49 protein-coding genes and 2 riboswitches (2 of these 51 only partly in view) are annotated in these 57312 nt (G+C 71.7%); of the genes, 31 read left to right on the forward strand and 18 right to left on the reverse strand.

Annotated elements, in window-relative coordinates:
* Positions 1-750 carry the 5' portion of a LacI family DNA-binding transcriptional regulator gene (locus AC0QR5_RS16225; protein WP_329863144.1) on the reverse strand. The gene continues 237 nt to the left of window position 1, outside the view, so the window shows 750 of its 987 coding nt (coding positions 1-750); the start codon lies at positions 748-750; its stop codon lies beyond the left edge, outside the window.
* Between the two features lie 58 nt (positions 751-808).
* Between AC0QR5_RS16225 and AC0QR5_RS16230 the strand changes: the two genes are divergently transcribed.
* From AC0QR5_RS16230 to AC0QR5_RS16240, 3 genes are all read left to right on the forward strand, one after another.
* Positions 809-1876: a Gfo/Idh/MocA family oxidoreductase gene (locus AC0QR5_RS16230; RefSeq protein ID WP_329863142.1), complete on the forward strand. Its 1068-nt coding sequence runs from the start codon at positions 809-811 to the stop codon at positions 1874-1876.
* Positions 1877-1920: 44 nt separating this feature from the next.
* A complete protein-coding gene (locus AC0QR5_RS16235) occupies positions 1921-2664 on the forward strand; it encodes a TIM barrel protein (RefSeq protein ID WP_329863188.1) in 744 nt (247 codons plus the stop codon).
* Between the two features lie 183 nt (positions 2665-2847).
* Positions 2848-3936 (forward strand): zinc-dependent alcohol dehydrogenase family protein, encoded by a 1089-nt coding sequence (locus AC0QR5_RS16240; protein ID WP_329863140.1) that lies wholly within the window; start codon positions 2848-2850, stop codon positions 3934-3936.
* Here the strand turns inward: AC0QR5_RS16240 and AC0QR5_RS16245 are convergent.
* Both AC0QR5_RS16245 and AC0QR5_RS16250 read right to left on the reverse strand, forming a co-directional pair.
* Complete coding sequence (locus tag AC0QR5_RS16245) at positions 3920-4300, reverse strand: hypothetical protein (protein ID WP_329863138.1); 381 nt, start codon at positions 4298-4300, stop codon at positions 3920-3922. The genes AC0QR5_RS16240 and AC0QR5_RS16245 overlap by 17 nt on opposite strands.
* 12 nt (positions 4301-4312) lie before the next feature.
* A riboswitch (SAM riboswitch) is annotated at positions 4313-4456 on the reverse strand.
* 125 nt (positions 4457-4581) lie between these two features.
* The gene (locus AC0QR5_RS16250; RefSeq protein ID WP_329863136.1) at positions 4582-7998 is read right to left on the reverse strand and encodes a DEAD/DEAH box helicase; all 3417 of its coding nucleotides are present in this window, start codon (positions 7996-7998) and stop codon (positions 4582-4584) included.
* Positions 7999-8248: 250 nt separating this feature from the next.
* Between AC0QR5_RS16250 and iolC the strand changes: the two genes are divergently transcribed.
* The 8 genes from iolC to AC0QR5_RS16290 are packed head-to-tail and all read left to right on the forward strand — an operon-like array spanning position 8249 to position 18118.
* Entirely contained in the window at positions 8249-9220 is a 972-nt protein-coding gene (gene iolC, locus AC0QR5_RS16255) for a 5-dehydro-2-deoxygluconokinase (RefSeq protein WP_475372539.1), read from the forward strand.
* Positions 9217-10161, forward strand: a complete 945-nt coding sequence (locus AC0QR5_RS16260) for a Cgl0159 family (beta/alpha)8-fold protein (RefSeq protein WP_329863132.1) — start codon at positions 9217-9219, stop codon at positions 10159-10161. The genes iolC and AC0QR5_RS16260 overlap by 4 nt, the downstream gene beginning before the upstream one ends.
* A 5-nt stretch (positions 10162-10166) precedes the next feature.
* Positions 10167-12113, forward strand: a complete 1947-nt coding sequence (gene iolD, locus AC0QR5_RS16265) for a 3D-(3,5/4)-trihydroxycyclohexane-1,2-dione acylhydrolase (decyclizing) (protein WP_329863131.1) — start codon at positions 10167-10169, stop codon at positions 12111-12113.
* A 55-nt stretch (positions 12114-12168) separates the two neighbouring features.
* Positions 12169-13692: a CoA-acylating methylmalonate-semialdehyde dehydrogenase gene (locus AC0QR5_RS16270; protein WP_329863130.1), complete on the forward strand. Its 1524-nt coding sequence runs from the start codon at positions 12169-12171 to the stop codon at positions 13690-13692.
* A 24-nt stretch (positions 13693-13716) separates the two neighbouring features.
* Positions 13717-14646 carry a sugar phosphate isomerase/epimerase family protein gene (locus tag AC0QR5_RS16275; protein ID WP_329863129.1) on the forward strand — a complete coding sequence of 310 codons (930 nt, stop codon included), beginning with the start codon at positions 13717-13719 and terminating at the stop codon, positions 14644-14646.
* Between the two features lie 52 nt (positions 14647-14698).
* A complete protein-coding gene (locus AC0QR5_RS16280) occupies positions 14699-15712 on the forward strand; it encodes a Gfo/Idh/MocA family protein (protein ID WP_329863128.1) in 1014 nt (337 codons plus the stop codon).
* Positions 15713-15730: 18 nt separating this feature from the next.
* Positions 15731-16603 (forward strand): sugar phosphate isomerase/epimerase family protein, encoded by an 873-nt coding sequence (locus AC0QR5_RS16285; protein WP_329863126.1) that lies wholly within the window; start codon positions 15731-15733, stop codon positions 16601-16603.
* A 42-nt stretch (positions 16604-16645) separates the two neighbouring features.
* Positions 16646-18118, forward strand: a complete 1473-nt coding sequence (locus tag AC0QR5_RS16290) for a sugar porter family MFS transporter (protein ID WP_329863124.1) — start codon at positions 16646-16648, stop codon at positions 18116-18118.
* A gap of 239 nt (positions 18119-18357) precedes the next feature.
* Here the strand turns inward: AC0QR5_RS16290 and AC0QR5_RS16295 are convergent, their stop codons facing one another.
* Together AC0QR5_RS16295 and AC0QR5_RS16300 are read right to left on the reverse strand one after the other, a co-directional pair.
* Positions 18358-19359, reverse strand: a complete 1002-nt coding sequence (locus AC0QR5_RS16295; protein ID WP_329863121.1) for a sugar phosphate isomerase/epimerase family protein — start codon at positions 19357-19359, stop codon at positions 18358-18360.
* Positions 19356-20534: a Gfo/Idh/MocA family protein gene (locus tag AC0QR5_RS16300; protein ID WP_329863120.1), complete on the reverse strand. Its 1179-nt coding sequence runs from the start codon at positions 20532-20534 to the stop codon at positions 19356-19358. Before AC0QR5_RS16300 ends, AC0QR5_RS16295 begins: the two co-directional genes overlap by 4 nt.
* A 166-nt stretch (positions 20535-20700) precedes the next feature.
* Between AC0QR5_RS16300 and AC0QR5_RS16305 the strand changes: the two genes are divergently transcribed.
* Complete coding sequence (locus AC0QR5_RS16305; RefSeq protein ID WP_329863118.1) at positions 20701-21702, forward strand: LacI family DNA-binding transcriptional regulator; 1002 nt, start codon at positions 20701-20703, stop codon at positions 21700-21702.
* On the opposite strand, the gene iolB is transcribed toward AC0QR5_RS16305, so the two are convergent.
* Complete coding sequence (gene iolB / locus AC0QR5_RS16310; RefSeq protein ID WP_329863116.1) at positions 21689-22585, reverse strand: 5-deoxy-glucuronate isomerase; 897 nt, start codon at positions 22583-22585, stop codon at positions 21689-21691. The genes AC0QR5_RS16305 and iolB overlap by 14 nt on opposite strands.
* Positions 22586-22612: 27 nt before the next feature.
* Positions 22613-23353 (reverse strand): GntR family transcriptional regulator, encoded by a 741-nt coding sequence (locus AC0QR5_RS16315; protein ID WP_329863114.1) that lies wholly within the window; start codon positions 23351-23353, stop codon positions 22613-22615.
* Positions 23354-23623: 270 nt separating this feature from the next.
* Between AC0QR5_RS16315 and AC0QR5_RS16320 the strand changes: the two genes are divergently transcribed.
* The 5 genes from AC0QR5_RS16320 to AC0QR5_RS16340 all read left to right on the forward strand — a co-directional run bounded on the left by AC0QR5_RS16320 (position 23624) and on the right by AC0QR5_RS16340 (position 28344).
* Positions 23624-24622: a substrate-binding domain-containing protein gene (locus AC0QR5_RS16320; protein WP_329863112.1), complete on the forward strand. Its 999-nt coding sequence runs from the start codon at positions 23624-23626 to the stop codon at positions 24620-24622.
* A gap of 72 nt (positions 24623-24694) precedes the next feature.
* Complete coding sequence (locus AC0QR5_RS16325) at positions 24695-25747, forward strand: ABC transporter permease (RefSeq protein WP_329863110.1); 1053 nt, start codon at positions 24695-24697, stop codon at positions 25745-25747.
* Between the two features lie 44 nt (positions 25748-25791).
* The gene (locus AC0QR5_RS16330) at positions 25792-26730 is read left to right on the forward strand and encodes an ATP-binding cassette domain-containing protein (protein WP_329863108.1); all 939 of its coding nucleotides are present in this window, start codon (positions 25792-25794) and stop codon (positions 26728-26730) included.
* 28 nt (positions 26731-26758) lie between these two features.
* Positions 26759-27796, forward strand: a complete 1038-nt coding sequence (locus AC0QR5_RS16335; RefSeq protein WP_329863106.1) for a Gfo/Idh/MocA family oxidoreductase — start codon at positions 26759-26761, stop codon at positions 27794-27796.
* Between the two features lie 65 nt (positions 27797-27861).
* Complete coding sequence (locus AC0QR5_RS16340; protein WP_329863104.1) at positions 27862-28344, forward strand: SRPBCC family protein; 483 nt, start codon at positions 27862-27864, stop codon at positions 28342-28344.
* A gap of 43 nt (positions 28345-28387) precedes the next feature.
* Here AC0QR5_RS16340 and AC0QR5_RS16345 read toward each other — a convergent pair whose 3' ends face one another.
* From AC0QR5_RS16345 to AC0QR5_RS16355, 3 genes are all read right to left on the reverse strand, one after another.
* Positions 28388-29548 carry a VIT1/CCC1 transporter family protein gene (locus tag AC0QR5_RS16345; RefSeq protein ID WP_329863102.1) on the reverse strand — a complete coding sequence of 387 codons (1161 nt, stop codon included), beginning with the start codon at positions 29546-29548 and terminating at the stop codon, positions 28388-28390.
* Positions 29549-29768: 220 nt separating this feature from the next.
* A complete protein-coding gene (locus AC0QR5_RS16350) occupies positions 29769-30056 on the reverse strand; it encodes a hypothetical protein (RefSeq protein WP_329863100.1) in 288 nt (95 codons plus the stop codon).
* Positions 30057-30068: 12 nt separating this feature from the next.
* A riboswitch (SAM riboswitch) is annotated at positions 30069-30178 on the reverse strand.
* 125 nt (positions 30179-30303) lie between these two features.
* Entirely contained in the window at positions 30304-31842 is a 1539-nt protein-coding gene (locus tag AC0QR5_RS16355) for a sodium:solute symporter family protein (protein WP_329863099.1), read from the reverse strand.
* A gap of 157 nt (positions 31843-31999) precedes the next feature.
* On the opposite strand from AC0QR5_RS16355, the gene AC0QR5_RS16360 reads away from it, so the two are divergent.
* On the forward strand, positions 32000-32575 hold the full coding sequence (locus AC0QR5_RS16360; RefSeq protein ID WP_329863097.1) for a helix-turn-helix domain-containing protein: 576 nt from the start codon (positions 32000-32002) through the stop codon (positions 32573-32575).
* A 74-nt stretch (positions 32576-32649) separates the two neighbouring features.
* A complete protein-coding gene (locus AC0QR5_RS16365; protein WP_329863095.1) occupies positions 32650-32898 on the forward strand; it encodes a hypothetical protein in 249 nt (82 codons plus the stop codon).
* On the opposite strand, the gene AC0QR5_RS16370 is transcribed toward AC0QR5_RS16365, so the two are convergent.
* Positions 32895-33377 (reverse strand): hypothetical protein, encoded by a 483-nt coding sequence (locus AC0QR5_RS16370; RefSeq protein ID WP_329863093.1) that lies wholly within the window; start codon positions 33375-33377, stop codon positions 32895-32897. The genes AC0QR5_RS16365 and AC0QR5_RS16370 overlap by 4 nt on opposite strands.
* Before the next feature lie 161 nt (positions 33378-33538).
* On the opposite strand from AC0QR5_RS16370, the gene AC0QR5_RS16375 reads away from it, so the two are divergent.
* The gene (locus tag AC0QR5_RS16375) at positions 33539-33898 is read left to right on the forward strand and encodes an SPW repeat domain-containing protein (RefSeq protein WP_329863091.1); all 360 of its coding nucleotides are present in this window, start codon (positions 33539-33541) and stop codon (positions 33896-33898) included.
* A gap of 43 nt (positions 33899-33941) precedes the next feature.
* Here the strand turns inward: AC0QR5_RS16375 and purU are convergent, their stop codons facing one another.
* The 7 genes from purU to glyA form a co-directional block, all read right to left on the reverse strand.
* The gene (gene purU, locus AC0QR5_RS16380; RefSeq protein WP_329863089.1) at positions 33942-34796 is read right to left on the reverse strand and encodes a formyltetrahydrofolate deformylase; all 855 of its coding nucleotides are present in this window, start codon (positions 34794-34796) and stop codon (positions 33942-33944) included.
* Between the two features lie 16 nt (positions 34797-34812).
* Positions 34813-36207: an L-serine ammonia-lyase gene (locus AC0QR5_RS16385; protein WP_329863087.1), complete on the reverse strand. Its 1395-nt coding sequence runs from the start codon at positions 36205-36207 to the stop codon at positions 34813-34815.
* A gap of 2 nt (positions 36208-36209) precedes the next feature.
* Positions 36210-36767: a sarcosine oxidase subunit gamma gene (locus tag AC0QR5_RS16390; protein WP_329863122.1), complete on the reverse strand. Its 558-nt coding sequence runs from the start codon at positions 36765-36767 to the stop codon at positions 36210-36212.
* Between the two features lie 142 nt (positions 36768-36909).
* Positions 36910-39819, reverse strand: a complete 2910-nt coding sequence (locus AC0QR5_RS16395; protein ID WP_329863085.1) for a sarcosine oxidase subunit alpha family protein — start codon at positions 39817-39819, stop codon at positions 36910-36912.
* Positions 39816-40109, reverse strand: coding sequence for a sarcosine oxidase subunit delta (locus AC0QR5_RS16400; protein ID WP_329863084.1), 294 nt, complete (start codon positions 40107-40109; stop codon positions 39816-39818). Before AC0QR5_RS16400 ends, AC0QR5_RS16395 begins: the two co-directional genes overlap by 4 nt.
* Before the next feature lie 11 nt (positions 40110-40120).
* Entirely contained in the window at positions 40121-41338 is a 1218-nt protein-coding gene (locus AC0QR5_RS16405; protein ID WP_329863082.1) for a sarcosine oxidase subunit beta family protein, read from the reverse strand.
* 2 nt (positions 41339-41340) lie between these two features.
* Positions 41341-42741 (reverse strand): serine hydroxymethyltransferase, encoded by a 1401-nt coding sequence (gene glyA, locus AC0QR5_RS16410; RefSeq protein ID WP_475372483.1) that lies wholly within the window; start codon positions 42739-42741, stop codon positions 41341-41343.
* A gap of 136 nt (positions 42742-42877) precedes the next feature.
* Here glyA and AC0QR5_RS16415 point away from each other — a divergent pair, with 136 nt between their 5' ends.
* The 11 genes from AC0QR5_RS16415 to AC0QR5_RS16465 all read left to right on the forward strand — a co-directional run.
* Positions 42878-43579, forward strand: a complete 702-nt coding sequence (locus AC0QR5_RS16415; RefSeq protein ID WP_329863192.1) for a GntR family transcriptional regulator — start codon at positions 42878-42880, stop codon at positions 43577-43579.
* A gap of 168 nt (positions 43580-43747) precedes the next feature.
* Positions 43748-45631, forward strand: a complete 1884-nt coding sequence (locus tag AC0QR5_RS16420) for a BCCT family transporter (protein ID WP_329863194.1) — start codon at positions 43748-43750, stop codon at positions 45629-45631.
* 63 nt (positions 45632-45694) lie between these two features.
* A complete protein-coding gene (locus AC0QR5_RS16425) occupies positions 45695-46555 on the forward strand; it encodes a creatininase (protein WP_329863196.1) in 861 nt (286 codons plus the stop codon).
* A gap of 193 nt (positions 46556-46748) precedes the next feature.
* The gene (locus tag AC0QR5_RS16430; protein ID WP_329863198.1) at positions 46749-48131 is read left to right on the forward strand and encodes an MFS transporter; all 1383 of its coding nucleotides are present in this window, start codon (positions 46749-46751) and stop codon (positions 48129-48131) included.
* A gap of 76 nt (positions 48132-48207) precedes the next feature.
* Positions 48208-49455: an aminopeptidase P family protein gene (locus AC0QR5_RS16435; protein WP_329863200.1), complete on the forward strand. Its 1248-nt coding sequence runs from the start codon at positions 48208-48210 to the stop codon at positions 49453-49455.
* Between the two features lie 164 nt (positions 49456-49619).
* Positions 49620-50465 (forward strand): IclR family transcriptional regulator, encoded by an 846-nt coding sequence (locus AC0QR5_RS16440; RefSeq protein WP_329863201.1) that lies wholly within the window; start codon positions 49620-49622, stop codon positions 50463-50465.
* 178 nt (positions 50466-50643) lie between these two features.
* Positions 50644-51690, forward strand: coding sequence for an agmatinase (gene speB, locus AC0QR5_RS16445; RefSeq protein ID WP_329863202.1), 1047 nt, complete (start codon positions 50644-50646; stop codon positions 51688-51690).
* Positions 51691-53499 carry a thiamine pyrophosphate-binding protein gene (locus tag AC0QR5_RS16450; RefSeq protein ID WP_329863204.1) on the forward strand — a complete coding sequence of 603 codons (1809 nt, stop codon included), beginning with the start codon at positions 51691-51693 and terminating at the stop codon, positions 53497-53499.
* A gap of 423 nt (positions 53500-53922) precedes the next feature.
* A complete protein-coding gene (locus AC0QR5_RS16455) occupies positions 53923-54909 on the forward strand; it encodes a hypothetical protein (protein ID WP_329863206.1) in 987 nt (328 codons plus the stop codon).
* 142 nt (positions 54910-55051) lie between these two features.
* Positions 55052-56749 (forward strand): FAD-binding dehydrogenase, encoded by a 1698-nt coding sequence (locus AC0QR5_RS16460; RefSeq protein WP_329863208.1) that lies wholly within the window; start codon positions 55052-55054, stop codon positions 56747-56749.
* 142 nt (positions 56750-56891) lie between these two features.
* On the forward strand, positions 56892-57312 hold the 5' portion of the coding sequence (locus AC0QR5_RS16465) for a DUF4190 domain-containing protein (RefSeq protein ID WP_329863210.1). 278 nt of this gene lie beyond the right edge of the window; only the first 421 of its 699 coding nucleotides appear in the window; its start codon is at positions 56892-56894; its stop codon lies beyond the right edge, outside the window.

The following is a 57312-nucleotide window of genomic DNA, read 5'->3' on the forward strand; positions in this document are numbered from 1 at the left end:
GGCCATGACGCCGACGGCGCAGCGGTCGTTCGCCGCCATGATGGCGGTCGGGGAGGCCTCCCGGTCCAGCAGCTGAACGGCGGCGCGGTATCCGGCCTCCTCGGTGTAGGCCGCCTCCACCGTGTCCGGGGAGAGGCCGCGTGAGCGCATCTGCTGCGCATAGGCCGTCCGGCGGGCCGCGGCGTTGGGGCCGGACCCGCCCGAGACGTGGGCGATGCGGCGGTGGCCCAGATCCACGAGGTGATCCACGAGCAGTGCGAAGCCCGCGGCGTCGTCGGCGCGGACGTCGTCGTGCCCGTCACCGGCGGCCGGGCCGCCCAGCTGGACGAGCGGCACGGTGTCCGGGAGGCCGTCGATCGTGTCCAGCCCCGAGTCGCCCGAGAGGACCAGGAGCGCCTCGATCCGCTGGCCCAGGAGCTCGGCCAGCGCCCCGGCCTGCGGGCGGGACGGCCCGTGCGGGCCGAGCGCGAGGGAGTAGCCGCGGGCGGCCGCGGCCGTGAGCAGGCGCTCGACGAGGTCGGCCTCGAAGGGCTCCTTCATCGAGAACAGGACGCCGAGCCGGTGGCTGCGCCGCCCACGCAGCAGGCGCGCCGATTGGTCCGGGTGGTAGCCGAGCTCCTGCGCGGCCGCCCGGACGCGGCGGCGCGACTCCTCGCTGGGCCCCTCGGCGTCCCGGAGCACGAGGGAGACGAGCTGGCGGGAGACCCCGAGGTGCTCCGCGATGTCGTGCATGGTGGGTCTCAGGGGCATGGAAACATCTTCGCACGACCCTCTAGCACGTGCTATTGGCACGTGCTAACTTGTTCGCATGACTACGACATCCCCCGCGGCCCAGACGGCCGGCCGCTCCTTGAACCCCGCATCCCCCGTCCGCCTCGCCGTCGTCGGCACGGGGTGGATCGGCGCCTTCCACGCCCGCACCGTCGCCGAGCGGCTCCCCGGCGTCGTCCTTTCCGCCGTCGTCGACCCCGTCACCGCATCGGCCCGCCGCGTGGCCGGCCCGTTCGGCGCCGGGGTCTTCACGGATCTCGAGGGGCTCCTGGCCGCGGACGCGGCCGACGGGGTCGTCATCTCCTCGCCCTCCACGACCCACGCCGACCTCGTCGTCCAGGCCGCCGAGGCCGGGAAGGCCGTCTTCGTCGAGAAGCCCATGGCGCACACCCTCGAGGACGCCGACCGGGCCATCGCCGCCGCCCGAGGCGCCGGGGTGCCGCTGCAGCTGGGCTTCAACCGCCGCTTCGCGGCCGACTTCGCCTCCGCCCACGAGCGCGTCGCCGCCGGCGGCATCGGCACCCCGCAACTGCTGCGCTCGCTGACCCGCGACCCGGAACTCGCGGACCCGGCCCGCGTGAAGCCCTGGACGATCTTCACCGAGACCCTCATCCACGATTTCGACACGCTCAACTGGTTCAACCCCGGCGCCCGGCCCGTCGAGGTCTTCGCGATGGGCGACGCGCTCGTCGCGCCGGAGCACAAGGACCGCGGCCTGATCGACACGGCCGTGGTCACCATCCGCTACGACAACGGGGCGCTGGCCGTCGCCGAGGCCAGCTTCCAAGCCGTCTACGGCTACGACGTGCGCGGTGAGTTCTTCGGCAGCGGCGGTATGGTGACCGCCGGGGACGTCCGCGCCACGAACATGCGCTACTACGGGGCCGCCGGTCAGGAGGCGGGGACGACGCGCCTGAACATCGAGCTGTTCGCGCAGGCCTACACGGACGAGCTGGCGGCGTTCGCGCAATCGGTCCGCACCGGCGTGCCGACGGGGCCCGACGGCGGCGATGCCCGCGCGGCGCTCGCGATCGCCCTGGCCGCGATCCGCAGCGTCTCGACGGGCCGGCCCGTGTCCCTGGGTGCCGACGGGACGCCCGCGTGAGCGCGGACCCGGGGCCCCGCCCCGTCCTGGCGGCGTGCGCGGAGATGCTCTTCCCCGAGCTCGACATCGTCGAGCGGGCCGAGCGGCTGCGCGAGGCGGGCTTCCTCGTGGAAGTGTGGGACTGGTCCACGAAGGACCTTCCCGCCCTGGCCGCGACGGGGGCGGAGTTCTCCTCCATGACCGGGTACCTGCGGGGCGACCTCGTGGACCCGGCCGGGGCCGACGATCTCGTGGCCACCGCGCGCGAATCCCTCGACGCGGCGGACCTCCTGGACGTGCCCCGGCTGAACCTCCACGGGACGGGCCTCGACGCACGCGGCCTGCCCGTCGTCCCGCGCCACGCCACAACGGGCGCCGACTTCCTCGCGGCGGCGCGCACCCTGGAACGCCTCGCGGCGCTCGGCGAGGCGCGCGGACGGGTCTTCACCCTCGAGAACCTGAACCGCGCCGTGGACCACCCCGGCGTCCCGTTCGGCGCCGCGGGCGACACCCTGGCGCTCGTCTCCGCCGTCGACAGCCCGCACCTGAGGCTCAACCTGGACCTGTACCACGCGCAGATCGGCGAGGGGAACCTGATCGAGCTCGTGGGCCGGGCGCTGCCCTGGGTCGGCGAGATCCAGGTCGCCGACGTCCCGGGCCGCTGCGAACCGGGGACGGGCGAGGTCAACTACGCCGCGATCGCCCGCGCCCTGCGTGGCCACGGTTACACGGGCGTCGTCGCACTGGAGGCCTTCGCCTCCGGCGACTCCGAGGCGGCGCTCGAGGCGTTCCGCGCCGCCTTCGCCTGACAACGCTGCAAAGGTTCCCGTTTCCCGCAGATCCGCTCCGGCGTGTCGGCGGTACACGCCGGGGCGCGGCCGGGCGGATCCGCGAGAAAATGGGAAGCCCCCCGGGGCCGGTCTGGCATAGGCTGGTCTCCGGTCCGGATCCAGGCGCCGGACACCCCGAGAGCTGCCACCGCAGGAGGACCCATGCGCGCGACCATCATCCACGGCCCCGGCGACATCCGCGTCGAGGACCGCCCGGAGCCCCGCCTCCTCGCGGCCTCGGACGCCGTGGTGCGGGTGACCGCCAGCTGCGTCTGCGGCTCCGACCTCTGGCCCTACCGCGGCGTGCGCCCCACGGAGGACCCCCGGGCGATCGGCCACGAGTTCGTCGGCATCGTCGAGCAGGTCGGGGACGGTGTCGAGACCCTGACTCCCGGCGACTTCGTGATCGCCCCGTGGGCCAACAGCTGCGGTCGCTGCCCGGCGTGCCGCGATGGCGTCCACGTGGCGTGCGAGCACCGCGCCTCCTGGGGCGGTCAGGACGAGCACGGGCTGCCCGTCGACGGCGGCCAGGGCGAGGCGGTCCGTGTCCCCAACGCGGACGGCACGCTCGTGGCCGTCCCGCTCGAGCGGATCCCCGCGGACCGCCGCGAGGGCGCGGACGGACTGCCGGACGAGGCCCTGCTCAAGTCCCTCCTGACCCTCTCGGACGTCATGGGCACGGGGCACCACGCGGCCGTCGCCGCCGGGGTCGGGCCCGGCAAGAGCGTCGTCGTGGTCGGCGACGGCGCCGTGGGCCTGTGTGCCGTCCTCGCGGCGAAGCGGCTCGGTGCCGAGCGGATCATCGCGATGTCCCGCCACGACGACCGTGCCGCGCTCGCCCGGGAGTTCGGGGCGGACGACGTCGTCGCGGAGCGCGGCCAGGAGGCCGCCGCGCGGGTGCGTGGGCTGCTGGGCGGGGTGCTCGCGGACTGCGTGCTCGAATGCGTCGGGAGCGCCGAGTCCATGGACCAGGCGCTGCGCTCGACCCGGCCCGGCGGTTCCGTGGGCTTCGTCGGCGTCCCGGCGGGAGGCGCGGAGCTGCCGATCGGGGTCCTCTTCTCCAAGAACATCTCCGTCGGCGGCGGGGCGGCCTCGACGCGCGCCTACCTGCCCGAGCTGCTCGAGGACGTCCTCGAGGGCCGGATCGACCCGGGACGGGTCTTCGACGCGGTGCTGCCGCTCGAGGAGGCGGCCGAGGCCTACCGGGCGATGGACGAGCGGCGTTCCATCAAGGTCATGCTGACCCCGTAGGACGCAGCCGGAAGAACGACGTCCCGGCCCGCTCGTGGGCGCCGGGGACGAGGAGCCGGCGCAGGTCCGGGCTCCACTCCACGTCCGCGAGCACGCGCCCGCGGACGGCCTCGGAGACGGCGTCGAAGTCCTCCGCCTCGAGGAGCCACTCCACCTCGCCCGTATTCAGGCGCACGATGCGGCGGTGGGCGTCGAGCCGGAGCGTGGCGGAGACCCAGTCGCCCGCGAAGCGCGGCGCCGAGCGGGCCGCGGGGCGGCGGGCGGACCGGCGCGGGGCGGCGGTCGTGGCGCCGGCGGCCGCACCGCGGGAGGCCGGGGAAGCCGGCCCGTCGGGGCCGGTGAGGGGATGCTGAAGAGTCGCCATGGCGTTCCTTCCGGACTGTCCTTGCCCGGACGCGGCTGCGCGCGGGCCGCTTCGTCATCCGAACCACCCGCCGAACAATCCGGTCCGCGGACGTGCCGCGGTTCGCAGTGGGGTTGGTGCATGGCCAGTCGGAGCTTGGCGCCATGTCTCGTGAAGCTGGAACCAGTCTAGGCACCGGTACCGGAGCCGTGGCAAGGCCGCGGCGCCCGGGCCGACATCCGGCGTCGTACTCCGGGGCACAACGCCCCTCGGCGCCGCCGGATGACCCCGGATGACGCGTCCTAGGCCTCCAGGAGGCCGCGGATGTCGTCGGCCGTCATCGCGGAGCCGAAGCCCTCGCCCTCGTCCATGACGGAGGAGATCAGCTTCCGCTTGGCGTCCTGCAGCGCCACCACCTTGTCCTCGATCGTGTCCTTGGCGACCAGCCGGTACACCATGACGTTGCGCGTCTGCCCGATCCGGTGCGTCCGGTCCACGGCCTGGGATTCGGCGGCGGGGTTCCACCACGGGTCCAGGAGGAAGCAGTAGTCGGCCTCGGTCAGGTTCAGGCCGAAGCCGCCGGCCTTGAGCGAGATCAGGAACACGGGGGCGCGGCCGGACTTGAACTCCGCGATCACGTCGGCGCGGCGCCGCGTGGAGCCGTCGAGGTACGCGTACTCGACGCCCTCGGTCTCGAGTCGGGCCGCGGCCTTCTTGAGGAAGGAGGTGAACTGGCTGAACACGAGCGCGCGGTGTCCCTCGGCGAGGACGTCCTCGAGCTGCTCGAACAGGACGTCGAGCTTGGCGGACGCCACGCCGTCGTACTCGGGGTCCACGAGCGAGGCGTCGAGCGAGAGCATCCGCAGCAGGGTCAGCGACTGGAAGATCGTGAAGCGGTTCCGGTCCATGTCCTCGACGAGGCGCAGGATCTTCTGCCGCTCGCGCTGCAGGTGGGTGTCGTAGATCTTCCGGTGCTTCGGCGCGAGCTCGACGTGCAGGACCTGCTCCTGCTTGGGCGGCAGGTCGGTGACCACGGCGGACTTGGTGCGGCGCAGCATAAACGGCCGGATCCGCCGCCGCAGCCGCGCGAGCGGCTCGTCGAGGCCCTGCTTCTCGATGGGCCGCTGGTACTGCTCGGCGAAGCGCACGGCGGAGGGGAAGAGCCCGGGGGAGGTGATCGCGAAGATCGACCAGAGCTCCATGAGGTTGTTCTCCATGGGCGTGCCCGTGATGGCGAGCTTGAAGCGCGCGTTCAGGTCGCGGGCCGCGTGGTGGGCCTTGGTCGCCTTGTTCTTCACGAACTGCGCCTCGTCGAGCACGAGCCCGGCCCAGTGCACGGAGTGGTAGGCCTCGGCGTCGAGCCGGAAGAGGGTGTAGGAGGTGACGACGACGTCGTTCTCCGCGGCGAGTTCGGCCAGCCGCCGCGGGGCGCGGGCCTGGGTGTCGGTGACGGCGGCGACCGTGAGCGAGGGGGCGAAGCGCGCGGCCTCGTCGGCCCAGTTCGAGACGACGGAGGTGGGGGCAACGACGAGGAAGGGGCCGGGCACCAGGGCGGAGGACGACGCCGGGGCCCCGGCCGCCGCCTCGAGCGCCGCGGGGGCGGGGGCCGGGTCGGCGGACGCCCACTGCTCCTTGGCGTGGAGCATGAGGGCGAGGGTCTGCACGGTCTTGCCGAGGCCCATGTCGTCGGCGAGGACCCCGCCGAGCCCGTTGCGCCACAAGCGGGCGAGCCATGTGAAGCCCTCGTGCTGGTAGGGGCGCAGCCGGGCGTCGAGCGTGCCGGGTAGTTCCGCCGGCTCGCCCTCGGCCGCCCCGAGCAGGGCGCCGACGCCCGCGAACCACGAGTCCGGGCCCTCCGTGTGGGTCGCGAGGGCGTCGAGCTCCTCCCACAGCGAGGCCTGGTAGCGCGTGAGGCGCAGCTCGTGGGACTTCTCCGTGAGCTGTCCGGCCTCGGTGACGAGCTCGCGCAGCTTGTCGAAGAGGGGCTGTTCGAGCGAGAAGTACGTCTTGTCCGGCATGAGCATCCGCGTCTGCCCGCGGGAGAGGGCGCGGAGGATGTCGGCGAACGGGATGCGCAGCTCGCCGACCGCGATCACGAGGCCGAGGTCGAACCAGTCGCGGCGTTCGGACTCGACGGTCGTGACGGTGAGCTCGGGGGACTCGGTGAGCTCGTGGTAGTCCGGTTGCGTGCCCTGGGTGACGACGACGAGTCCGTCGATCGCCTCGAGAGCGGGCAGGGTGCGCCGCACGAAGTCCACGGTGTCGAGGCCGCGGAGGGTGCGCGGGGCGAGGACGCGCGCCGCGAGGGACGGGGTGCGCTCGAGGACCTCGAGGGCCGCGTTCTCGAGCTCGGTCTCCGCCTCGGCATCCCGCGTGTCCGCGTCGACCGGGACCTGTCCGTAGTCGAAGTCCCAATCCAGCTCGGCCGTGTCGTCGCCGCGGTAGCGCACGCGCAGCACGAGCTTCGGCGGCTCGATCGGGGGCAGCTCCACGGACCGGTCCGGGCTGAGCACCGCGACGCGGCGGCCGAGGCGCGGGTAGACCGTGGAGAGGAAGCCGTCGATGTCCGACTCCGGGACGGTGACGGCCTCGGGGTGGCGCAGGACCTCGATCTCCGTCGCGTCGAGGCGCCCCTCGGCGGGGGAGAGGACGATCAGCTCGCGCGCGGCGTCCGCGGCGTAGACGCCGTGGTTGCCGATCGGGCCCACGGCCGCGCCGGGTTCCAGCTCGAGCTGGCGCCCGTCGATCGAGAGCAGGGGGACGAGCCTCAGCCCGGCGTCCGCGGCCGTTCCGGCCGGTGTCCCCGCGCCGTTCCGGAACGCCGCGAGCGCCACGGCGGCCGGCGAGCCGAGGACGATCCGGGTCTCGCCGCGCACGCCGATGAAGCGGATCCCGAGGCTTCCCGCCTCCGCCAGGAGCATCCAGAGCAGGGGGGAGGAGAACTCGTCGAGGTAGAGCCAGTCGTTGTCCTCGCCGAAGTAGAGCTGCCCGTTGGCGCGGTAGAGCGGCACGAACTGGCAGAACCAGCGGTGCTGCTCCGGGTCCAGCGTCAGGCCGTAGGTCTTGAAGCTGATGGTGTTCCAGCGCAGGTTCCCGCGGACCCAGCGCCCGTTGCCGGAGAGCACCATGGGGCGCACGCCGAGGCGCCAGCGGTGGCCGGAGGAACGCTGGTGCCCGACGCCGGAGCCCGGCGCCCACTGCCGGTGCGCGGTCTGGGTGGTGTCCTGGAGCTCGAACTGCAGCGCGAGGGGCTGCACGGGCGGGTGCTCCCCGCGTTCGGAACCCGGCCGGCCGCCGCGCGCCGTCCCCGCGGCGGCCGCGGCGCGCTGGCCCGCGCCGAGCAGGCCGTTCAGGCTCTCCCGCCAGGCCGGGGCCGCGGCGGTGGCCGGGGTGCCCTCGTAGACCTCGTCGCGGGCGCGCAGGTGCAGGGTGTTGGAGTAGATCATGAGCGCGGCCGCGTGCTTGCAGTCGGCGCCGACGGGGCACGAGCAATGGGCATCCGCGATGGTCCAGGCCCCCTTGGCCGCGCGCAGCTGCACGCGCGTGCGGTAGGGGACGGCCGCCGTGCCCTCGACGCGGCCCGTCAGGAGGGCGTCCTGCGGGGCCCACCGGAGCTCGGGGATGTGCTGGCTGTTCGCGTAGCCCTTGCCGCGCGTGAAGGCCGCCCCGCCGACGACGCGCAGGATCTCGCGGGCGTCGATCAGGGGATGCGAAGGCACGGGCATCCTCCCATCGTTTCACGACGACGCGGGTGCCCGCCAACCGGGGCGGGGTGGCTGTGGGCGGGGCGCCGAGACGCCCAGGTTAAGCCACTTGTAAGTATGTCAGTACAAACCTTTGACAGGACAAAGATTCTGGTGCAGAGTGTCTGTGTGCGTTGCCTCACACGGAAGACCCGCAGGGTGTCCCGGGGCAGGCCGCCCCGGCGATGAAAGGAAGTCGATCAGCGTGAACCTCGACGTGCTGACCATGGGACGCATCAGCGTCGACATCTACCCCAACGACATCGGCGTGGGCCTCGCCGACGTCGGCAGCTTCGGCAAGTACCTCGGAGGATCACCGACCAACGTGGCGGTCGCCGCGGCGCGGCACGGGCGCCGGGCCGGCGTCGTGACCCGCGTCGGCGACGACGACTTCGGGGGCTACCTCCTGCGCGAGCTCGAGCGCTACGGCGTCGACGCCGCCCAAGCCGTCCGCGTCGCCGGGCTGCAGACACCCGTGACGTTCTGCGCGATCCAGCCGCCCGAGGACTTCCCGCTCTACTTCTACGGGCGCCAGCCCACCGCCCCGGACTGGGAGATCCGCGCCGACGAGCTCGACCTCGACGCCGTGCGCGGCGCCCGGATCTTCTGGTCCACCGTCACGGGCCTGAGCCGCGAACCGAGCCGGGCCGCGCACCTCGCCGCCCTGGCCGCCCGCACCGGACTCGGCGAGGGCGCATTCACGGTCCTGGACCTCGACTACCGGCCGATGTTCTGGGACTCGGAACAGGCCGCCCACGAGCAGCTCGCCGCCATCCTGCCGCACGTGGGCGTCGCCATCGGCAACGACACCGAGTGCGCCGTCGCCGTCGGCCGCGGAACCCCCGACGAGCAGGCGGACCGGCTGCTCGACGCGGGCGTCGAGATCGCCGTCGTCAAGCTCGGCCCCGAGGGCGTCATGGCCAAGACCCGCACCGAGCGCGTGGTCTCCGCCCCCGTGCCCGTGCAGACCGTCAACGGGCTCGGCGCGGGAGACTCCTTCGGAGGCGCTTTCTGCCACGGACTCCTGGCCGGTTGGCCGCTCGAGACGGTCCTCGACTACGCCAACGCCTCCGGGGCCATCGTGGCCTCCCGGCTCGCCTGCTCCGAAGACATGCCCACTCCCGCCGAAGTCCTCGCCCTGCTCGCCGAGCGCGGGCGCCTGACCCCGGCCCTGGAAGAACTGGAGGGCGCCCAGTGAGCCTTCACTCCATCGACCCGCAGGACCCCCGGCGCTACGAGCAGCTCACGCGGCTCCGGCTCGAGGATCCCGGCGCCGTGGCCGCCGCGGCCGTGGCCCGCCGGCGCCACCCGGGCCCCGTCCTGGGCCGGCAGAACTTCATCATCGCGGCCGACCACCCGGCCCGTGGGGCGCTCGCCGTCGGTTCCGATGCGACGGCCATGGCCGACCGGCGCGACCTCCTGGACCGCCTGCGCACCGCGCTCGAGAACCCGGCCGTCGACGGCGTGCTCGCGAGCCCCGACGTCATGGACGACCTCCTGCTCCTCGGTGCGCTCGAGGGCAAGCTCGTCTTCGGCTCCATGAACCGCGGGGGGCTCGCAGGATTCGTCAACGAGCTCGACGACCGCTTCACGGGTCACACCGCCGAGGCGCTCGCGGCGTTCGGGGCCGACGGCGGCAAGATGCTCACCCGGATCGGCCTCGGGGACCCCGCGACGGCCTCGGTCCTGGAGAACACGGCCCACGCGATCGACGAGCTCGCCGCGCGGGGCCTGATCGCCATGGTCGAGCCGTTCCTCTCCTCCTGGGTCGACGGGCGGGTCCGCAACGACCTCTCGGCCGACGCCGTCGTCAAGTCCGTCGCGATCGCCTCCGGACTCGGGGCCACGAGCGCCTACACCTGGATGAAGCTGCCCGTGGTGGCGGAGATGGAACGCGTCATGGCGGCCACGACGATGCCGACCGTGCTCCTGGGCGGCGACCCCGACGGCGCCCCCGACGAGGTCTTCGCGAGCTGGTCGGACGCCCTCGCCCTCCCGGGCGTCCAGGGCCTGACCGTGGGCCGCACCCTCCTGTATCCTCCCGACGGCGACGTCGCCGCCGCGGTGGCAACGGCCGCCTCCCTGCTCAAGACCACGCCGGCCCCGGCCGCCGCGGGCATCACCTCGAAGGAGTCCTAGAAGACATGGCACAGCGCACCCTGACCGTCGCGCAGGCGGTCGTCGAGTTCCTCGGGCGCCAGTACGTCGTCGACTCGGTCGGCGGGCAGGACTACCGCGGCCGGCTGATCCCCGGCATGTTCGGGATCTTCGGCCACGGCAACGTCGCCGGCGTCGGACAGGCCCTGAAGCAGTGGCAGGCCGCCGATCCCACGCTCATGCCCTACTACCAGGGACGCAACGAGCAGGCGCAATCGCACCAGGCCGTCGGCTACGCCCGCCACACGCGCCGCCGCGCGACGTACGCCGTGTCCACGTCGATCGGCCCCGGCTCTTCCAACCTGCTCACGGGCGCCGCGCTGGCCACGGCCAACCGCCTGCCCGTCCTGCTGCTGCCGAGCGACACCTTCGCGACGCGGGCCGCCGACCCCGTGCTCCAGCAGCTCGAGCACCCCCATGGCTACGACATCACGGTCAACGACGCGTTCCGCCCGCTGTCCAAGTACTTCGACCGGGTCAACCGGCCCGAGCAGTTGTTCTCCGCGTTCATGCACGGGCTGCGCGTGCTGACGGACCCGGCCGAGACCGGTGCCGTGACGATCTCGCTCCCGCAGGACGTCCAGGCCGAGGCCTTCGCGGTCCCCGAGGAGTTCCTCGCCGAGCGCGAGTGGCGGATCCGCCGCCCCGAGCCGGACGCCGCCGACATCGCCGAGGCCGCGCGCCGCATCCGCGCGGCCAAGCGCCCCCTCGTCGTCGCCGGAGGCGGCGTGCTCTACGCGTTCGCCCAGGACCAGCTCGCCGCGTTCGCCGAGGCCACCGGGATCCCCGTCGGCTACACGCAGGCCGGCGTCGGCTCGCTGCCCTGGGACGCCCCGTACTGCCTCGGCGCGATCGGCTCCACGGGGACGACGGCGGCGAACGCCCTGGCGCGGGAGGCGGACCTCGTGATCGGGATCGGCACGCGCTACGAGGACTTCACCACGGCCTCGAGGACGGCGTTCCAGAACCCGGACGCCTCCTTCATCAACATCAACGTCGCCGCCCTCGACGCGTACAAGCACGGGACGTCCCTGCCGATCGTCGCGGACGCCCGCAAGGCCCTCGAGGCGCTGACGACGGCGCTGTCCGGGTACCGCGTCGGCGCGGACCTCGAGCACGTGGTCGCCGAGGAGAAGCGGCGCTGGGACGCGACCGTCGACGAGGCGTTCACGACCCGCCATGCCCCGCTGCCGGCGCAGAACGAGATCATCGGCGCCGTCCGCGGCGCCATGGCGGACACCGATGTGGTGGTCTGCGCCGCCGGCTCGCTGCCCGGGGACCTGCACAAGATGTGGCGCGTCAAGGACGCCTACGGCTACCACGTCGAGTACGCGTTCTCCTGCATGGGCTACGAGATCGCCGGCGGGCTCGGCGTCAAGCGGGCCGCGCTCGACGAGGCCGCGGCGGACGGGACCGAGGCGCGCGACGTCGTCGTCATGGTCGGCGACGGCTCCTACCTGATGATGCATACCGAGCTTGTCACCGCGGTGGCCGAGGGGATCAAGCTCATCACCGTGCTCATCCAGAACCACGGCTACGCCTCGATCGGCTCGCTCTCCGAGTCCCTCGGATCCCAGCGCTTCGGCACCCAGTACCGCGTGCTGGACCGGCAGGGGCACTCCTTCGACGCGGGGGAGAAGCTCCCCGTCGACCTCGCCGCCAACGCCGAGTCGCTCGGGGTGCGGGTCCTCCGGATCGAGCCGGGGCCCGACGCGATCGACGCGCTCGCCGCGGCCGTGGCCGAGGCCAAGGCCGCGCCCGAGGGCTCCGGTCCGATCGTGATCCACATCGAATCCGATCCGCTCCTGGACGCGCCCGACTCCGAGTCCTGGTGGGACGTGCCGGTCTCGGCCGTCTCCGAGCTCGACTCGACCCGCGCCGCCTACGGGACCTACACGCAGAAGAAGTCCATCCAGCAGCACTACCTGGGCTAGCCGGGCCGCCCCGGCCCGCCCAGCCCCCCACGACAGCAGACCCCGAGAGGAAGCCATGACCACGCAGACCACGACCGCCACGGGCGTGCGGACCATCAACCACTTCATCAACGGCGCCGAGACGGCCGGCGAGGGCACCGCCACGCAGCCCGTCTACAACCCGGCGACCGGCGAGGTCACGGGCGAGCTGCGGCTCGCGGGCCCGGCCGACCTCGAGGCCGCCGTCGCCGCCGCGCGGGCCGCCGCCGACACATGGGGCGAGGTCTCGATCGCCCGCCGCACCGCGGTCCTCTTCAGGTTCCGCGAGCTGCTCGCCGCGCACACCGACGAGCTCGCCCGCATCGTCACGAGCGAGCACGGCAAGGTGCTCTCCGACGCGGCCGGCGAGATCGGGCGCGGCCTCGAGGTCGTCGAGTTCGCCTGCGGGATCTCCCAGTCGCTCAAGGGCGAGTACTCGGACCAGGTCTCCGGCGGGATCGACGTCTTCTCCTTCCGCCAGCCCCTCGGCGTCGTCGCCGGCATCACGCCGTTCAACTTCCCCGTCATGGTGCCCCTGTGGATGGCGCCCGTCGCGATCGCCGCCGGCAATGCGTTCATCCTCAAGCCCTCCGAGCGAGACCCCTCCGCGAGCCTGCTCATCGCCCGGCTGTTCCAGGAGGCCGGCCTGCCCGACGGCGTCTTCACCGTCCTGCACGGTGGCAAGGAGACGGTCGACGGGCTGCTCACGCACCCCGACGTCGACGGGATCTCCTTCGTCGGCTCCACCCCGATCGCCCGGTACGTCCACGAGACCGCCACGAAGCACGGCAAGCGCGTGCAGGCCCTCGGCGGCGCCAAGAACCACGCCGTCGTCATGCCCGACGCCGACCTGGACCTCGCCGCGGACCACCTCACCGCCGCCGCGTTCGGCTCCGCCGGCCAGCGCTGCATGGCCATCTCCGTGGCCGTGGCCGTCGGCGCCGCGGGCGACGCGCTCCTGGACCGGCTCGTGGACCGGGCGAACGACATCACCGTGGCCGACGGCACGGACCCCGCCGCCGACATGGGACCCGTCATCACCCCGGCCTCGAAGACCCGCATCCAGCGGATCGTCGGCGAGGCCGGCGAGGCCGGCGCCGCCGTGCTCGTCGACGGGCGGGAGCTGGTCGTGAAGGACCACGAGGAGGGCTTCTTCATCGGCCCCACGGTGATCGACAAGGTCACCACCGAGATGAGCGCCTACACCGAGGAGATCTTCGGCCCCGTGCTCGTCGTGGTCCGCGTCAACTCGCTCGAGGAGGCCATCGAGCTCGTCAACGCCAACCCGTACGGCAACGGCACCGCGATCTTCACCTCGTCCGGGGCGCACGCCCGCACCTACACCCGCCGCATCCGCGTGGGCATGGTCGGCGTCAACATCCCGCTGCCCGTCCCCGTGGCGTGGCACTCCTTCGGCGGCTGGAAGGACTCGCTGTTCGGCGACCACCACATCTACGGCCCCGACGGCGTGCGCTTCTACACCCGCGGCAAGGCCGTGACCCAGCGCTGGCCCGAGCCGGCGCAGGAATCCACGGCCTCCTTCAACTTCCCGTCCAACTAGCCCCGCAGGAAAGGGACGCAGGACATGAACGACATCCAGCGGCACATCACGATCGGCACGGCCCCCGACTCCTGGGGCGTCTGGTTCGCCGACGACCCGAAGCAGACCCCCTGGCAGCGCTTCCTCGACGAGGTCGCCGAGGCCGGCTACAAGACGATCGAGCTGGGTCCCTACGGCTACCTGCCGACCGACCCGTCGCGGCTTGCCGACGAGCTCGCCGCCCGGGACCTGAACGTCTGCGCCGGCACCGTGTTCACGGCCTTCCACCGCGGGCTCGACGGATCGGCGGGCGCCTGGGAACAGGCCTGGGAGCCGGCCCGCAAGGTCGCCGAGCTCACGGCGGCGCTCGGCGGGCAGCACATCGTCGTGATCCCGGCCATGTGGCGCGACGACGTCACGGGCGAGGCCGTCGAGGACGAGCACCTCTCGGCCGAGGCCTGGTCCTCGCTCTTCGCCGGACACGACCGGCTGGGGCGGATCCTGCAGGAGGAGTACGGGCTGCAGCAGCAGTTCCACTCGCACGCCGACTCGCACGTGTGCGGCCAGGCGGACATCGAGACGTTCCTGCAGAACACCGACCCGAAGCTGACGACCCTGTGCCTGGACACGGGCCACGCGGAGTACGGCGGCGCGTCCTCCGTGGAGCTCATCGAGAAGTACCCGGAACGGATCGGCTACCTGCACTTGAAGCAGATCGACCCGCAGGTCCTCGCCACCGTCCGTGAGCGGAACCTGACCTGGGCCGCCGCGAACCTCGCCGGAGTCATGGTCGAGCCGCCCGCCGGCCTGCCGGACCTCGGCGCCGTCATCGACGCCGTCGAGAAGCTCGAGAGGCACGTCTACGGGATCGTCGAGCAGGACATGTATCCCGTCGCGGACTTCTCCGTCCCGCTCCCGATCGCAACCCGGACGCGCCGGCACCTGCTCTCCTGCGGGTCCCGCACCCGCGTCTGACACCCTCCACCCTCCGCCCGGTCCCCGGGCCCCACCCCTGAAAGGAGCAGCCGTGGCAGAGACGCTTCGCGTTGCCGTCATCGGAGCCGGACGCATGGGCGCCGACCACATCCAGCGCCTGCACCACCGCATCAACGGTGCCGAGGTCTCCGCCGTCGTCGACATCGACCTGGACCGCGCCCGCGCGGCCATCGAGGGGATCCCCGGCGCCGTCGCGCTCGCCGACGCCGCCGAGGCGCTCGAGGGCCGGGACGTCGACGCGGTCCTCATCGCGACCCCGGGCTTCCTCCACAAGGACATCCTGCTCGCCGCGCTTGAGCGCGGCCTGCCGATCCTGTGCGAGAAGCCGCTGACGCCCGACGCCGCCTCCTCGTGGGAGATCGTCCAGGCGGAGGCCGCGCTCGGCCGCCAGCTCATCCAGGTGGGCTTCATGCGCCGCTTCGACGCCGACTACGTGCGGCTGCGCGAGTCGATCCGCTCGGGCGAGTTCGGCGAGCTGCTCATGCTGCACCACCAGCACCGCAACCCCGACACCCCGCCCGGCTTCACCAACGAGATGCTCATCAACGACTCGGTGGTCCACGAGTTCGACGCCGTCCGCTTCTTCACGGGCGAGGAGATCACCTCGGTGCAGGTCCGCCTCGGCAAGCCCACCCGGCACGCGCCCGAGGGCCAGCACGACCCGCAGCACGTGCTCCTGGAGACCGAGTCCGGCGTGCTCGCCGACGTCGAGATCTACGTCAACGCCCAGTTCGGCTACGAGGTGGCCACGCAGGCGACCCTCGAGACCGGCATCGTCTCCATCGGCCACGACGCCGGCCCCTACGTCCGCAGCGCCGGCCGCTGGGGCGGGATCGTCGCCCCCGGCTTCGAGGCCCGCTTCGGCGCGGCCTACGACGTCGAGATCCAGGCCTGGGCGGACGCCGCGCGCCGCGGCGCGATCGCGGGTCCGAGCGCGTGGGACGGCTACGCCACGGCCGCGTGCTGCGAGGCCGGGGTCGAGGCCCAGCGCACGGGCGGCAAGGTCGCCGTCGTCCTCAACGAGAAGCCCGCGCTCTACGCGTAACCGACAGGAGAGACGCCCATGAAGATCGCCCTGGATCCCACCCCCTTCCACCACAGCCATTCCGTCCTCGAGTTCCCACAGCTCGCGGCGGACCTCGGCTACAAGTACCTGCAGCTCACCCCGCACGCGGACGTCGTTCCGTTCTTCACCCACCCGAAGGCCGACGACCGGCTCGTGGGCGGGCTGCGCGACGCATGCCGCGCCGCCGGCGTCGAAATCGCCTCCGTGCTGCCCGTGCTGCGCTGGTCCTCGCCCGTCGAGTGGGAGCGGGAGGCCGCCGTCCGCTACTGGAAGCGCGCCATCCAGATCGCCGTCGACCTCGGCGTGCGGCAGATGAACACGGAGTTCTCCGGCCGCCCGGAGCACGCCGAGGCGTCGGAGGCCGCGTTCTACCGCTCCCTCGAGGAACTCCTGCCCCTGATCGAGCGCGAGGGGATCGACGTCGCGATCGACCCGCACCCGGACGACTTCGTCGAGGAGGGGCTCGCGGCCTGGCGCGTGATCCGCGGCGTGAACTCGCCGAACCTCTCGTTCGTCTACGTCGCCGCGCACTCCTTCCACATGAAGGACGCGCCCCTGGACATCATGGACGCCGTCGGGGACCGCCTGCGCGTGGTCCACGTGGCCGACACCATGAACCACCACGCCTCACACGGCCTGCGCTACATCACCAACCCGCCGGGCAACCCGGTGCGCGTGCACCAGCACCTCAAGATCGGCGACGGCGACGTGAACTGGGACGAGTTCTTCGGCGGCCTCGCGGAGAACGGCTTCTACGGGCGCCAGGAGTCCGTCATGGTCTCCTCGGTCTTCGCCGAGAACGAGAACGCGCACGAGGTCTCCCGCTACCAGCTACGGGCCATGCAGGAGTACGTCTCCAGCACGCAGTAGCCCGGGGCCGCGGACGACGACAGCCCCGGAGGACGACGAACGGTGAACCGACCCATGACCCTGCCCGTTGCACCCGGCACCGCCACGACGGCGGACCACGGAGAACCCAACAAGAACCTCAAGCGCATCATGGCCGTGAGCACACTTGGCGGCCTCCTGTTCGGCTACGACACGGGCGTCATCAACGGAGCCCTGCCGTTTATGGAGGAGGACCTCGGGCTGACGCCGTTCACGACGGGGCTCGTGACGAGTTCCCTGCTCCTCGGGGCGGCCTTCGGGGCCATGTTCGGCGGCCGGCTCGCCGACCGCTACGGGCGCCGGCGCATGATCATGGCCCTGGCGGGCGTGTTCCTGATCGGCACGCTCGGCGTCTCCTTCGCCCCCGCGGTGGCCGTCATGGTGCCGTTCCGGTTCATCCTCGGCATGGCCGTCGGCGGCGCCTCGGTCATGGTCCCGGTGTTCCTCGCGGAGGTCTCGCCCGCGCACCTGCGCGGCCAGATGGTCACGCGCAACGAGCTGATGATCGTCGTGGGCCAGCTCCTCGCGTTCATCACCAACGCCGTGCTCGGCAACGTCTGGGCCGATCAGCTGCACATCTGGCGCTGGATGCTGGTGCTCGCGACCCTGCCGGCGATCGCCTTGTGGATCGGGATGCTCCGCGTCCCGGAGTCCCCGCGCTGGCTGGCCTCGATCGGCAGCTACTCCGAGGCGTTCGAGGTGCTCCAGCGGATCCGCAGCGCGGCGTTGGCGCGGCGCGAGCTCGCCGAGGTCACCGAGGCCGCCCGGCAGGACTACGAGGCCACCAAGGGAACGGTCGCCGACCTCAAGGCGCCATGGCTGCGGCGCGTGTTCCTGATCGGGATCGGGATCGCGGTCTGCCAGCAGATCACGGGCGTGAACTCGATCATGTACTACGGCACGGAGATCCTGAAGCAGGCCGGCTTCGGCACGCAGGCGGCCCTGACGGCGAACATCGCCAACGGGGTGGTCTCGGTCGTCGCCGTCTTCTTCGGGATCTGGCTGCTCGGCAAGGTGGGGCGCCGGCCGATGCTCATCACGGGCCAGCTGGGGACCATCTCCGCGCTCGCGCTGATCGGCTTCTTCTCCTCCGTGCTGCCGGAGGGAACGGCCCGCGGCTTCGTGATCCTGTCGCTGACCGTGACCTTCCTGGCGTTCCAGCAGGCCTCGATCTCGACGGTCACGTGGCTCATGCTCTCCGAGATCTTCCCGCAGCGGATCCGCGGCCTGGGGATGGGCGTGGCGACGTTCGTCCTGTGGATCGTGAACTTCGGCGTCGGGTTCTCGTTCCCGATGCTCGTGGACGCGATGGGCATCTCCAATACCTTCTACCTCTTCGCCGTCCTCGGCGTCGGCGCGGTGGTCTTCGTGAAGCTCTACCTCCCGGAGACCCGCGGCAAGACGCTCGAGGAGCTCGAGGAGGAGTTCCGTGCCGGCGACCGGGCCGCCCTGGCCCGTCCCGGCAGCGGCACGGTGGGTCCCCACCACGCCGCCTGAGAGCGGCAGCGGCACGGTGTGGGGGACCGTGCCGCTGCCTCATGCCCGGCGTGCCCGGGCGGGTCCCGCGTCAATCGTGTCCCGCCGGGGCTCGCCGCTCTCATTCTGCCCCCGGTGTGGCGCCGGGCGCACCTCCGGGAACCAGTACGACGGCGGGGCGTGCGACGACGGCGGGGGCGGGCGGAGGGACATGTCGTCCCCCGCCCGCCCCCGCCGTCGGAGTGAGGGGGCGGCCCGCGTCAGCGGAGCCCGGCGTTCCCGGCCGCCTCCAGCAGGACGCCCGCGGCCACCTCGAGGCCCTCGATGCGGCCGAGGGAGGTGTCCTCGTGCTCGATGTGGACGGCCATGTCGGGGTCGACGCGGTGCAGTGCCGCGAGGAAGCGGGTCCAGAATCCGGCGTCGTGCCCGCGGCCGAGCGCCACGAAGTCCCAGGCGGAGTCCTTCGGCCACTCGTTGACGTACTCGTGCCCGCCGAGCCCCGTGCGCTCCTCGTCCTCGCGGAGGCGGCGGAAGCGGTCGTCGAGGACGCCGTAGACGGCGGCCTCCGGGTTGATCCGCACGTCCTTCGCGGCGGCGTGGACCACGAGGTCGCCGAGGTAGTCGACGGCCGCGACGGGGTCCATGTGCTGCCAGAACAAGTGCGAGGGGTCCATTTCAGCGCCGACGTTGGCGGTGCCCGCGCGCTCGACGAGCCGCTTGAGCGTCGGCGGATTGAAGACGAGGTTCTGCGGGTGCATCTCGATCGCGACCTTGACTCCGTGCTCGCCGGCGAGCTCGTCGATCTCCTTCCAGAACGGCACGGCGACCCGGTCCCACTGGTAGTCGAGCACGTCGAGCGCGCCCGAGCTCCAGGGGTTCACGATCCAGTTCGGGACGGTGGCGCCGGGCTCCCCGCCGGGGAGCCCCGACATCGTGACGACGCGGGTCTGGCCCAGGGCGCCCGCGACGCGGATGGCCCGGCGCAGCTCCTCGGCGTGCTTCGGCCCGATCGCCGGGTCGGGGTGCAGCGGATTGCCGTTGGCGTTCAGGCCGGCGAGCTCGATCCCCTTCTCGGCGAAGAGGCCCAGGTAGTCGTCGCGTGCGGATCCGCTCGCGAGGATCTGCTCGACGGGCAGGTGGACGGGTGGCAGGAAGCCGCCCGCGTTGATCTCCGCGGCGTCGAGCCGGAGGGAGGCGAGGACATCGAGGGCCTCGGCCAGCGGGCGGTCGTGGAGGATGGCGGTGTAGACCCCGAGCTTCACAGCGTCACCAGCTGTCCGCCGGCGAGGGCCGAGCGGGTCACGGCCTCCAGGAGCTCCATGTTGTGCAGGCCCTCCTCGAACGTCGCGCAGCGCGGCAGCGCCCCGTCTTCGATCCCCGCGACCTCTTCGAGGAAGGCGCGGGCCTGGTAGACGAACGCCTCGTTCTGGCCCACGCCCATGCCGGGGGCGTCCATGGCGAGGCCGCCGCCGAAGTAGGGGTGCTCGGGGCCGAGGAGGACCTGACGGTAGCCGTTGGACTTCGCCGGTCCCTCGTTGACGAAGAGCTGGACCTCGGCGGGGCGGCGCTGGTCCCACACCGCTGCGCCGTTCTCGCAGAAGACCTCGAACGTGAGCGTGGTCGGGTGGCCGGCGGCGACGCGGGAGACCTCGAAGGAACCGGTGCCGCCGCCGGCGAACGCTGCATTGAACGCCGCGTAGTCGTCGTTTTCGACGGCCTCGAGCTGCTCCGAGACCTCCGTGTGCTCGTGGCCGAACACCGCGCCGAGGGGCACGGGACGCTCGGTGATGGCGGTCGCGAGGCGGCCACCGGCGACGGAGGAGATGTCGCCGCACAGGAACTCGGCGACGTAGGCGAGGTGGCTGCCGACGTCGGCCAGGGCGCCGGAGCCCGGGCCACCCTTGAAGCGCCAGCTCATGGGGGCCTGCGGGCTGCACGCGTAATCGGTCCAGTAGCGGCCACTGAAGTGCAGCACCTTGCCGAGCGTCCCCGATTGGATGAGCTCGCGGACGTAGGCGATGCCCGGGGTGCGGCGGAAGGTGAAGCCGATCCGGGCCAGCGGCGCGGCCTCGGCGGCGATGCGGGCCATGGCGCGGGCCTCGTCGAGCGAGTCGCTGAGCGGCTTCTCGCACAGGACGTGCTTGCCGGCGGCGAGGAGCCCCTCGACGATCTCGCGGTGCAGGTGGTTCGCCACCACGACGCTCACGACGTCGATGTCGTCGGCCGCGGCGATGTCCTGCCACGTGCGGTCGTAGCGCTCGTAGCCGAATCGCCGCGCCGCGAGGGTCCCGAACTCCTCGTTGATGTCGGCGATCGACACGAGCCGGATCGGCGGGAGGGTGGGGCTGTTGATAGTCGATGCTGCGTGGTAGGCGGCCGCGTGTCCGCGGCCGGCCATGCCGGCGCCGATGACGGCGACGCCAAGTGCCTTGGCCATGTCGTACCTCTTCGTCTGGAGGGTGGGATGGTGGTGGGTGGCGTCACATTTGGAGCGCTCCATTGAATTCTCCATTTGAGAGTATGTCCTGTCAATACCTCTCGGGTAGTGTGGTCATCCGAGCGCCCGGAGCGGCCGGGCGGACGGCCTTTTCCCAGGGGGAGCGGTGGCGGCCAAACGCCCGACGATCTACGACGTGGCCCGCGAAGCGGGCGTCTCCAAGTCCCTTGTCTCGCTCGTCCTGCAGGGCTCGGACAAGGTCTCCGCGGCCAAGCGCGACGCCGTGCGGCGGGCCATCGCCACGCTCGGATACCGGCCCAGCCGGGCCGCCACGACGCTCGCGGCCAACCGCAGCCGGACCATCGGGGTCCTCGTCGACGACTACACGAACCTGTGGTTCGTCGAGCTGCTCAAGGGGCTCCGCGCCGCCGTCGAACCCCGCGGCTACAAGGTCCTGCTCGGCGACATCGCCTCGGGTGGTCCGGATGTCCGGGCGAGCCTCGAGGGTTTCCTCTCCCTCGACGTCGACGGGCTCGTCATCGCCGCCGAGGCCCTGCCCGATTCCTCGCGCGACCTGGGGATCCCCGTCGTCGTCGCGGGCAACCGCGCCGTCCGCCACCCGGGCGCCGTCGTCGTCGCCGGCGACGACGCGCTCGGCGCCGAGATGGCCGCCCGGCACCTGCTCGGCCTCGGCCACCTCCGCCTCGGCCACCTGACCGGGCCCGGCGAGGCGGCCCGGGTCCGCGCCGAGGCCTTCCGCGCCGCCGTCGAGGCGCACCCCGGGGCGTCGCTCACCGTCCGCGCGGCCGAGGGGACGCTCGAACCCGACGGCTACGCGTCCGCCGTCGAACTCCTGGGCGACGCGCCCGAGGTGACGGCCGTGCTCGCCGCGAACGACACGATGGCGCTCGGCGCGGCCGCGGCCCTGCGCGGGGCCGGGCGGAGGATTCCCGAGGACGTCTCGCTCATGGGCTACGACGACTCGCCCCTGGCCGGGTCCCACCTGCTGGACCTCAGCAGCGTCGACTACCGCGGCGTCGTCGTCGGATCCGACGTCGGCGCGGTGCTCCTCGAGTGGCTCGACGGCGGTTCCCCCTCCGCCCCGCCGCAGGCCGCGCCGCGCATCGTGCCGCGCGGCTCCACGGGGCCGGCGCCTACGGGGCGGTGAAGGGAAGGCGCGGGTCGACCTCCTGGGCGTCCCACGTGGAGCGCACCCAGCCGTGGTGCGGATCGTCGCTGATGAGCCACTCGCGGACCCGCCCGGGACCGGCCATCACATTGAGGTAGTAGAGGTCGTAGCCCGGGGCCGCCATCGCGGGGCCGTGCCAGCCGTAGGGGACCAGGACGACGTCGCCCGTGCGGACCTCCGCGGCCACGTCGATCGGGCGCTCGTCGGAGGCGTAGACGCGGGCGTAGCCGACGGCGTCTGCCTCCGCCGGCGCGCCGGAGCCGCTCGCGGTGCGGGTCTCGAAGTAGTAGATCTCCTCGAGGTTCGTCTCGCCGTCCTTCTCCTCGTCGTGCTTGTGCGGGGGATAGGAGGACCAGTTGCCGGCCGGGGTGATCACTTCGCAGACGATGAACCGGTCCGCCTCGAGGGCGGCCGGCGTGCCGAAGTTGTGGACCTGGCGGGAGCAGTTCCCGGCGCCCCGGAGCTCGACGGGCGTCTCGGCCGCCGTGACGAGGCGGGCCGGGTACTCCTCGCGCGCCGGCGCCAGGGCGATCGCGACGCGGCCACCGGCCTCGGACGAGAGAGTGAGCGCGGTCCCGGTTCCCGTGTAGAGGACGTCGGAGGGGCCGTCGAAGACGGAACCGCGCCCCGCGAGCTCGTACCGCGCACCGCCCGCTTCCACGGTGAACGAGCCTTCGAGCGGAACGACGATGCGCTCCTCCGCAGCGGCCTCGAGCCCGACGCTGCCGCCCGGGGCCAGGTGGGCCACCTTGAGCCCGGTGTGGCGCCAGCCGGCGACGGCCCTCGCGCTGTCGTGCGCACCGAGGGACACGGCCCACGGGCCGTCGGCGGCGGAACCTGCGGGGAACACCCAGTCGCTCATGGGGGCCTTTCGATCGGTGGCGGCGCGTCAGCGCTGCACGAGGGTCATTTCGAAGCTGTAGGAGTCGGCGCGGTAGACGTGGGAACCGGTCTCGACGGCGCGGCCGGCGTCGTCCATGGCCGTGCGCTCCATCGTGACGAGGGCCGCCCCCGGGGCGACCTCGAGCCGCCGGGCCTGCTCCTCGCCCGCGGAGACCGCGCCGATGCGCTGGTTGGCGAGCCGGAAGTTCACGCCCGCTTGGCGCAGGAGGCGGTACAGGCCCTCGCGGGACAGCTCGGCCTCGGTCATCTGGGCGACGTCGTCGCGCACCCAGTTCTCCATCACAGCCAGGGGGGCGCCGTCGACGCGCCGCAAGCGCGTGAAGTGGTACACGCCGACGCCGGGGGGCAGCTGGAGCAGCTCCTGGACGCGCTCGTCGGCCGGGGAGTGCGCGAAGCGGAGGACCTCGGTGCTCGGGGTCTTGCCCGCCCGCTCGAGGTCGTCGTTGAGGCTCGTCAGCTCGAGGTGGCGGCGGACCTGGCTGGCCACGACCTGCGTGCCGACGCCGCGCTTGCGGACGAGCAGGCCGGAGCGCACGAGCTCGTCCATGGCCTTGCGCATCGTGGGCCGGGACAGGTTCAGCTGCTGGGCGAGCTCGATCTCGTTCGCGAGCCGGCTGCCGTGCTCAAGCGTCCCGTCGTGGATCGCCGCCTCGATCCCCTGCACGATCTGGTGGTACAGCGGAACGGGGGACGAGCGGTCGATGGGGATGTTCAACCCGGTGGTCATGGAAACTCCTCCGCCCTACCTCAGGATGTCAAATTGATAAGACAAAGATACGCCCCGACCGTACCTCATCCCGGGATCCCGTGGCGGGTCCGGCGAGGGCGTGCCCCCAGCGTAGGCGCATCTTGGAAAGGATGTAAATATGTCCTGACATACTATTGACATCTGTGATGGCGGTCACCATGATTTCTAGTCAGGAGGGGCGCCGCGTGGGGCGGGGCCCAACCCCGGGACCGCGTCCAGCGGCCCGGACGTGAACCGAAGGAGATTCCCGTGTCGTCGAAGCATTCCTGGCGGAAGATCGCCGCCGCCGCCCTGGTCGTCCCGCTCCTGGGACTCGCCGCCTGCTCGAGCGAGGGCGGCCGCGCCCCCGCCGCCGAGGCGGCCGGCGGGGGCGGCAACGCCGTCACCACGCCCGAGCTGAAAATCGCCCTCATCACCCACGCCCCGGCGGGAGACACCTTCTGGGACATCCTGCGCAAGGGCGCGGAGGAGGCCGCGTCCAAGGACAACGTCTCCCTGCAGTACCTCAACGACGAGGACGGCGGACGCCAGGCCCAGCTCATCGAGCAGGCCGTGGACCAGGGCGTCGACGGCATCGCCGTGACGCTCGCGAAGCCCGACGCCATGGCCTCGGCCCTCAAGAAGGCCGCCGACGCCGGCATCCCGATCGTCAGCCTGAACGCCGGCGAGGACCGTTTCAAGGAGCTCGGCGCGTTCACGCACTTCGGCTCCGACGAGAAGCTGGCCGGCGAGGCCGTGGGCGAGCGGCTCGCGGAGGACGGCTACGACCACCCGATCTGCGTCATCCAGGCCCAGGGCCACGTCGGCCTCGAGAACCGCTGCGCCGGCGTCAAGGCCAAGGTCCCCGGCACCGAGATCCTCTACGTGCAGGGCACGGACATGACGCAGGTCGAATCCACCGTGACGGCCAAGCTGCAGTCCACGCGGGACGCCGACGTCATCATCGGCCTCGGCGCGCCGATCACCCTGACCATCCTGAAGTCCGCCGAGACCGCGGGCAGCGAGATCAAGGTCGCCTCCTTCGACATGAACCCCGAGCTCGCGCAGAAGATCGTCGACGGCGAGGTCATCTTCACGGTCGACCAGCAGCCGTGGCTCCAGGGCTACGGGGCGGTCGACGCCATCTGGCAGGCCCACCGCGGCGGCTTCCAGATCGGTGGAGGGCAGCCCGTCCTGACGGGCCCCACCATCATCGACGCGGAGAACGCCGACGCCGTGCTGGAGTTCGCCGCCGAGGGCATTCGTTAGTCCGAGGCCTTCCGGGTCCCCGGGGGCGGCGGCCGCGCCGCCGCCCCCGGTCGAGAGAAAGTGATGCATGAGATGAGTACTACAACGTTGACCACGCCTAAACCCCCGGCGACCGATGACCGGGTCGCGGCGAAGGGAACGCTGGCGAAGCTGCTGGGCCGTCCGGAGATCGGCGCGCTCGTGGGCGCGGTGGCCCTGTTCGCGTTCTTCGCGGTCGTCGCCCCGGTCTTCCTGCAGCCGTCCTCCTTCGCGACCGTGCTGTACGGGGCCTCGACGATCGGGATCATGGCGGTCGGGGTGTCCCTGCTGATGATCGGCGGGGAGTTCGACCTCTCCACGGGCGTCGCGGTGATCTCCTCGGCGCTGGCCGCCTCGCTGTTCTCCTGGTACTTCAGCACCAACGTCTGGGTCGGCGTCGTCGTCGCCCTGCTCGTCTCGCTCGCGGTCGGCTTCGTGAACGGGTGGATCCTGATCAAGACCAAGCTGCCCTCCTTCATCGTGACCCTGGCCTCGTTCCTGATGCTGACCGGCCTCAACCTGGGCCTGACCCGCTTGATCGGCGGCTCGGTCTCGACCCCGTCGATCGCGCGGATGGACGGCTTCGCCTCGGCCCGCGCAGTGTTCGCCTCCTCCGTCGGGATCTTCGGGGTGGACGTGAAGATCACGGTGTTCTTCTGGATCGGGCTCGTCGCGGTGGCCTCGTGGATCCTGCTGCGCACGCGGGTCGGGAACTGGATCTTCGCCGTGGGCGGGGACGCGAACGCTGCCCGCGCGGTCGGCGTGCCGGTCGTGCGGACCAAGATCGGCCTGTTCATGGGCGTGGGCCTGTGCGGGTGGATCCTCGGCATGCACAACCTCTTCGCGTTCGACACCGTCCAGTCCGGCGAGGGCATCGGCAACGAGTTCCTCTACATCATCGCCGCGGTCATCGGCGGCTGCCTGCTCACCGGCGGCTACGGTTCCGCGGTCGGCGGCGCGATCGGCGCGTTCATCTTCGGCATGGCCAACAAGGGCATCGTCTACGCCGAGTGGAACCCGGACTGGTTCAAGTTCTTCCTGGGCCTGATGCTCCTGCTCGCCACGATCGTGAACATCGCCGTGAAGAAGAGGGCCGAATCCAAATGAGCACCCCCGAGACCCCGTCGCGGAACACCCCGGAAGGAACCCCCATGAGCCACGGCACCCGCAAGGACCGCATCGAGCAGGAGGCCCTGCTCGCCGGACAGGCCGATCCGCTGACCCACACCCCCGTGCACCTGCTCGAGCTCGACGGGGTCGGGAAGCGGTACGGGAACATCATCGCGCTGCGCGACGTGACGATGGCGGTCGACGCCGGACGCGTCACGTGCGTTCTCGGCGACAACGGGGCCGGCAAGTCCACCCTGATCAAGATCATCGCGGGCCTGCACCAGCACGACGACGGCACGTTCAACATCCTCGGCGAACCGCGCCGGCTCTCCTCGCCGCGCGAGGCCCTGGACTCGGGCATCGCGGCGGTCTACCAGGACCTGGCCGTGGTCTCGCTCATGCCGATCTGGCGCAACTTCTTCCTCGGCTCCGAGCTGTCCACGGGGTTCGGCCCGTTCAAGCGCCTGGACGTCGAGAAGATGAAGCAGGTGACCAAGGACGAGCTCGCCGCGATGGGGATCGACCTGCGCGACGTGGAGCAGCCGATCGGCCAGCTGTCCGGCGGCGAGCGCCAGTGCGTGGCGATCGCCCGGGCCGTGTACTTCGGCGCGAAGGTGCTGATCCTCGACGAGCCGACCGCCGCCCTGGGCGTGAAGCAGTCCGGCGTCGTGCTGCGCTACATCCTCCAGGCCCGCGACCGCGGCCTCGGGGTCATCTTCATCACCCACAACCCGCACCACGCCTTCCCCGTGGGGGACCGCTTCCTGCTGCTCAAGCGCGGCCGCTCGATCGGCTACTACGAGAAGAAGGACATCACCCTCGAGGAGCTCACGGCGCAGATGGCCGGCGGCGCCGAACTGGCCGAGCTCGCCCACGAGCTCGAACAGCTCGGCGGCCACAGCGAGCTGGCCGAGGAGGTCAAGGCCGAGGCCCGGGAAACGTCGGAACACGCGCCGGACGCCGCCCGCAACCTGGCCTGATCCGCCGATTCCACGACGAAAGGACGACATGAGGACACTGACCCTGGGACTGGCCGGCGTCGGACGCATCGGCGTCATGCATGCCCGGAACATCCTTGGACTGCGGGAGCGCTTCGCCGCGCGGGGGATCGGGCTACGGCTCGTCCTCACGGACGTCGCCCTCGAGCACGCCCGGGCCACGGCGGAGCGGCTCGGCGCCGGACACGCGGACGACGTCGGGGCCCTCCTCGCGGGCGGGATCGACGGCCTGGTCGTGGCCACGGGGACGCAGACGCACCCCGAGCTCATCCGCGCCGGCATCGCGGCCGGGGTACCGGTGTTCTGCGAGAAGCCCGTGGCGGGAGACACGGCCTCGTCGCTGCCGTTGCTGCGGGAGATCCGCGAGGCCGGGGGTACAGTCCAGATCGGCCATCAGCGGCGCTTCGACGCCGGCTACCTCGAGGCCAAGCGGGCCTACGCGGCCGGCGAGCTCGGGTGGATCCACTCGCTGCGCGCCGTCACGGGGGACATGTTCCCGCCCTCGGTCGAGTACCTCGCCACCTCGGGCGGCCTCTTCCGCGACTGTTCGGTCCACGACTTCGACGTCATCCGCTGGATCATCGGGCGCGAGGTGGTCGAGGTCTACGCCCGCGGTTCCAACAACGGGGACCCGGCCATCGGCGCCGTCGGCGACGTCGACACGGCGCTGGCCGTCCTGACGCTCGACGACGGCACCGTGGCCACCGCGACCGCCACGCGTTACAACGGGGCCGGGCACGACGTCCGCCTCGAGATCCAGGGCTCGAAGGGATCGCTCGTCGTCGGACTCGACGAGCGCGCCGCGTTGCGCTCGGCCGAGCCGGGGACCGCCTTCCCGTCCGGGTCGCCGCACGAGACCTTCGCCGAGCGCTTCGCCCCCGCCTACAGCGAGGAGATGGCGGCCTTCGTGGAGCTCGTGCTGGGGGAGCGGGAGAACCCGTGTCCGCCCGAGGACGCCGTGGCGGCCTCCGCCGTGGCCGACGCCGCCCAGGAGTCCCTGGCCACCGGCGCCCCCGTCCGCGTCGATCCTCTCGCGGCACGGATCTAGCGGCCCCGTCCGCCACGCGAAGCGATGGCGGACGCGGGGGCCGGTCTGGTGGCTAGGCTCGGTTCATGAGCGATTCCCCCTTCCACGTCACCCGGCGGCGCCTCGTTCCCGCCCCGCCCGCCGCGGTCTTCGGGCTTCTGGCCGATCCCGCGATGCATCCCGTGATCGACGGCTCCGGGACGGTCCGGGCCACGCGCGGCGGGGCGCCGGAGCGGCTCGGGCCCGGAGCCGAGTTCGGCATGGACATGCGCCTCGGCGTCCCGTACCGGATCAGCAACCGCGTCGTGGAGTTCGAGGAGGGCCGGCTCATCGCCTGGCGCCACTTCAGCGGGCACCGCTGGCGCTACGAGCTCGAGCCCGCCGAGGGCGGGACCCTGGTCCGCGAGACCTGGGACGCCTCCCGTCTCAAGCACAAGTGGCTGCTGCGGGTGTTCGGCTTCACCCGGACGACGCCGCGCAATATGGAGCGCACCCTCGAGCGCCTGGCAGCCCACTTCGCCGACGGGCGCGGGGACGCGGACGACGCCGGATCCTCCCCGGGAGCCTGAGCCCGCCCGGGCACGGGGTCGGGGCCCCGGCGTCGTCCTGGGCCTAGGCGACCGTGGTGCCGAAGGCGAGGCCCAGCAGGTAGGTCACGGCCGCCGCGCCGAGCCCGATCGCCAGCTGGCGCAGCCCCCGCTTGGCCGGCGATGCGCCGGAGAGCAGGCCGACGACGCCGCCCGTGCCCATGAGCGCGGCCCCGACGAGCACGACCGAGACCGCGACGGCGGCGAGGCCGGTCAGGCCCAGGAGGTACGGGATGATCGGGATCAGCGCGCCCGAGGCGAAGAAGCAGAAGCTCGCGGCGGCCGCCCCGAGCGCGGAACCGATCGTGTCCGGCTCGTCCTCCTCCTCGGCGGCCCTCTCCGGCTGCAGGGACAACGACGGATCGCAATCGCAGGAGAAGTAGCCCATGCGTTCGGCCGCCCGGTGCTCGGCCGCCTCGGCGCTCATGCCGCGGGCCTTGTAGACGAGGACGAGCTCGTTGGCGTCCAGGTCCAGGTCCGGCGCGGCGGAGAGCGTGACCTGGGTCGGGCGGGCGGCCTCCATGAGCTCGCGCTGCGAGCGCACGGACACGAACTCGCCGGCGGCCATCGACAGCGCCCCCGCCAGGAGCCCGGCGATGCCGGAGAAGAGCACGAGGGCGCTGGAGACGCCGGTCGCGCCGATGCCCATGACGAGGGCCAGGTTGGAGACCAGGCCGTCGTTGGCGCCGAAGACGGCGGCCCGGAAGTTGCCGGAGAGCCGGTGCCTTCCGCGCGTCGCGAGGCCGCGGACGACCTCCTCGTGCACGGCCTCGTCGGCGGCCATCTGGCGCGTCGCGTCGCGGTCGTCGGCGTACGGTGAGTTGCCCTCGGCGCGCTGGGCCAGCGCGAGGATGAACACGGAGCCGACGTGGCGGGCGAGGAAGCGCAGCACGATCCGGTGCAGCGAGGGGCGTGTGCGCTTGTCGGCGTGCTCGCCGAGCAGGGCCGCCCAGTGGCGTTCGTGGCGGAGCTCGGCCTCGGCCAGGCCCAGGAGGATCTCCCGCTCCTCGCCCTCGCGGTTGGCCGCGAGCTCGCGGTAGACGGCGCCCTCGGCCCGCTCGTCGGCGAGGTACTTGCGCCAGCGGCGGATGTCGCGGTGGGACGGAGTGCGGTGGACGGCGGTCGGGGCGGGGCCGTGGGGTACGGTGTCGCGCGGTTCGAAGCCGCGCTGTTCGGGGATGGGCATGGATCCTCGTTCGGTCGGTCGGCCCAGGCGGAGCCTGGGGGCGACGGTCGAGGATCTGGGTACGGCGAACCTCGGACCGCCACCGGCGGGCCGAAGGTCTCGCTCGCCCGGACCGTGGTCCGGGTGGATTGCCGGGCCACGCTCATCGTGGCCAGTATGTCGACAAGTCCGCTGCCTCCTCCGCCCGCCGTGGCGGGGGAGGGGCTGGAACTACTCCCCTTCAGCCGACCAGTATACGCGTGTGGCGTCCGCACTGCTCCGACGACGGCGGTTCCGTGAGGGTGAACGTGGCCGGAACGCCGCGGCGCTTCCCGGCCGCGGCGGTCCGGACGACGAGCCGGAGGGCGCCGCGGTCCCAGCGCGGCGCGGCGCAGGCGTTGGCCAGGGCGCGTTCCAGGGCGTGGGGGTCCTCGGCGAGGTACCGGTACCGTTCTCCGGCGACGTAGAGCGTCACGGTGCCGAGCTCCGTGTCCAGGATCGGCAGGACGGGGATCGGGCTGGACGCCACGGCGGGCCTTTCGCTGGACTCTTGCCCGTGCCGGCCGGCGCGGGCCGCTTCCTCATCCGAACCACCCATGAACCTGGGGTTGGTGCGCGGCCAGTCGGAGCTTGGCGCCGCGTCTCGTGAAGCTTCACACAGCGTAACCCCGCCCCCGCGGTGCGGGAACGGGGTTACGGAGCGTGACGGACCGGGGCGCCCGGGCGTCGGCCGGGCGGCCGGGGCCGGATCAGTGGGGCCGGCGCGCGGGGCCGGGTCAGCGGGCGGCGGTCTCCTCGAGGGACACGCCCTCGGTCTGAACGCGCCCGGCGACGCGGTCCTCCCAGGCCGCGGTCACGTCCCGGCTCGTGGCCGGGGTCGCGAGGCTCACGGCGACGTAGACCACGATGGAGGCGGCGAGGCCGACGTAGATCGGCTCGTTCGCGTAGACGCCGTCGTAGGGAGCGTCGCCCTGGATCTCCAGGATGATCATGGTCCCCAGCGTGAAGAGCGTGCCCGCGGCCATCGACCAGGCGGCGCCCGTGCCGTTGCCGCGCTTCCAGAGCAGGCCGCCGAGGATCGCCACGAGGAGGCCGCCGACGAGGATGTCGTAGGCGATGGTCAGGGCCGCGACGACGTCCTTGACCATGATGGCCAGGAGAATCGTGACGACGCCGAGGCCCAGGACCCACCAGCGGTTGGCGCGGACGTCGTGCTCGGGGTTGGTGCCCGAGTTGACCTCGATCTTCTTGCCGAACCAGCCGGCGACGAACGGAGTGACGTCGGTGCGGGCCACCGTCGCGGCGGCGATGAGCGCGCCGGAGGCCGTGGACATCATGGCGGCGACGGCCGCGGCCAGGACGATGCCGCCGACGGCGACGGGCAGGAGGTTCATGGCCACTTCCGCGTAGACGACGTCCTTGCCGCCCTGGGTGAGGTCGATCTCGGGCAGTGCCACGCGGGCTGCCATGCCGATCACGGCGCCGGCGATGCCGTAGAGCACGCAGTAGAAACCTGCCGTGGCGCCGCCCCAGCGGGCCACGCGCGGTGTGCGGGCGGTGAAGACGCGCTGCCAGATGTCCTGGCCGATCAGCAGGCCCAGGGTGTAGACCACGAAGAACGTGATGATGGTCTGGACTCCGATGCCGTCCCAGCTGAAGAAGGCCTGGCGGGCGCGCTCCTCGATTCCGCCGGACAGACCGCCGAAGCCGCCGGCCGCGGCGATCGTGAAGGGGAGCATGAGGGCGAAGACGCCGACGGTCTTGATGACGAACTGGACCTGGTCGGCGAGCGTGATGGACCACATGCCGCCGATCGTGGAGTAGACGAGCACGATCGCTCCGCCGACGGCGATGGAGGCCTCGCGCTCCCAGCCGAAGAGGACGATGAAGATCGTGGCGTACGCGCCCGTGGAGGTGGCGCAGAGCATCAGAGTGTAGGCGAGCATGACGACGCCGGAGGCGTTGGTGGCGTTGTGGTTGCCGTAACGCAGCGTGAGCATCTGGGAGACCGTGAAGATCTTCAGGCGCTGAAGGACGGGCGCGAAGGCGAGGCTGAGGAGCATGACGCCCACGCCGATGGCGATGACGAGCCAGGCGCCGGAGATACCGTGCTGGTAGCCCAGGCCCACGCCGCCGACGGTGGAGGCGCCGCCGAGGACGACGGCGGCCATGGTGCCGGTGTAGAGCATGGGGCCGAGCCGGCGGCCCGCGACGAGGTAGTCGCTCGAGTTCTTGGTGCGCGACTTCCCCCACCAGCCGAAGGCCAGCATGGCGGCGAGGTAGGCGACGACGATCGCGATGTTGATGATTTCCATGGGGAGGGTGTCTTCTCGAGAGGGGAACGGTGTGAGCTGTTTCACCACTGGTAAACAACTGTTGCCACACAGGCTAGTGTGATTCGAGTTACAGGTCAATTGTCCTAAGCTGTCTTTCATCCCCGAAGACCCGTCCGACCCGCCGGAGGCGCTGCCCATGAAGGCCCTGCCCGTTGAGCCCAGCAACGCGCCGATCGCGATCGGCTCGCGCATCCGGGCGGCCCGCCATGCGCAGCGGATGACGATCGAGCAGGTCGCGGCGTCGACGGGGCTGACCAAGGGCTTCCTGTCCCGCGTCGAGCGCGACCTGACCTCGCCGTCGGTCGCCTCGCTCGTGACGCTGTGCCAAGTGCTCTCCGTCTCGGTCGGCGAGCTCTTCGCCCAGCCCGAGACCCACCTCGTCCGCCTCGCGGAGGCGCCCCGGGTTTCGCTCGGCGGCAGCGGCATCGAGGAACGCCTCCTCACCGCTCGCTCCGAGCGCCGCCTGCAGGTCATCCGTGCCGTGATCGAGCCCCGCGGGGCGGGGGAATCCGAGCTGTACTCCGTGGACTGCGAGGCCGAGGTCCTCCACGTCGTCTCCGGGCGCTTCATCATCATCTTCTCCAACGACCGCTTCGAGCTCGAGGCCGGCGACTCGGTGACGTTCCCCGGGCGCGAGCCGCATACGTGGATCAATCCGACCGACGAGGAGGCGGTGGTCCTGTGGACGCTCGTCCCGGCGGCCTCGAGGTGAGCGCCCCGCAGCGCTCGGGCCGCTGAGCCGTGCCCGCCGAGGCACCGCCGGGCGGCCGGGGGCACGGTCCCTCCGTGGCGGAACAGGAGCGGACGAGCCGGCGCATCGTCGTCGTCTCGTCCCTGCCGTTCGCGGCGCTGCGCGCCCGCTTCGAGGAGCTCGTCCCCGCGCTCGACCTCGCAGGAGCGGAGGACGACGCCGGGGCCGGGCTCGCGTGGGAGGCCCTGCGCGGCGGGGCGGAGTGGCCGGCGGAGTACGGCCTGCTGCGCTTCGGGGCCGAGGACCCGGGGGCGGTCCTCCGCCCGGCCGCCGTGCGCCGCTAGCCGCGCGCGGCCGGACCCGTGGCCTGGTCCCAGGCCGAGCGGATCCACGCCCGGTCGGCCTTCAGGCAGGCGCGGCACAGCCCCGCCCCGAGCACCACGAACTTCACGGACATCCCCGCCAGGTCCGAGGGGTCGAAGAGCACGCTGAAGGGGACCAGCAGGACAAACGCGAGCCCCGCCCACCAGTGGTAGGGCCCGGCCGGGCGTCCGGCGGCGGTGGCCAGCCCGTGCCGGTCCATGAGGCGCGACTGCCGGCGGGTGAAGACGACGGCCGCCCCGACGAGCAGCAGCATCACGGCCACCGTGCCCAGGGACCGCCAGGGGCCCAACGCGGGGCGGAACGCGAAGACGGCGGCCACGACGAGGGCCAGCGAGACGACGATCCACGCCGGGACGGCCATCCGGCGTTCCGCGGACGCACGCGTCGCGGGTGTCGGAGCCGAGGGCTTCCCCGGGTCGTGGGAGGGTTCCGGTGTCATCGGGCCATCGTAGCCTCCGGCACCATTTCCGGGCGCAGGAGTTGTAGGGCCGCCCTCTGGACAGCCCGTGGCCGCGGATCCACCCTGAAGGCACGGCGGGACTGCCGTTCCGCCTCCGGCCGCCGCGGAACGGCGGTCAGCAGCGAGGAGTTGCACAACCCATGAAGAAGTGGACGCGTTGGCAGGACTGGGTGGTCGTGGCCTGCGGGCTCTACGCCGCGTTGTCCGTGCTGTGGATGGAACCCGCCGGGGCCTCCCGCGGCCTCCTGATGACCATCGGCATCCTGCTGGTCGTCGCGGGCGTCGCGAACCTGGCCTCCGTGGCGATGCCGGGCATCGAGTGGGCACAAGCCGTGATCGCCCTGGCCCTGGTCGCCGCCCCGTGGATGGGCGGATTCGCCTCCGCCATGATGCCCGCCATGACGGCCTGGATCGCCGGCGGCGTGGCCCTCGTGGCCACCGGGCTCGCCCTCAAGCCGAGCATGGAGGGGTACCGCGAGCACCATCACCGGGCCGCCTGAGGCGGACCGGAGTCGGCGGCCGGGGCCCGTGGGCCCCGGCCGCTCAGCGCAGTACGACCGTCCGGTTCCCGTTGAGGAACACCCGGCCCTCGCAGTGCCAGCGCACCGCGTTGGACAGGGCCTTGCACTCCGTGTCCCGGCCAGCCGCTACGAGGTCCTCCGGCGTGAAGGTGTGGTCCACCTCGACCACCTGCTGGGCGATGATCGGGCCCTCGTCGAGCTCGCTGTTGACGTAGTGCGCCGTGGCGCCCACGGTCTTCACGCCCCGCGCGAACGCCTGGTGGTACGGCTTGGCGCCCTTGAAGGACGGCAGGAAGGAGTGGTGGATGTTGATGGCCCGGCCCGTCAGCTGGCGGGCGAGGTCGTCGGAGAGCACCTGCATGTAGCGGGCCAGCACCACCAGGTCGATCTCGAAGCGCTCCACGAGCTCCAGGAGCTTCGCCTCCGCCTCCGGCTTGCCCGCCGCGGTGACGGGGACGTGGAAGAACGGGATGCCATGCCACTCGACCGACTGCCGGTGGTCCGGATGGTTGGAGACGACCGCGCCGATCTCGATCGGCAGCTCGCCGATCCGGGTCCGGAAGAGCAGGTCGTTGAGGCAGTGGTCGAACTTCGAGACCATGATCAGCACGCGCCGCCGGGCGCTCGCCGGCCGCAGCTCCCACCGCGCCTCGAACGAACCGGCCAGTTCCGCGAGCTCCGCGCGCAGCGGCCCGGCGTCGCCGTCCGCGGCGAAGTGGACGCGCAGGAAGAAGTGGCCGTGGTGCAGGTCGTCGAACTGCTTCAGCTCGCGGATGTCCCCGCCGTGGCGCAGGAGCGCGCCGGTCACGGCGTGGACGATCCCGGGCCGCTCCGGGCTGTCGAAGGTGAGGATGTGCTCCCCGGGCGCGCTGGGCATGTGGTGTCCTTCCGTCTCAGCATTCGACCACGTTCACGGCGAGTCCGCCGCGCGAGGTCTCCTTGTACTTGGATTTCATGTCCGCGCCGGTCTCGCGCATCGTCTTGATGGCCTGGTCGAGGCTGACCCGGTGCTCCCCGTCCCCGGCCCTGGCCAGGCGGGCCGCGTTGATGGCCTTGACCGATGCGATCGCGTTGCGTTCGATGCAGGGCACCTGGACGAGTCCGCCGACCGGATCGCACGTGAGCCCGAGATTGTGTTCGATCCCGATCTCCGCGGCGTTCTCCACGTGCTCCGGCGTCCCGCCGAGCACGGCGCACAACGCCCCGGCGGCCATGGAGCAGGCCGAGCCGACCTCGCCCTGGCACCCCACCTCAGCCCCCGAGATCGAGGCGTTGCGCTTGAACAGCATGCCGATCGCACCGGCGGTGAAGAGGAAGTCCAGCACCTGCTCCTCTCCGCCGCCCACGAAGCGCGTGTAGTAGTGCAGGACGGCCGGGATGATTCCCGCGGCGCCGTTGGTCGGAGCCGTGACGATCCTCCCGCCCGAGGCGTTCTCCTCGTTCACCGCGAGCGCGTAGAGGTTGACCCATTCCATGGCCCACAACGGGTCCTCGAGCGTGCGCTCGGCCTCCTGCCGGCGCAACTGCTCCCGCAGCGCGGGGGCACGACGCCGGACCTTGAGTCCCCCGGGCAGCGTCGCCTCGGTGCGCGTGCACCCGTTCTCGACGCATTCCTGCATGACGTCCCAGATCCGCAGCAGCCCCGCCTCGATGTCGGCGAGGTCGCCGCGGGCCGACTCGTTGGCGCGCATCACGTCCGCGATCGACAGCCCCGATTCGCGGCACCGCCGCAGCAGCTCGTCGCCGCTCGCGAACGGGTAGGGGAGCTCCGGCGCGGCCCCCGCACCGGAGGCCGCGGGGACCGGGCCCCCGGCCTCCTCGGCCGCGACGACGAACCCACCGCCCACGGAGTAGTAGTCGCGCTCGGCCAGCGCCCCGGCGTCGTACCCGTAGGCCGTCAGGCGCAGGGCGTTCGGGTGCCCCGGAAGGCTGCGCCGCCGGTGCAGGAGAACGTCCCGGGACCGCTCGAACGCGACCTCGTGGGCCCCGCCGAGGCTGATCTTGCCCGAGTGAACCGCGTCGGCGACGATCCCCGGCGCGGCGTCGGCGTCGACCGTCTCCGGGTCGCAGCCCGCCAGGCCCAGGACCACCGCGGCATCCGAACCGTGCCCGATCCCCGTGGCGCCGAGCGAGCCGAACAGCTCCGCCTTGACCCGCGCCGTCGAGGTCAGCAGCCCCGCGGACGCGAGCTCGGACGTGAAGCGCCGTGCCGCCCGCATCGGCCCCACCGTGTGCGAGGAGGAGGGGCCGATGCCGATGGAGAACAGGTCCAGGACCGAGAGGTCCATGGCTACGGCACCTCGTCGCCGGCGAACTCCGCCATGGCGTCCAGGAGCCAGCGCACCAGGTAGTCGGCGAAGGAGGCCCGCGGGAACAGGCGGAACACGTCCGGACCCGCGTGGTGCAGCAGGACGGGCACGGGCCCGAGCTGGGTCGCGACGGCGGTGCCGACCGCGAAGGCGCGCGGGTGCAGGTCCGCGTGGCAGCCCTTCTCCAGCACGGCCCGCGCACTCGGCCCGGACAGCTCCAGGACCGTGCGGTTGGCGGAGAGGTCCACGGCCTGGCCGGGGAGGCCCTCGAGCGCCGCGGCGGCCCCGTCGACGGCGCCCGGAAGCTGGCGCCGGGAGACGTCGACGGCGAGGAACTCGTCGGGGGACAGCCACAGCACGTGCTGAGCCGAGGCCTCGCCCGTGACCTCGCCGGCGCGGGCCGGCAGCGGTACGCCGAGGGCCCGCTCGAGGGCCGCCGCGGAGTCGGATCCCGGCACGGCACGCAGCCCCAGCTGGACGCTGAAGGCGATCTCGCGCAGGGACACGGCGCGTTCGCCCTCCACGGCCGCCGCGGCCATCTGGGCGGCCAGGTGCGCCGCGGGCGAGGAGCGCAGGGCGTCGAGCGCGGAGGCCGGGGCGGGGGCCGGAACGGTGTCAGGCGTCGTGGGGGTTCCGTGGTCGGCGGTGCGCGCCGTGCCGGCGGTTGCGGTCAGGGTGTTCTCAGCCATCGCGACGGCTCCCTTCGGGGTCGTAGAGGACGGGGGATGTGATTTCGACGTCGACGAGCCGGCCGTCGAGCGGGGCCTGGACGACCTCGCCGATCCGGTGGCGGCCGTTGTCGACCAGGGCCAGGCCGAACGGGCGGCCCAGGGTGGCGGAGAGGTAGGAGGAGGTGACGTGGCCGATCATCGGCACGGGTGCCTCCGCCGGCGTGATGGGCGTGCCCGCCGTGACGAGCTGCGCCCCCTCCGGGAGCCGCGTGGCGGCGTCCACGGGGAGCACGCCGACGAGGTGCTTGCGGTCGGTGCGCGAGGTGTCCTGGCGGGCGAACGAGCGCCTGCCGATGAAGTCCTTGGCCTTGGAGACGACCCAGTCCATGCCGGCGTCCTGCGGCGTCACCGTGCCGTCGGTGTCCTGGCCGACGATGATGAAGCCCTTCTCGGCGCGCAGCACGTGCATGGTCTCGGTGCCGTACGGAGTGATCCCGAACTCCGCCCCGGCCTCGGCGACGGCCTCCCAGACGGCCAGCCCGTAGAACGCCTCGACGTTGATTTCGAACGCCAGTTCGCCGGAGAAGGAGATCCGGCAGATCCGCGCGGGGATCCCGTTGGCCAGCGTCGTCTCGCGGAAGGCCATGAACTTGAACGACTCGTTGTCGAGGTCCAGCTCAGGGGCCAGTTTCGCGATCACGGCGCGGGACTTCGGCCCCACGACGGCGACGGTGCCCCACTGCTCCGTGACGGAAGTGCAGACCACGTCGAGCTCCGGCCACTCCGTCTGGTGCCACTCCTCGAGCCAATCGAGGACCTTGGCGGCGCCGCCCGTCGTCGTGGTCATGAAGTAGCGGTCCTCGTCCAGGCGCAGGGTCACGCCGTCGTCGAACACCATGCCATCGGGGGTGCACATCACTCCGTACCGGCCCATGCCCGGGGCGAGCTTCTTGAACGCGTTGGTATAGACGCGGTTCAGGAACTCGCCCGCGTCCGTGCCGCGGATCTCGATCTTGCCCAGCGTCGTGGCGTCCATGAACCCCACGGACTCCCGCACGGCGGCGCACTCGCGCAGCACGGCCGCGTCCATGTCCTCGCCGGGCCGCGGGTAGTACCAGGGGCGCTTCCACTGCCCGACATCCTCGAAGAGGGCGCCGCGGGCCACGTGCCACGGGTGGATCGAGGTGATCCGGGCGGGATCGAACAGCTCGCCGCGCTGCCTGCCCGCGAGGGCCGTGAACGCGACGGGCGTGAACGGCGCCCGGAACGTCGTCGTGCCGATCGAGCCGAGGTCCGGCTCATTCAGGGCGGCCGCGATCACGCCGATGGCGTTGACACCGCTCGTCTTGCCCTGGTCGTTGGCCGTGGAGATCGAGGTGTAGCGCTTGACGTGCTCCACGGAGCGCATGCCGGCGCCGGTCGCGCGCAGCACGTCGGCCACGGTCTGGTCCCGCTGCAGATCCACGAAGTGCGTGGACCAGCCGGCCGGTTCGCCGGTCAGCCCCGGGACCAGCCACAGGGGCCGGACGGGGCCGGTGTCGCCGGCCGGGGCCGAGGGCACCACGAGCGGCGCCTGGCGTCCCGCGGCCCGGGCCGCGCGGTGGCCGGCGAGGGCGCCCTGGGAGAGCGCCTCGTGGAGGGAGTAGGAGCCCGTGGCCGCGCCCGCGAGCTCCTGCTCCGCGACGGGGGAGCCCGGGACGAACGCCGCGATGTCCTCGTTCCAGACGATCCGGCCCTGACGCTGGCTGTGCAGGTGGACCACGGGGGAGAAGCCGCCGGAGACGGCGAGGAGGTCCGCCTCGACGGTCTCGACCGCACCGCTCGGCCGGCCGGCGTCGTCGATCCGGGACACGTCCACGGAGCTGACCCGGCCGGCGGTGCCCGCGCCGGCCGTGTCCACGACGGCGGAGCCGAAGACCCCGCGCACGCCGGTCGCCTCGAGCACGGCCGCGGCCGTGGGGGAAGGAGCCGGGCGGGAGTCGACGACGACGGCGGTGCCGAGGCCGGCGGCGTGCAGGTCCTCGACGAGGGCGTAGGCGGAGTCGTTCGTCGTCGCGACCACGACATTGCGCCCGGCGGCGGCCGCGTAGCGGTTCAGGTAGGAGCGCACGGCACCGGCGAGCATGATGCCGGGCCGGTCGTTGTTGGCGAACACGATCGGCCGCTCGTGGGCGCCCGTGGCCAGGACCACGCGGGAGGCGCGGACGTGCCAGATCCGCTGCCGGGAGACGCCGCGGCGCTCGCGGGCCGGCAGGTGGTCGGTACGGTGCTGGACGGCGACGAGGTAGTTCGCGTCGTAGCTGCCGAAGACCGTGGTGCGGGGCAGGTAGGTGAAGTCCTCCGCCCCGGCCAGCCGGTCGAGCGTGGAAGACACCCACTCGAGGGCGTCCACGCCGTCGATCGACTCGCCGCGGGAGGACAGCAGCGAGCCGCCGGCGGAGGGCTGGTCGTCCATCAGGATCGTGCGGGCCCCCGTCTTGGCGGCCTCGCGGGCCGCGGCGAGGCCGGCCGGGCCGGCGCCGACGACGAGGACGTCCGCGTGGACGTACTTGCGGTCGTACACCGCCTCGTCCTTGCGCGGGTCGAGGGTCCCGAGGCCGCTCAGGAACCGCGCCTCGAGCCCGTCGGTGAGCTCCACGGTGGTGGCCGGGAGCATGGACTCGTCGACGTGGCCGGGGAAGCGCGAGCGGACGGTCACGAGGGCGTTGGACTCCTCGACTCCGGCGCTCATGATGCCGCGGGGACGGCCGAGGTACATCGACGGGCCGCAGTCAAGGCGGCCCGAAGCCACGAGGGCGCTGGCGAGCGTGTCGCCCTCGTACCCCGTGTAGTCCAGGCCGTCGACGCGGAAGGAGACCTCCCGCGTGCGGTCGATCCCGTGGCCGGCGGCGCGGACGGCGTCCAGGCGTGCGGTGCTCACTTGCTTCCTCCTTCGAAGACGGTGGGCCGTTCGGCGCCCATGGCGTAGACGGCCTTGAACTCGTAGCTGGCCGTGTCGCGCACGGCGTTGAACCACTTGCGGCACCCCGTGGAGTGCTGCCAGCGTTCGGCGAAGAGGCCCTTGGGGTTCTCGCGGTAGAAGAGGTACTCCGCCCATTCGCGGTCGCTCAGCTCTTCCGGCGCGGCGGGGTAGGCGACGTGCGCCTGGCCGCCGTAGTGGAACTCGACCTCGTCGCGGGGTCCGCAGTGGGGGCAGTCGATCAGTAGCATGGCCGTCCTTCCTAGTGGGCCACGGCGGCGGCGCCGTGTTCGTCGATGAGGTGCCCGGTCTCGAAGCGGTCCAGCGAGAACGGGGCGTTGAGGGGGTGGGCCTCGCCCGTGGCGATCGTGTGGGCGAACGCGTAGCCCGCGCCGGGGGTGCCCTTGAAGCCGCCGGTGCCCCAGCCGCAATTGACGAAGAGCTCGTCGATCGGCGTCGTGGAGACGATCGGGGAGGCGTCGAGTGTCACGTCGACGATCCCGCCCCATGTGCGCAGCAGATGCGCGCGGGCGAAGATGGGGAACAGCTCCACCGCGGCGGCCATCTGCTCCTCGATCACGTGGAACGCGCCGCGCTGGCCGTAGCCGTTGTAGGTGTCGACGCCTGCGCCCATGACGAGTTCGCCCTTGTGCGCCTGCGAGACGTACACGTGGACGTGGTTGGACATGACGACCGTGGGGTGGACCGGTTCGAAGAGCTCCGAGACGAGTGCCTGCAGGGGGTGGGACTGGATCGGCAGGCGGAACCCGGCCAACTCGGCGAGGACGGAGGAGTGGCCCGCGGCGGCGAGGCCGACCTTGCCGGCGTTGATCCGACCGCGCGAGGTCTCGACGCCGATGACGCGGTTGCCGTCCTTGATGAATCCGGTGACCTCGCAGTTCTGGATGATGTCCACGCCCATCTCGTCGCACTTGCGGGCGAAGGCCCACGCGACGTGGTCGTGCTTGGCGATGCCGGCCCGCGGCTGGTAGGTGGCGCCCATGACGGGGTAGCGGATGTCGTCGCCGATGTTGATGATCGGGCACAGTTCCTTGACCTGCTCCGGGGTGAGCCATTCGGCGTCGACCCCGTTGAGGACGTTGGCGTTGACGCGGCGCTGGGACTCGCGGACGTCGCCGAGGGTATGGGCCAGGTTCATGACGCCGCGCTGGGAGAAGAGGAAGTCGTACTCGAGCTCCTCCGGCAGCTGCTCCCAGAGCTTGAGCGAGTGCTCGTAGATCGCGGCGGATTCGTCCCACAGGTAGTTGGAGCGGATGATCGTGGTGTTGCGGGCCATGTTGCCGCCCGCGAGCCAACCGCGTTCCAGGACCGCGATGTTGGTCATCCCGTGGTTCTTGGCGAGGAAGTAGGCGGTGGCGAGGCCGTGGCCGCCGCCGCCGACGATGACGGCGTCGTAGCCCGGCTTGGGGTCGGGGTTGCGCCAGAGGAAGTCCGGGTGCTCCGGAAGCAGGTCGGCCATGGTCAGGCTCCCATCGTTTCGAGGTTCGGCAGGTCCGGGTAGAGGGGGTGGGCGGTGGCGAGGGCCTCGACGCGTTCCTTCAGGCCGGCCAGGGTCTCCGGATCGGCACCGTTTTCGTCGGTCCCGGCGATCAGGGCCTCGGCGATCACGTCCGCGACCTCGGCGAACGCTGCCTCGGAGAAGCCGCGTGTGGCCAGGGCCGGGGTCCCGATCCGCAGCCCCGAGGTCACCATCGGCGGGCGCGGATCGAACGGGACCGCGTTGCGGTTCACCGTGATCTCCACGGACGCGAGCAGATCCTCCGCCTGCTGCCCGTCGAGCACCGAGTCCCGCAGGTCCACCAGCACCAGGTGCACGTCCGTGCCCCCGGTCAAGACGCTGATCCCCCGCGAGGCCACGTCCGGGCGGGTGAGGCGTTCGGCCAGGATCCGCGCCCCGGCCAGGGTCCGCGCCTGGCGTTCGGCGAACTCCTCGCCCGCGGCGATCTTGAACGCGACCGCCTTGCCCGCGATCACGTGCTCCAACGGCCCGCCCTGCTGGCCCGGGAACACCGCGGAGTTGACCTTCTTGGCGATCTCCGGATCGTTGGAGAGGATGATTCCGCCGCGCGGGCCCGCCAGCGTCTTGTGCGTCGTGGAGGTCACCACGTGCGCGTGCGGGACCGGGGAGGGATGCAGCCCAGCCGCGACCAGGCCCGCGAAATGCGCCATGTCCACCATCAGGTACGCCCCGACCGCATCCGCGATCGCCCGGAAGCGGGCGAAGTCCAGCTGCCGCGGATACGCCGACCAACCGGCCACGATCAGCTTCGGCCGGTGCTCCAACGCCAGGGCCTCGACCTCGTCCATGTCCACCTCGTAGCTGGACTCGTCCACCCCGTACGGGACGATCGTGTACAAGCGGCCGGAGAAGTTGATCTTCATCCCGTGCGTCAAGTGCCCGCCATGGGCCAGATTCAACCCCAGCACCGTGTCGCCGGGACGGATCAGCGCGTGCATCACCGACGCGTTGGCCTGGGCCCCCGAATGCGGCTGCACGTTCGCGAAACCCGCCCCGAAGAGCGCCTTGACCCGCTCGATCGCCAGCGACTCGATCACGTCCACGTGCTCGCACCCACCGTAGTAGCGCCGCCCCGGATACCCTTCGGCGTACTTGTTCGTCAACACCGAACCCTGCGCCGCCATCACCGCCTGCGCCGTGTGGTTCTCCGAAGCGATCATCTCCAGACCGCCCCGCTGCCGCGACAGCTCCGCGTCGATCCCCGCAGCGACCTCCGGATCCAACGCGGCCAACGACGCCGTCAACGACCCCGCGACCACCGGCTCATACGTGGTGCCCGGCCCGGCGACGCGGTCGGCCTCCGTTGATGCGCCGCCGGATGCGATCTCTGTGGCCTGGGACATGAATCCTCCTGGGGAACTAATGGTCGACAACTGATATATCACTGTGCGACTCATAGTATGATCGGGATCACAGGGCGTCAAGGCCTTCGCCGAAACCGGCGGGAGGAACCGGGGCCGCGACAAGCAGGAGGAGCCGATGAGCACGTCAACCACCGCCGGAGGCGCTCGGAATCCCGCGACCGGTAGCGGCGGGCGGGCCCCGGGCTCCGAGGGGTCGCTGGCCGGGCAGGCCTACCGGATCCTGCGCGACCGGCTGATCATGCTCGACATCGCCCCCGGCGACCCCCTCAACGAGGGGGCCCTCGCGGCGGAGCTCGGCTTCGGCCGCACGCCGCTGCGGGAGGCGCTCAAGCGGCTCGAGACGGACCACCTCGTCGTCTCCTACCCCCGCCGGGGCACGTTCGCGACGATCGTGGACATCACCGAGCTGGCGGCCATCTCCGAGGTCCGCGCCGTCCTGGAGCCGCTCGCGGCGCGCAAGGCCGCCCGGAATCCGCATCCGGCAGTCCGGGCCGAGCTGGAGGACGTTGCCGAGGCCATCGGCTCCCTCGACGGCGGCCGGGGTCGCCGCGAGCTCATGGAGTACGACCTCGAGGTCCACCGCCTCATCTACCGGGCCGCCGGCAACCTGCACCTCGAGGAGTCGCTCGTGAGGCTCGACAACCTGGCGACCCGCATCTGGTGCCTGGTCCTGGACCGCCTGCCGTCGATCGAGAGCCATATCGCGGAGCACGTGGGCCTCCTCCGGGCCATCCTCGACGGCGATCCGGACGAGGCCGAGCGGCTTGCCACGGAGCACGTGGGGCACTTCGAGCAGGCGGTCCGCGCCGTTCTCTGAGTGCTGGCTCCGGCCCGGCCGCACGGTCGCGTCCGCAACAATCCTTGACTGTCAGCGCCCTCTGGGTAGAGTGATCTGCAACACAGTTGCGTAGATCGCAACTCTCGTGTTTCCGCATCTTCCCCAGAAAACCGGCCCAACGGGCCGGAGAACCGAAGGGCCCTCCAGATGTCACACACCGAATCCAATGCCACCGGGCTGCGCGGCGGAAACGACGACGGCGTCGTCCCCGCCCCGGCCGCTCCCCATCCCTCCGCAACCACGACACCAACTCCCCGGCCCGCGGCCGTCGACCGGGCCGCCGCCGACCCGCCCGCGCCCGCCCCGTCCGTCGCCGAACCGCTCGCGGGGGCCCCGGCGCCGTCCCCGGACGGCGGGAGAAACCGCCCCGGTGTGAACCTGCCGCGCTTCCGCGGCCGCGTCATCCCACCGCTGGACCGCGCGGTCATCAAGATCCTCCCGCCCGTCCTGATCGTCGCCGTCATCATCGCCGTCACGGTGGATCCCGCCGGGGCCGCCTTCGTCATCGGAGAGATGCGGACCTTCGTGACGTCCGGCTTCACCTGGCTGTTCATCCTCTATTCCGTCATCGCCGTCGTCGTCTGCGTCTGGCTCGCGTTCTCCAAGGTGGGGCGCATCCGGCTCGGCGGGCCGAAGTCCAAGCCAGAGCACAGCAAATTCGCCTGGTACTCCATGCTCTTCGCCTGCGGGCAGGGCATCGGCCTGATCTTCTGGTCCGTCGCCGAGCCGATCATGCTCCGCGACGACGCGCCGCTCATGGCCGCGAACGGCAATCCCGGGGAAGCCGGGATCGTCTGGGCCTACTTCCACTGGGGGCTCACCGCGTGGGCGATGTACTGCGTCGTCGCGATCTGCCTCGCCTACTCCCATCACAACCTCGGCAAGACCCTGACGTTCCGCGAGGCGACGGTGGACATCCTTCCGGAAAGGATCCAGCGGCCCGCCGGCGTCGTCGTGGAGCTCCTCGCGATCATCGCCACCGTGCTCGGGCTCGCGACGTCCTTCGGTTTCGCAGCGATGCAGTTCACCTCCGGCCTGGCCGCGTTCACCGGCATCGAGCCGGGGCCGTGGGTGTGGGTCGGTGTCATCGCCGGGCTCGGCGTGCTCGCCGCGGTGTCCGCCTTCGTCGGAGTCAACAAGGGCATGAAGCGCATCAGCGAGGCCAACTCGATCCTCAGCATCGTCCTGGTCGTCGGTGTCTTCCTCTTCGGCCCCATCGTCTACATCCTGTCCAACATGTCCCAGACCTTCGGCGCGTTCTTCTACAACTTCGTGCCGATGAGCCTCTGGACCGATGCTGCGACGGCCACCGGACCGCTCGAGAGCTGGCAGGACAGTTGGAACGGCTGGTGGACGGTGTTCATCTGGTGCTGGGTGATCGCCTTCTCACCGTTCGTGGCCGGCTTTATCGCCCGCATCTCCCGCGGCCGCACGATCCGCGAGTTCGTCCTGGGCGTGACCATCATCCCGTCGCTCATCGTCATGGTGTGGATCGGGATCATCGGATCCGCCGCCCTGTACTACGACGACGCCACGAACCGGTCGATTTCCGACGACGTCGCGGCAGACACTTCGAGCGGACTGTTCTCCATGCTGGGCATGATCCCGGTCATCGGCGTCCTGCTGATCATCGTGGCGACGATCCTCGTGGCCACCTACTACGTCACGAGCCTCGATTCCGGCACCTACGCCCTCGCGGAGTTCGTCTCCGCGCCGAAAAAGGCCGGGCCGTGGTTCCGCGTGGTCCTCGTGGCGAGCATCGCCTCGGTGGCGATCGTCCTCCTCTCGCTCGGCGGTACGGCGGTCGTCGACACGGTCCAGACCGGGACCATCATCGGGGCCTTCCCCTTCTCCTTCGTCATCCTGCTGATGATCGCCAACCTGATCCGGCGGCTGCGCTGCCGCACCAAGGAGGTCAAGCAGCTGGAGAAGGACGTCAACGACCCGCAACCGCGCGACGAGGACCGCTTCCTCGACGACGACGGACTGCCCGTCCTCCCGCCCGAGTCCCCCGGCGGCGACCGCGGCTGACCCGGCCGGCCCCACACCACGACGGCGCGCGGCCGCCTGCCGCGCGCGGAATCAGGAGCAAACATGGAACAGGGAACACCAGGTGCGGCACGCGTCCACCTGGCCGAGATCGATGCCCACGCCTTCGCCCACTGGCTCGCCGGCGGCGCGGGGACCGTGGTCCTGCCGGTCGGAGCCCTGGAGCAGCACGGCCCCCATCTGCCGTTGGGCACCGATGCGATCCTCTCGGCCCGCATCGCGGCCGGGGTCGCGGAGGGGATCGGCGGGCTCGTCGCCCAGCCCTTCGCCTACGGCTACAAGTCCCAGCAGAAGTCCGGCGGCGGCAACCACCTCACGGGAACGGTCAGCCTCGATGCGGCCACGGTCATCGGCCTGACGCGGAACGTCGTCGGATCCCTGCTCGCCCAGGGTGCGCGCCACGTCGTCGTCCTCAACGGCCACTACGAGAACTACCAGTTCCTCTACGAGGGGATCGACCTCGCCGTGAAGGACCTCGGCCTGAGCGGCCCGGACGGGCCCGGCGTGCTGCTGTTGTCCTATTGGGACTTCGTGACGGACGACGTGCTCGCGGCGGTGTACCCGGACGGCTTCCCGGGCTGGGACATCGAGCACGGAGGGGTCCTGGAGACCTCGCTGATGCTGCACCTCGAGCCGGCGCTCGTGGACCTGGCGCGCGCCGTGGACCACCCGCCGGCCGAACTGCCGCGCTTCGACCGCCTGCCGGTGGTCGAAGCGCGGACGCCGGCCACGGGCTGCCTCTCGGCGCCGACCGGGTCCGACGCCGAGAAGGGGCGCCTGCTGTACGAGCGGGTCGTGGCCGAGATCGTCGCCGACCTGGCCCGGGAACTCGATACGGCGAGGAGGCAGACGCCGGGCGGGTCCCCGGAGGAATCCGCGCCGTCGGCCGCGGGCGCCACCGGGTAGCCGTCCGAGGGCCCGGCGGGCCCGCCGTCCATGCGTCGCGGACCACCTCCACGCGGGGGTGGTCCGCGACGTTTTGTGGTGTTCCGGGCCGCAGGAAATCATGCGGGCGAGGGTCTTGACGTGACGTGGCCCACATGCTCATATGGATGCAACACCGTTGCATTGATTGCAACCCGAGCATGGGTGGAGCCACATGACACGACTTCCCGAGCAGGCTGGACGGACAACGGCGTCCGTTCGGCCGGCGGGCGACGCCGGGACCGGCGAGCCGAATCCCAACAGCCGGAACCGCCCCGAGCAGGTCACCAGCGCCACCCGGCGCCGGGTCGTGACCGCGAGCTTCATCGGCAACTTCGTCGAGTGGTTCGATTACGCGGTCTACGGCTACCTCGCCGTCACCATCACCGCCGTCTTCTTCCCGGAGTCCGATCCGCAGACCGGACTCATGCTGACGTTCGCGCTCTTCGCGATCTCGTTCCTGGTCCGTCCCCTGGGCGGCTTCATCTGGGGGCACATCGGGGACCGGATCGGCCGCCGCTCGGCCCTGAGCTGGTCGATCCTGCTGATGTCGCTCGCCACCTTCTGCATCGCCCTGATCCCGTCCTACGGCGTGATCGGCGTCTGGGCGCCCTTGGCGCTGCTGGCCATGCGGGTGGTCCAGGGCTTCTCCGCCTCCGGCGAGTACGCGGGCGCCTCGGCCTTCCTCGTGGAGTACGCGCCGGCCAACCGTCGCGGGCTCTACGCCGCCGTCGTGCCCGGATCCACGGCCGCGGGGCTGCTCTTCGGATCACTCATCGCGGCCGTCCTCACGTCGACGCTCGACGAAGGCCAGATGTCCGATTGGGGCTGGCGGCTTCCCTTCCTGCTCGCCGCCCCCATGGGCCTGATCGGCCGCTACATCCGCACGAAGCTCGAGGATACTCCCGCCTTCCGCGAGCTGGCCCGGGAGGACGAGGTCGTGAAGGCGCCGGTCGGCGACCTCTTCCGCAAACACGGACGGAGCCTCGTGCTGGCGTGCGGCGCGGTGTTGCTCAACGCCGTCGGGTTCTACGTGATCCTCAGCTACATGCCGACCTACCTGTCCCAGGAGGTGGGCCTCGAGGCCACGCTCTCCTACCTTGCCACGACGGTCGCGCTCACCACGTACATCGGCTTCATCTTCCTGACCGGCATGCTCTCGGACAGGTTCGGCCGCAAGAAGGTCCTCATGAGCGCCTCTCTGGTGTTCCTGGCCATGACCGTTCCCGCCTTCCACTTCCTGAGCACGGGCAGCTTCGCCGTGATCCTGCTGGTCCAGATCGCGCTCGGCGCGGCACTGACCCTGAACGACGGAACGCTTCCGAGCTTCCTCGCCGAGCTCTTCCCGACCCGCGTGCGCTACACGGGATTCGCCGTCAGCTTCAACCTCTCCAACGCCGTCTTCGGCGGCACCGCGCCGCTCGTGGCGACCTGGCTGATCGCCACCAGCGGCAGCATGCTGGCCCCCGGCTGGTACCTCATGGGCGCCGCCGCGATCTCCCTGGTCGCCGTTGCCTGCGCTACCGAGACCGTCAACAAGCCACTGCGCACCGAGTGAGCGGCGGCTCCACCCGGCCCACCGAACCCCAACAACCCCACGTCCCTCGCGGACACCACCCCTACAGGAGGACACCATGACCATCACCACCCCCGGATCGATCGCCGAGCTCGAGCGCCTCAAGGTCCTGCACAACGGCACCAAGCAGCCGCTGACCTTTTCCGACGCCGAGTTCGAGCGCCGCCTGTCCGGCCTGCGCCGGATCATGGCCGCCCAGGACCTCGACGCCGTCATCCTGACGAGCTACCACGGCATCAAGTACTACTCCGACTTCCTCTACACGACCTTCGGCCGCAACTACGCCCTGGTCGTCACCGCCGACGACTCGGTCACCGTGACCGCCAACATCGACGCCGGCATGCCGTGGCGCACGAGCTACGGCGAGAACATCGTCTACACCGACTGGCAGCGGGACAACTTCTACTTCGGCCTGCAGGAGGCCCTGCGCCAGCGCGGCGTGACGGCCCGCCGGCTCGGCGTCGAGGACGACGCCCTGCCGCTGCTGACCCGCCAGAAGATCCAGGCGGCGTTCGAGGGCGCCACGCTCGTCGACGTCTCGCAGGACGCCATGCGCCAGCGCATGATCAAGTCCGCGGAGGAGATCGAGGTCATCAAGCACGGCGCCCGCATCGGCGACCTCGGCGGCGAGGCAATCAAGGCCGCGATCCGCGAGGGGATCAGCGAGTACGAGGTGGCGCTGATCGGCACCGAGGCCATGGTCCACGAGATCGCCCGGACCTTCCCGGACCGCGAGGTGCGCGACACCTGGGTATGGTTCCAGTCCGGGATCAACACCGACGGCGCCCACAACTGGGCCACGACCCGCACGCTCCAGCGCGGCGACATCCTCTCGCTGAACTGCTTCCCGATGACGTCCGGCTACTACACCGCCCTGGAGCGCACCCTGTTCCTGGGCCAGCCGGACGAGCGGAGCCTTCAGCTGTGGAACATCAACGTCGAGGTCCACCGCCGCGGCCTGGAGCTCATCAAGCCCGGCGCGGTCTGCCGGGACATCGCCGCCGAGCTCAACGAGATCTACATCGGGCACGGACTCCTGGCCAACCGCACCTTCGGCTACGGCCACTCCTTCGGCGTCCTGTCCCACTACTACGGGCGCGAGGCCGGCCTGGAGCTGCGCGAGGACATCGACACGGTCCTGGAGCCGGGCATGGTCGTCTCGATGGAGCCGATGATCACGGTCGCCGACGGCCTGCCGGGCGCGGGCGGCTACCGCGAGCACGACATCCTCGTGGTCGGCGAGGAAGGCGCCGAGAACATCACGAAGTTCGGCTTCGGTCCGGAGAACAACATCATCGACGCCTAGCCGCGCCGACGCGCCAGGGCCCCGCGCCCGCCTCCGGGCGGCCGCGGGGCCCTGCGCCGTGGGGCGGTTCCCCGGAGCGGCGCACGGTATCCTCGAGCAAACACCACCACGCAGGGGCCGGGCCCGTGCCCTCGCGGGCGCGGCCGGCCGGGAAAGGGACGGCAATGGTCCGGAGTACGACGCCGGAGCCCGGCCACGGCGCGAACGGCCGGCCCGGGAACGGGGCCGGGGAGGCGGGCGGCGAGAACGGCGGAGCCCGCGGCGCCTCCGTGATCGTGAACGTCGTCGACGTGTTGCGGTGCTTCACCGTGGAGGCGCCGGTCCGCGGTGTCACCGAGATCGCGGGGGAGGTGGGACTTCACAAGTCCTCCGTCTCCCGCATCCTGGCCACGCTCGAACAGGAACGCATCGTGGAAAGGGACGAGGCGACGCGGAAGTACCGCTTGGGGCTGGGCCTCATCGCGGTCGCCGGCCCGCTGCTCGCCAACCTCGACGTCCGCCGGATCGCCTTCCCCGTGCTGGAGGAGCTGCGCGACTCCACGCGCGAGACCGTCGCGCTGACGGTGTGGGACGGGGCGGAGTCCATCTCCGTCGAACAGCTCGCGAGCCCGCGCCAGGTCAAGCACACCTCGCCGATGGGCAGCCGCTACGCGACGGGCCTGAGCGCCTCGGTCCAGGTGTTCCTGGCGCACGAGGACCCGGCCGACGTCGCGGCCCTGATCGCGGAGGGGTCCATCGAGTTCGAGTCCGGGGGCGCCGACGTCGCGGGCTATCGGGAGCGGCTCTCCGCGGTCCGCGCGGCCGGGAGCGCCGTCAACTACGGGGAGACCAGCGAGGACGAGGTCGGCGTCGCCGCTCCGGTGCGCGACCACCGTGGCACGGTGGTCGCGGCGGTCATGATCGCCGCCCCCCGCTACCGCGTCACCGAGGATGTGCTCGCCTCGCTCGCGGCCGCGTGCCGCCGCTCCGCCGAGGAGATCAGCGTCCGGCTCGGGGGAACCGCCGGCTGAGCCCGGGACCGCGGTCCGGGCCGCCCGGCGGGCGCGCCTTGACTGTAACGGGCGCCACAAATAGCATTGGAGGCAACGCCTGTTTCATCACGAGCAACTACCGTTGCCCGGCCGGGCACCCGCGGAACCGCACGGCGGTACCCGGGCCCCGGCGTCGTACCCCTGCCGAGGAGAAGCCATGGAAGAAATCCGCATCGAAGCCAACGGACACCTGGGGCCGATCGATTCCTCGCGCATCCCGCGCTTCGCCGGAGCCGCGAGCTACGCCCGCCTCCCGCGGCTGGACCAGGTCTCCGGCGCCGGCATCAAGGTGGTCGGCGTCCCGTTCGACGCCGGCGTCTCCTACCGCCCGGGCGCGCGCTTCGGCGCCAACCACGTCCGCGAGGCCTCCCGCCTGCTGCGCCCCTACAACCCGGCCCTGGACGTCTCGCCGTTCGAGGACGTGCAGGTGGCCGACGCCGGCGACATGGCCGTGAACCCGTTCAACGTCAACGAGGCCATCGAGACCATCCAGGACAACGCCCTCGCGCTCACGGCCGACGGCTCGAGCCTCATGACGATCGGCGGCGACCACACGATCGCGCTGCCGCTGCTGCGCGCCGCCGCCGAGCGCGCCGGCCAGCCCGTCGCCATGCTGCACTTCGACGCCCACCTGGACACGTGGGACACCTACTTCGGCGCCGAATACACGCACGGCACCCCGTTCCGCCGCGCGGTCGAGGAGGGCATCCTCGACACCGAGGCCATCAGCCACGTCGGCACCCGCGGCCCGCTCTACGGCAAGAAGGACCTCGAGGACGACCGCCGCTTCGGCTTCGGGATCGTCACGAGCTCCGACGTCTACTACCAAGGCGTCGCCGAGATCGTGGCCAAGCTGCGCGACCGGATCGGAAACCGTCCGCTCTACATCTCCGTCGACATCGACGTCCTCGACCCCGCGCACGCGCCCGGCACCGGCACGCCGGAGGCCGGCGGCATCACGAGCCGCGAGCTCCTGGAGATCCTGCGCGGCATGCGCGGCATGAACCTGGTCGGCGCCGACGTCGTCGAGGTCGCCCCGGCCTACGACCACGCCGAGCTCACCGGCGTCGCGGCCTCCCACGTCGCCTACGATCTGATCACCCTGATGGCCGACAAGCGCGCGGGGCAGAATGGGTACGACGCCGCTGCCTCCTCCGGCGCGCAGGGCGCCGGGGCCGCGGCCCTGGAAGAGGGCGTGAAGTAGATGCAGACCCAGCAGAACCAGCCCGCCGAGGGTGCGGCCCCGGCGTCGTCCGGCGCCACCGCGTCCGCCGGGGCCGTCCGCAACGGCGGCGACCTGGTCATCGAAACGCTCGAGGCGCTTGGCGCCAAGACCGTCTTCGGGATCCCCGGCCAGCACGCGCTCGGCCTCTTCGACGCGCTCTCCCGCTCCTCGCTGCGCTTCGTGTCCTCCCGCGTGGAGAACAACTCCGCGTTCGCGGCCGACGGGTACTCCCGGGCCACGGGCGAGGTCGGCGTCCTGTTCCTCTCCACCGGGCCGGGCGCCCTGACCTCCCTCGCCGGGCTGCAGGAGGCCTACGCGACCGGCGTGCCGATGGTCGTCGTCGCGAGCCAGATCCCGCTCGACGGCCTCGGCGCCCGCCGCAAGGGCATGCTGCACCAGCTCGACGACCAGAAGGCCTCGGCCGCGAACGTCACCAAGAGCCAGCGCACCGTCCACCACGCCTCCGGCATCCCGTCCGCGATCCAGGACGCCTGGGCGGACGCCGTGACCGTGCCGCAGGGCCCCGTGTGGGTCGAGGTGCCGCAGGACGTACTGCTGGCCGAGGTCTTCGTCCCGCCGGTCTTCGACGCGCTCGCCGAGCCGTACGACCACCCGCCGCGCGTCGAGCTGATCCGCGAGGCCATGCGGTGGCTGTCCGTGGCCGAGCGGCCGGCGATCGTCGCCGGCGGCGGCGTGCGCCGTGCCGGTGCCGAGGCCGAGCTGCTCGCCGTGGCCGAAGGGCTGCGCGCCCCCGTGATCTGCTCGCCCGGCGGCAACGGCGCCTTCCCGTGGGAGCACCCGCTGAGCCTGCAGTCATGGGTCGAGGACCGGCACACCACCGAGGTGCTCGAGGACGCGGACGTGCTGATCGTCGTGGGTTCCTCCCTCGGCGAAGTCACGTCCAACTACTTCACGCTCAACCCGCGCGGCCGGATGATCCAGATCGACGCCGAACCGCGGGTGCTCGAGTCCAACCGTCCCGCGCTCGGCATCCGGGCCGACGCGAAGTCCGCCCTGGCCTTCCTCGTCGACGGGCTGCGCCGCGTGGCGGAGGACCGCAACGGCCGCGCCCGCGGGGAGAACGAGGGCTTCGCCTCCGGGGTGGCCGAGGGCGACGCGCTCGTGGCGCTCGGGGGACACCGCAGCTGGCACGGCAAGTCGCCGGAGGACGTCGTCGCCCAGACCCTCGCCAAGGTCCGGGCCCGGCTCGATGCGCAGGACCTCGCCAAGGAGCAGGCGTTTATGGCGGACATCCGGGCCGCCGTCCCGGACTCGATGCAGACCTTCTGGGACATGACGATCGCCGCCTATTGGGGCTGGAGCTGCTGGGACTCCCGCGACGGGCAGTTCCACTCCGCCCAGGGCGCCGGTGGCCTCGGTTACGGGTTCCCCGCGGCGATCGGCGGTGCCGTGGGCCTCGCCGTGGCCGGGAAGACGGGGGTCGACGGGCGCGTGCTCGCCGTCTCCGGCGATGGATCGTCGATGTACTCGATCTCCGAGCTCGCCACGGCCAGGCAGCACAACGTGCCCGTCACGTGGCTGATCGTCGACGACGGCGGCTACGGCATCCTGCGCGAATACATGGTGGGCGCATTTGGCAAGGCCACGGCGACGGAGTTGGCGCGGCCCGACTTCGTGGCGCTGGCCGAATCCTTCGGCGTGCCCGCGCGGCGCGTGGAGCCCGGAGACGTCAAGGGCGCCCTCGAGGAGGCCCTGGCCGCCGACGGCCCCAACGTCGTGGTGGTCGAGACCCTGCTGCAGATGTTCGCGCCGACGCACCTCGACTGAGCGACGGCCCGCGCCGTGTCGCGCGTCGACTGACCGGCCCGCGCCATGATGGGCGCAGTCCGTTGGTCCGGCCCGGGCCATGATGCGCGTCGACTCTTGGGCCAGCTCATCGCGGTGACCTGGGTCGACTGTGCAACCGGCCCGCGCCGTGGTGGACGCAGCCCGATGGTCCGGCCAGCACATCGCCAGCGCGCACGCCCGCCGTTCGCCTACCGAACATGGACGCTTTCACTGGGGCATGACGATAAATTGTCATGCCCCAGTGAAAGCGTCCATGTTCGTGCCGGGCCGACTGGTGGTGGTGGGTTCGTGTGTGGCCGATCTGGCCTCCACAGAACCGCTGCATTGATCCGTTGGCCCCAACTGTCCACACGACCCGCTCGACCCGATGTCGCCCACGTCTGGGGCTGAAACGGTGGCGGCATGACTTCCGAGAGCCGCCAGTCGTCGACCGCCAACGCCAGCCCACCAGTCGACCGCCCATCGCCTGTCGACGACGCGGTCAACCGGTTGACGACGTGGAGGCAGCTCAGGATCGGCGGGATGAGCCAGGACGAACTGCGCGACAGCCTCGCTCAAGGCGGCCTGGTGCGGGTCCGCTCGGGCATCTACCTCCCCGGAGCGGTGGCGTCGGAATTGGCCGCGTGGGACAGGGACCTCGTGGCGATCCACGCGCACGCCATGGCCTCCCGCGGTCGATGTGTGTTCGTCCTCGCGTCGGCGGCGAGGTTGTGGGGTCTCGACGTCTGGGGCGCAGGGAACGAGATCCACGTCGCGCAATCCGGCCGCGCCGTGGCCCAGGGCAAGGGAAGGGGCCTCGTCAGGCATCAGATGGACGTGGACCCGGCTTTTATTCGGACGGTGTCGGGGCTTCAGCTCACCTCCGCGGCACGCACGACGGCCGACGCGCTGCGGCTGCTGGACACAACGAGCGCGGTGGTCCTGGCCGACTCCGCGCTGAGGGCCGGCGTCGCGCTGGACGACATCGCTGGACATCTCGAATCGGCGCGGGGCCGTCGCGGTGCCGTCCGGGCCCGGGAGCGTCTCGCGCTGGCCGATGCCGCGTCGGAGTCGGTGGCCGAGGGCCGCCTGCGCATGATGCTGCACTCCTGGGGTTACCCGCCGCCCGTCCTCCAACACCAGGTGATCGTTGCCGGCCAACGGTATCGCCTGGACTTCGCATGGCCCGAAGCCGGCCTCGGGCTGGAGGTCCACGGCAACGGCAAGTACTTCATGGAGAAGCCAACGGGGGACAAGCTGCTCCAGGAACGCAAGCGTGAGGCGCGCCTCAGGGAGGCCGGGGTCTCCGTCCTCAATGTCTGGTGGGAGCAGCTGGGGCAGCCCGAACTCCGCGAGCGGATCGGATCGCATGTGGCGCCGTTGATCCGCGGTCGTCGTCTGACGGTTTGAGGCCTCGGCGGTGAAGCCCGGCGTTGACGAACCTGCCCTGCCGTCGCCGTGCCCGTCGCCGACCCGGCTCTCGCCGTTGACGTCCGCAGGCCACCGCCGCTCGCCCGGCGTGACCCGGATCACCACGGCGTAGCATGGCGCCATGGACACCTCCCGCCATGACACCTCCCCCGACGACCCCTCCCGCGCAGAGACCTCCTTCGACGTGATCGTCGTCGGCGCCGGGCTGGCGGGCCTGGTCGCCGCCACCGAGGCCGCCGACGCTGGCCGCCGCGTCCTGCTGATCGACCAGGAGGGCCGGCAGAACCTCGGCGGCCAGGCCTGGTGGAGCTTCGGCGGGCTGTTCCTCGTCGACAGTTCCGAGCAGCGGCGCCTGCGCGTGAAGGACTCCGTGGACCTCGCACTGCAGGACTGGTTCGGCACGGCCGGCTTCGACCGGCCAGAGGACCATTGGCCGCGCGAGTGGGCCACCGCCTATGTCCACTGGGCCGCCGGCCCGAAGCGGGAGTGGCTGCACGGCCTCGGCGTGCGCTTCTTCCCCGTCGTCGGCTGGGCGGAGCGGGGTGGCCACGGCGCGGACGGCCCCGGCAACTCGGTCCCGCGCTTCCACATCACGTGGGGCACGGGCCCCGGGCTCGTCGAGCCGTTCGCGAACAAGGCCCTGCAGGCCGTCGCCGACGGGCGGCTCACCGTGCGCTGGCGGCACCGCCTCGACGCCCTCGTGCTGCAGGATGGCGCCGTCGTCGGCGTCAGGGGCGCGGTCCTGGAGGGTACGACGGCGGGGCGCGGCGCCCCGAGCAGCCGCACCCCGGTGGGGGAATTCGAGTACCGGGCATCCGGCGTCGTCATCGCGACGGGCGGGATCGGAGGCGACCTGGAGAAGGTGCGCGCCGCCTGGCCCGGGCGTCTCGGGACGCCGCCGGAACGCATGGTCGCGGGAGTTCCCGCGCACGTCGACGGACGGGGACTGGACATCGCGGTGGAGGCCGGCGGACGGATCATCAACGGCGACAGGATGTGGCACTACACGGAGGGCCTCGCGAACTGGGACCCCGTCTGGAAGGACCACGGGATCCGGATCCTGCCCGGGCCGAGCTCGATGTGGTTCGACGCCGCGGGGGAGCGGCTGCCCGCTCCGCTGTGGCCCGGATTCGACACGCTCGGCACGCTCGAGCACCTGATGCGGGGCGGGCACGGGTACTCCTGGTTCGTGCTGAACCGGAGGATCATCGGCAAGGAGTTCGCCCTGTCCGGGTCCGAGCAGAACCCGGATCTCACCGGCAAGGACGTGCGGGCCGTCCTGCGCCGCGCCCGGGTCGACGTGCCCGGACCGGTGCAGGCGTTCCTGGACCACGGCGAGGACTTCGTGCAGGCGGACACGGTGGAGGAACTCGTCGCCCGCATGAACGCGCTCGCCGGGAACACGCTGCTCGATCCGGCCCGGATCAAGGAGCAGATCACGGCCCGCGACCGGGAGGCCGGCAACGGCTTCGGCAAGGACGGGCAGCTGGCGGCGGTGCGGGCCGCGCGCGGATACCTCGGCGACAAGCTCGTGCGGACCGTGGCGCCCCACCGCATCCTGGACCCGGCGGCCGGACCACTCATCGCGGTGCGGCTGAACATCCTCACGCGCAAGAGCCTCGGCGGCCTCGAGACGGACCTGCGTTCCCGCGTCCTCGCGCCAGGCGGCGCGACGGTTCCCGGGTTGTACGCGGCGGGCGAGGCGGCCGGCTTCGGCGGCGGTGGGATCCACGGCTACCGCGCCCTCGAGGGGACGTTCCTCGGCGGTTGCCTCTTCAGCGGCCGCGCCGCGGGCCGGGCGGCGGCCTCCGGGGACTGAAGGGCGGCTGGGACGGCATCTGACAGGCGGCGTTTTCATCGAGTGAATGCATGATCAGCGGTGGTTCTCTGCCTAAACTGGGGCTTCCACGTCATTCGTCTCGCCGTGCGCACCGGTGCGCGGCTTCTCCAGGGGGAAACCAATGTCAGATCCCAACGTCCCGCAGTACCCGGGCCAGGGCCAGGCCGCGGCCGGCCAGGGCCCCTACGAGGCGCCCGGCCAGCAGGGCCAGTTCCAGCAGCAGGGCCAGTACGCACAGCCGGGGCAGTACCCGAACTGGGAGCAGCAGCAGCCGGCGAAGGCGACGGGATTGACCATCGCCGCGCTGGTCATCGGCATCGTCGCCCTGGTCCTGTCCTTCATCCCGATCTTCGGCATGATCTCGTTCGTCCTCGGCCCGCTCGCCGTGGTGCTGGGCATCGTCGGCCTCGTGAAGAAGCGCCCCAAGAAGGGCTTCTCCATCACGGGCATCATCACGGGTGTCCTGGCGCTCATCATGGCGATCGTCTGGGCCGTGGTCTCGTTCTTCGCGGCCTCCGTCCTGACCACGGGCGGCGACAGCG

This window comes from Arthrobacter sp. J156 (genome assembly GCF_056172865.1).

Excerpts from the sequence above, each read along its gene's own strand:
- AC0QR5_RS16230 (WP_329863142.1), top strand. The coding sequence starts at position 809 with ATGACTACGACATCCCCCGCGGCCCAGACGGCCGGCCGCTCCTTGAAC.
- AC0QR5_RS16235 (WP_329863188.1), top strand. The coding sequence starts at position 1,921 with ATGCTCTTCCCCGAGCTCGACATCGTCGAGCGGGCCGAGCGGCTGCGC.
- AC0QR5_RS16240 (WP_329863140.1), top strand. The coding sequence starts at position 2,848 with ATGCGCGCGACCATCATCCACGGCCCCGGCGACATCCGCGTCGAGGAC.
- AC0QR5_RS16245 (WP_329863138.1), bottom strand. The coding sequence starts at position 4,300 with ATGGCGACTCTTCAGCATCCCCTCACCGGCCCCGACGGGCCGGCTTCC.
- iolC (WP_475372539.1), top strand. The coding sequence starts at position 8,249 with ATGGGACGCATCAGCGTCGACATCTACCCCAACGACATCGGCGTGGGC.
- iolD (WP_329863131.1), top strand. The coding sequence starts at position 10,167 with ATGGCACAGCGCACCCTGACCGTCGCGCAGGCGGTCGTCGAGTTCCTC.
- AC0QR5_RS16270 (WP_329863130.1), top strand. The coding sequence starts at position 12,169 with ATGACCACGCAGACCACGACCGCCACGGGCGTGCGGACCATCAACCAC.
- AC0QR5_RS16275 (WP_329863129.1), top strand. The coding sequence starts at position 13,717 with ATGAACGACATCCAGCGGCACATCACGATCGGCACGGCCCCCGACTCC.
- AC0QR5_RS16285 (WP_329863126.1), top strand. The coding sequence starts at position 15,731 with ATGAAGATCGCCCTGGATCCCACCCCCTTCCACCACAGCCATTCCGTC.
- AC0QR5_RS16300 (WP_329863120.1), bottom strand. The coding sequence starts at position 20,534 with ATGGCCAAGGCACTTGGCGTCGCCGTCATCGGCGCCGGCATGGCCGGC.
- iolB (WP_329863116.1), bottom strand. The coding sequence starts at position 22,585 with ATGAGCGACTGGGTGTTCCCCGCAGGTTCCGCCGCCGACGGCCCGTGG.
- AC0QR5_RS16315 (WP_329863114.1), bottom strand. The coding sequence starts at position 23,353 with ATGACCACCGGGTTGAACATCCCCATCGACCGCTCGTCCCCCGTTCCG.
- AC0QR5_RS16325 (WP_329863110.1), top strand. The coding sequence starts at position 24,695 with ATGAGTACTACAACGTTGACCACGCCTAAACCCCCGGCGACCGATGAC.
- AC0QR5_RS16330 (WP_329863108.1), top strand. The coding sequence starts at position 25,792 with ATGAGCCACGGCACCCGCAAGGACCGCATCGAGCAGGAGGCCCTGCTC.
- AC0QR5_RS16335 (WP_329863106.1), top strand. The coding sequence starts at position 26,759 with ATGAGGACACTGACCCTGGGACTGGCCGGCGTCGGACGCATCGGCGTC.
- AC0QR5_RS16340 (WP_329863104.1), top strand. The coding sequence starts at position 27,862 with ATGAGCGATTCCCCCTTCCACGTCACCCGGCGGCGCCTCGTTCCCGCC.
- AC0QR5_RS16345 (WP_329863102.1), bottom strand. The coding sequence starts at position 29,548 with ATGCCCATCCCCGAACAGCGCGGCTTCGAACCGCGCGACACCGTACCC.
- AC0QR5_RS16355 (WP_329863099.1), bottom strand. The coding sequence starts at position 31,842 with ATGGAAATCATCAACATCGCGATCGTCGTCGCCTACCTCGCCGCCATG.
- AC0QR5_RS16360 (WP_329863097.1), top strand. The coding sequence starts at position 32,000 with ATGAAGGCCCTGCCCGTTGAGCCCAGCAACGCGCCGATCGCGATCGGC.
- AC0QR5_RS16370 (WP_329863093.1), bottom strand. The coding sequence starts at position 33,377 with ATGACACCGGAACCCTCCCACGACCCGGGGAAGCCCTCGGCTCCGACA.
- AC0QR5_RS16375 (WP_329863091.1), top strand. The coding sequence starts at position 33,539 with ATGAAGAAGTGGACGCGTTGGCAGGACTGGGTGGTCGTGGCCTGCGGG.
- purU (WP_329863089.1), bottom strand. The coding sequence starts at position 34,796 with ATGCCCAGCGCGCCCGGGGAGCACATCCTCACCTTCGACAGCCCGGAG.
- AC0QR5_RS16385 (WP_329863087.1), bottom strand. The coding sequence starts at position 36,207 with ATGGACCTCTCGGTCCTGGACCTGTTCTCCATCGGCATCGGCCCCTCC.
- AC0QR5_RS16390 (WP_329863122.1), bottom strand. The coding sequence starts at position 36,767 with ATGGCCGCGGCGGCCGTGGAGGGCGAACGCGCCGTGTCCCTGCGCGAG.
- AC0QR5_RS16400 (WP_329863084.1), bottom strand. The coding sequence starts at position 40,109 with ATGCTACTGATCGACTGCCCCCACTGCGGACCCCGCGACGAGGTCGAG.
- AC0QR5_RS16405 (WP_329863082.1), bottom strand. The coding sequence starts at position 41,338 with ATGGCCGACCTGCTTCCGGAGCACCCGGACTTCCTCTGGCGCAACCCC.
- glyA (WP_475372483.1), bottom strand. The coding sequence starts at position 42,741 with ATGTCCCAGGCCACAGAGATCGCATCCGGCGGCGCATCAACGGAGGCC.
- AC0QR5_RS16415 (WP_329863192.1), top strand. The coding sequence starts at position 42,878 with ATGAGCACGTCAACCACCGCCGGAGGCGCTCGGAATCCCGCGACCGGT.
- AC0QR5_RS16420 (WP_329863194.1), top strand. The coding sequence starts at position 43,748 with ATGTCACACACCGAATCCAATGCCACCGGGCTGCGCGGCGGAAACGAC.
- AC0QR5_RS16425 (WP_329863196.1), top strand. The coding sequence starts at position 45,695 with ATGGAACAGGGAACACCAGGTGCGGCACGCGTCCACCTGGCCGAGATC.
- AC0QR5_RS16430 (WP_329863198.1), top strand. The coding sequence starts at position 46,749 with ATGACACGACTTCCCGAGCAGGCTGGACGGACAACGGCGTCCGTTCGG.
- AC0QR5_RS16435 (WP_329863200.1), top strand. The coding sequence starts at position 48,208 with ATGACCATCACCACCCCCGGATCGATCGCCGAGCTCGAGCGCCTCAAG.
- AC0QR5_RS16440 (WP_329863201.1), top strand. The coding sequence starts at position 49,620 with ATGGTCCGGAGTACGACGCCGGAGCCCGGCCACGGCGCGAACGGCCGG.
- speB (WP_329863202.1), top strand. The coding sequence starts at position 50,644 with ATGGAAGAAATCCGCATCGAAGCCAACGGACACCTGGGGCCGATCGAT.
- AC0QR5_RS16450 (WP_329863204.1), top strand. The coding sequence starts at position 51,691 with ATGCAGACCCAGCAGAACCAGCCCGCCGAGGGTGCGGCCCCGGCGTCG.
- AC0QR5_RS16455 (WP_329863206.1), top strand. The coding sequence starts at position 53,923 with ATGACTTCCGAGAGCCGCCAGTCGTCGACCGCCAACGCCAGCCCACCA.
- AC0QR5_RS16460 (WP_329863208.1), top strand. The coding sequence starts at position 55,052 with ATGGACACCTCCCGCCATGACACCTCCCCCGACGACCCCTCCCGCGCA.